Source organism: Arthrobacter sp. SAFR-023, from assembly GCF_051965295.1.
GTDB lineage: Bacteria > Actinomycetota > Actinomycetes > Actinomycetales > Micrococcaceae > Arthrobacter.
The window spans coordinates 1-41,272 of record NZ_JBQCMF010000024.1 but is presented as its reverse complement, the minus strand read 5'-3'; the positions used below and the strand labels follow the sequence as shown (position 1 = coordinate 41,272).

Sequence of the window (41,272 nt, the reverse complement as noted above, 5' to 3'; positions counted from 1 at the left end):
ACCACTGGGCAGTTCTACTGGCCACCAGCGGGCAGAAATGCTGGCCGCCTACGGGCAATTCCTAATGGCCGTTGACAACCACCCCCCACCAATGAAAAAAGGCCGCCGAAGGGGCCCCGTACAACACAAATTGTCCACACTCAGGAGCTAAAGAGCCTCTGAACAGGGAAAACACGTGCCCGAGGTGGGACTCGAACCAGCCGCTCCCCCTGAAAATCCGCCACTCCCCCGAACATCCCCAATCCGGCCCAGTCCGATGCCGGTACAACCGAATGCGAAGCCCGAGGGTGTGGACATTGTCCACACCCTCTTTTTTGGGCATCTTCAGCCCCCACCATTCGAGTGTGACGGTCCTGTTGGGCGTTGAGATTCCCTCGCCCCTGGGAGCCGCAGGCCGCAACACCGCCCTGGCATCTCCGAAGCCGCTCCCCTGCTGGATGACGACGCCCCGGTGGAAGGGTCACCCACAGCATACGGCGACCAAGAAAAAGCTTCGCCGGTACTGGATGGACTTCGGGTTTCGGGAGGCGGCCGGGGACTACCTCTACTTCGAGGCCGCCTGAGGCCGGTATCGCCTGCAACAGAAGAGCCAGCTCCCGTCACGCTGCGGGGGCTGGCTCTTCGAAGCTCATCGGCGGTTCATGCTACTGGCCTTTGCTGAGAACCGGGTGGTCCAAAGGTGCGGCGTGCCCGGCTGTGTTCGGGCCTTCACGGTGTGCTACCTGCTTGATGAAGAAGGAGGCCACGATTGAGATTGCTGCGCACCCGGCGACGTAGGCAGCGATGGGCCACCATTGTCCGCCGCTGATTTCGAAAAGCCAGGCGGCGATGATCGGTGCGGTGCCACCAAATATCGCCGCACCCAGCTGGTAACCGAGTGAAGCGCCGGTGTAGCGGACCTCGGGGGCGAAATTCTCTGCTATCAGGGTGCCTAGGATCGCGTTGACGCTGCCCCACAGAAGGCCGAAGCCGACGATGGTGGCGACGAACAGCGCCCAGGTGGCACCGGTATTGAGCACGAGGTAGTAAGGCACGACCATGATGAGCGTCGCGGCGGCCGACCAGCGGTACAGCGCTGCGCGCGGAACGTTGTCGGAGATCCTGCCGAAGACGGGCATCCATATTGTTGCCACGAGCGCGGCTGCGGCAACTGCGAGAAGAACGACGTTCCCGCGTGCTCCTAGGACGTTGGTGGCGTAGGCGATGACGTAGGTGCCGAAGATGTAGAAGGGGCCGGTCTCCGAGGCCTTCGCGCCGATCGACACGAGCACGGCACCCCAGTGCTTGGTGACAACTTCCTTGATGGGCAGGCGCAGCTGGGCGCCCGTCTCCCGGACACGCTTGAACTCCGGGGTCTCGTCCAGGCCGTTCCGAATCCAGAGGCCGACGAGGACGAGCACAACGCTGGCTATGAACGGAAGGCGCCAGCCCCAGACGAAGAACTGGCCGTCGGGAAGGAGGGTCAGAAGGCCGACAACGCCGGCAGCGAGCAGCATGCCCAGGCTGATACCCATTTGCGGCACCGCACCATAGAGGCCACGGCGGTTCTTGGGCGCGTACTCGTAAGCGAGCAGGAGGGCCCCGCCCCATTCGCCGCCGATGCCGAGACCTTGAAGGATGCGGCACAGGATGAGCAGGATGGGGGCGGCTACGCCGATTGTGTTGTAGTCGGGCAGCAGCCCAATGGCGACCGTTCCGCCTCCCATAAGCATGAGGGTGATGAAGAGAGTCTTCTTTCGGCCGATCCGGTCGCCTATGTGGGAGAAGATGATACCGCCCAGGGGACGGAAGAAGAAGGTGAGCGAGAACGAGATGTAGGCGAGCAAAGTCGACACGAACGCGTTGTCGCTGGGAAAGAAGAGCTTATTGAAGACCAGGGCGGCAACGGTGCCGTATACGAGGAAGTCGAACCATTCAATGACGCTGCCGCTGAGGCTGCCGAGCAGCACGCGATAGTTCAGCTTTTCTTCGCTCTTTGTCTTTTCAGGGGATGTAGTGTCCGTCAAGGATCTTTCCTTTGGGATTCGAAGGATGTGTGGCCCTACCACGTGGTCCGACCACATGAGACTCTAAGCTGTGACGGCCGACACGTCAAAATTAGGGGCCTGCCTGGGCACCAGTCGCCCCGAAGAAGAAGCCTCGGCTGAGCCGCTTACGATCGAACGCGAGGAGGTCGGTTCATTCAGGAAGCCACAGGGTCGCAGGACATAGCCGCCCGCTTCTTCTTGGTGACGGGACTAATCCGCTGTCTCCATGTAGTACCCCCGAATATGCCGGCGCAGGAGCTCGGCCGCTGCGGCACGTTCACCGCTGCGAAGGGCATCAACAATTGCATAATGTTCGGAACGCAGGCGCCCCGCGGTCGCCTCCCAGTCGGGAAGTGCCTGGGCGCGGGCCAGGGTGTGATCGGCAATGGAAGTCCGGAGGGCATCCATGAGCGTACTGATAAGGGGATTTCCAGCGGCGCGGGAAAGCGTCACGTGGAATTCGGCGTCCAGATGAAGGAAATCACCGACAGGGGCACTGGGGTCGTCCATGAGCCCCAGCAGCCTCTCCGCAGAGTTCCAATCCCCTCGGCCGGGATCCGAGTGCTCGGCCGCCCAGGTCTCAAGCAGCAGACGCACCTCGTACACATGTGAATGCTCGACGTGACTCGTCGCCAGCTGGAGGTTGAGCGCCAGTGCCAACGCCTGCTCCGGGGCTGCGGTCACGACGGTACCCGAGCGCGGCCCGGAACCGGTGGCTGCCTGAATCGTTCCGAGCGCCTCAAGAACCTTCAACGCCTCGCGGAGCGAGCTTCGCGAGACTTGCAACGTTTCAGAGAGAGCCCGTTCACTAGGGAGGTGGTCACCAATCCGTAAACGACCGCTCGAGAGCTCTCCGGTCACCCAGTTCATTACTGTCTCGTGCGCTTTCATCGCCACCGATTATTGCAGGTCTGGCCAGACACGCACGTTTTCAGCTGGCCGTGCGGGCTCCGTCTTCAGGTGTGGTGAGGTAGTTTCGAAGCAATCATGGGTGAGCGGGGAATTGCGTTCACTCAAGCCTCCACCCAGCGTTTCTATGACCTCTCCGCTGTCGATTGCTTGGCGTACCGACGTCAACGACGGGCTGGCACGCGAGTTTGTGGAGACCGCCCGGACCCTGGCCTCCTTCGGAGGCGTTCCGAACCTCGTGGATTCCTGTGGGCCTGCCTCGCTACCCTCCTCGCTCCAGGGCGATTAGCGCTACCGACGACCGCAGTGCAACCAAGAAATGCCGCCGATATGGCGTCCGAACGGGTTGCCCGCCATGCACCGGCTGGCGCACCGATGCGCTCCGCTCGGGACGGGGACACCCTCGTGGTGCAGAGCATGGACCGTCTGGCTCGCAACCTGCACGGCTGGGTGCTCTGTTCCGGCGCCTCACCCGCAAGCATGCGAGGGTGGGGTGCGACATTCGTGCTTTCGCCGAAAATGGCGTCCCGTCCCGGACGATGTAAGTGTCGCCGAAACAAAATTGGAGACGAAGTCCTCTTGCCGCCGTCTCACTGGAGCGCGACCCACGGCTGAGTGGAGCTCCTCCGGGGCCCTCATCCTGACCGTCCGCTGCGTTGTCGCGACTGGCGAAGCTGTCACCCAATAAGGTTGCCTGAGACTTTGCGTGTCTCGCTGAGTGAGACCATAATGCTTAACGTGAATTCCACTGAGTCGAAGCCCGCTGCCAGCATGATTGAGCGGGTTTCACTGATCCTTGACGTGTTCAGTCCTGAAGAGCCAGTCCTGACGGGAGGGGAGATCGCGCGCAGGGCCGGACTTTCCCGGGCGACGGCGGCGCGGATACTCTCAGAACTCGCCAAGCACGATTTCGTCGACCGGGTTCAGTCCGGATACCAGATAGGTATCCGGTGTTTTGAATTGGGGCAAATGGCGCAGCAGCCAAAGGATCTTCGGCGCCTGGCTCTGGCAACGATGTTCGACCTCCGGCGGGCTACGGGCTTGACTGTTCAGCTGGGCGTTCTCGAAGGTAATGACGTCGTCTATATCGAGATTTTGCGCGGCCAGTATCGGGACTTGACAATCCCATCACGGGTAGGTGGACGTGTACCGTGCTATGCGACTGCTGGTGGGAAGGCCCTGCTTGCACACGCTCCTGACCAGTTGGTCGAGGATCTTCTGAACGGCGAGTTGGAGAAGATCGGACCCAACACTATTACCGATCCCCAGGAGCTCCGCGCCGAACTGGACCTGGCCCGACGTGAGGGTATTGCCTATGAGCGGGAAGAATCCCATGCTGGCCTGGCGTGCGCGGCGAGTCCCATTCTGCGGGGTGATACTACTGCTGTGGCGGCCATTTCCATCACTGCCCCGGTGGGGGTGGTGGAGATGAGACTGGTTGGTCCCGCTGTCCATGCAGCGACACTGGGACTAAACCGCCAGATGCGGGCAGTTCCGCATTGGGCCAAACTATAGGCGTCTCACTGAATGAGAGGCGGATTTTGACGACGGCGGTCCGGACCTGATGCTTGTGCTCAGTTCCCGTGATTTGAAACACGGGATATGAGAACCAAGCAACAAGGAGTGATCGGTGAAGGCCGCAATCATGAACCAAGCAGGCGCACCGCTTGCCGTCGTCGATCTTGATCTGCAGGCGCCTGGTCCGGGCGAAGTCCGGGTGCGCGTTGACGCGGCGGGCATCTGCCACAGTGACTACCACTACATGGTCCAGGACCTGGCGTGCCGGACGCCTATCGTGCTGGGCCACGAGGGCGCGGGCATCGTGCAGGAAGTCGGAGCCGGGGTCACCCATGTCAGGCCGGGCGACAAGGTCATTCTGACCTGGCGGCCAAGTTGCGGCCGGTGCGAGTACTGCAGCAGCGGCTCGCCTGCGCTCTGCCGCCTCGGCGCTGTGCACGCTACCCATAACGAACTGCTGCGCGGCGGAACGCGGCTGTCGCACGACGGAAAGCCCGTACATCACCTGATGGGGGTGTCCTGCTACGCGGAGGAATGCGTCGTATCCGGCGAATCGGTGATCAAGATCCCCCAAGAGGTTCCCGTCGCTGTAGCAGCCATCATGGGATGTGCAGTGATCACAGGGATGGGCGTCGTACTGAACGGAATGGGGGCTCCCGCCGGGGAGTCGATTCTTATCGTCGGAGCCGGCGGAGTGGGGCTTTCGGCAGTCATCGGCGCCGCAGCAGTCGGGGCCCACCCGGTGATCGTTGCCGACATTGACGACGAAAAGCTCGCGAAGGCGCGGGAGCTTGGGGCAACCCACACGATCAACACGCGCGAACACGACCTGGCCACCACTGTGCACGAGATCACTGGCGAAGGAGCCCACTGGGCTGTCGAAGCAATCGGCCGGCCCCAGACCATTCGCGAGGCAGTCCTGGCACTTCGCCCCCGCGGCACGGCTTTCGTGGTGGGACTGTCCAACGCCGAGGCCGAGATCAACGTGCCCCTGAACCAGGTTGTTCAGCAGGAGAAATCGGTGAGGGGGAGCCTGTACGGTTCCTCCAATCTGTCAGTGCAGATCCCTCAGATCCTGGACATGTATTTGGCCGGCCGTTTGCAGCTTGATGCCCTTGTCGGCGAGAAGTTCAGCCTGGCCCAGATCAACGAAGCATTCGACTCGCTGGCCAACGGAAACATCGGTCGTTCGGTGGTCCTGATGGGCAGCAGCAACTAATCCATACCTTCAACGTCGAAGGTCTTCCCTTAGGAGAGAAACATGTCATCAACTGTCGCAGCGCCACAGATCGTGGTCTCCGACGAGGATCGGAAGCGCGCCCTGTGGGGCAGCGCAGTCGGTAGCACAATCGAGTGGTACGACTACTTCCTTTATGGCACCATGTCCGGGCTGGTATTCGGCCCGTTGTTCTTCCCGTCCAACGATCCGACCGTCAGCCAGCTCTTGGCCTTGGCGTCCTTCGCCCTGGCCTTCTTGATCCGTCCGATCGGCGGCATTCTGTTCAGCCATGTCGGAGACCGGATCGGCCGGAAGAAAACACTGGTCGTCACGCTGACCCTGATGGGCGTCTCTACTGTCGCGATGGGTTTGATGCCCACCTATTCAGCTATCGGCGTCGCGGCTCCCATCATTCTGACTGTGCTCCGCCTGCTCCAGGGCCTTGCCTTGGGCGGCGAATGGGGAGGGGGCCTGCTTCTGGCCGTCGAGTACTCTCCCAAGAACCGGCGCGGATTCTTCGGTGCAGTCCCGCAGACCGGTGCTATGCTCGGGCTCGCTCTGGGCAACATGATCACCTTGGCCGCGGGCGCGGTCTTCTCGGACGAAGCGTTCCTGGCCTACGGGTGGCGGATCCCGTTCCTTCTGTCGGTTGTCCTGTTGGCTGTCGGCCTTTGGATCCGCCACAAGGTCGACGAGACACCATCATTCCGGATGGTGAAAGCCGCGGGAGCGACGAAACAGGTTCCCCTCGTCGACACCCTGAAGCACCACTGGCGTGAAGTCCTTATCGCAACGGGCGCCAAGATCGTTGAGACCTCGACGTTCTTCATGTTCGCGACGTTCACCGTCTCCTACGCCATGACCTTGGGGTACAAGCGCGAAGCCGTACTCTCGGTGCTGCTGGTCTGCGCCGTGATCGGCGTGTTCTCAATGGTCAAGTTTGGTGCGCTCTCGGACCGGATCGGCCGGAAAAAGGTTTTCCTCTGGGGCACCGTGGCCCTGATGGTGTTTATCCTCCCGTACCTTTGGATGCTCAACCAGAAGTCCCTGCCGTTCCTTGCCGTTGCGCTTTTCGTCGGGTTTGCCGTCATCTGGCCCACCTATGGGTCACTGATCGGCACCGTGATCGCAGAGAGCTTCTCCCCGGACATCCGCTACACAGGTGCTTCCCTGGGTTACCAGCTGGGAGCAGCTATCGCGGGCGGGCCCGCTCCGCTGATCGCCACAGCACTCCTCGCAGCCTTCGGCGGCAGCTATCTTCCGGTGGGCCTTTTCATCATCCTCTGCGGCGCCATCTCACTGGTGGCTGTGTTGTTCGCCAAAGAAAAGAGCAACCAGGAGATCGACTAGGGCCCAAGTGTCCGCCGGCCATCCTGGATACAAACAAGAGAGCAAGACAAGATGACTACCGAAACCATTGAAACCCTGAGCCTGGACGAAGTCCTGAGCGCGGCCGAAACGGCCTTCGAGAGCTGGTCCGGGATGCCCTCCACTGGCCGTGCCCACCACCTTGAGGCGATGGCTGCAGCCATGGAGACGCACGCCGACGAGCTCATCGAACTTGCCATGGCAGAGACGCATCTGCCCGATGCGCGGCTGCGGGGAGAATTGACGCGGACCGTTTTTCAGCTGCGCCTCTTCGCCGAGGAACTAAGGATCGGCCGCTTCGTCTACGCACGCATAGACCACTCCGATCCCGAATGGCCCATGGGTGCACCACGCCCCGATCTTCGACGGATGCTGCTCCCGCTGGGGCCGGTGCTGGTCTTCGCCGCCAGCAACTTCCCCTTTGCCTTTTCCGTCGGTGGCGGCGACACCGCTTCAGCCCTGGCGGCAGGCTGCACCGTCATCGTCAAGGCGCACCACGGACATCCGAAGCTCTCTGCGCGCACCGCCGCGATTCTCCTCAGGGCCTTGGAAGTGTCCGGGGCACCTGAAGGCGTGCTGGCCCTGATCCACGGAACAGAAACCGGCGTCCGGGCCCTGAGAGATCCCAGGATCCAGGCAGGCGCCTTCACCGGAGGAATCCCCGGCGGGCGGGCACTGTTCGACATCGCCCAACAACGGGATGTTCCGATTCCGTTTTACGCCGAGATGGGCAGCAACAACCCGGTTTTTGTTACCCCCGAGGCGGCAGCAGAACGTCCGGCTGCCATCGCTGAGGGATACCTGGCCGCAGTGACCGGCAGCGCCGGCCAACTATGCACCAAGCCGGGAACCCTCTTTGTTCCGGCCGGAAGCCAGATCATCGAACACCTGCACACCGCGGAACTGCCGGGCGCCACAAAGCTCCTGACCGAACGGATAGAAGCGGGTTACACCCGGGAAGTTGCCGAGCTCGCAGGCCACCGGCAGGTCCGGATCCTGAACGGGAACATTCCCGGCGAGGCCACCGGCCCGGCGCCACTGATCCTGGGCACCGACATCGCAGCAGTCCTCGAGGATCCGGACCTGTTCCTGGCCGAGCGGTTCGGGCCCTTCTCCCTGGTGGTTGAGTACGAGGACATGAACCAGCTGCTGGAGGTTGCCCGGAGGATGGACGGCCAACTCACCGCGACGGTACAGGCCACAGACCAGTGCGACGTCCGCCACCTGCTCAGTGTTCTGGCCGGCAAGGCGGGACGCGTCCTGTGGAACGGCTGGCCCACAGGCGTCTCCGTAACACATGCCCAGCAGCACGGCGGACCATACCCGGCGAGCACTGCCGTCCAAACCACATCTGTCGGGACGGCAGCGATTCAACGGTTCCTGCGCCCGGTGGCACTGCAGGGGTTCCCCGACCATGTCCTCCCCGCGGAGTTGCAGGACAGCAACCCGCTAGGGATTCCGCGGCACCTAGGATAATCCCAGGCGGCTTGAACCTCCGGGCCATATGGACCGGGGCCGGCCCGCGGACACAATGAACAGATCTCGTAGAAGGATGACCTGATGCACGATAACCCCGTCAAGGTGGCTCTGCGCTCCGGCGCCACCACGACCGGAACTTGGTTAACGCTGGGTTCACCTGCGGTGGCCGAGGCCCTGGCCCATTGCGGGTTCGACTGGCTCGTAGTCGACCTTGAGCACGCCCCCAACAATCCCGCCAGCGCTGTGGAACAGTTGAGGGCCGTCGACGCCGCCCGGGCTAACGGCGGCCGTGCCGAGGCAATCGTACGCCTAGCCGAAAACGATCCCGTCCTGGCCAAGCGGGCCATGGACATTGGTGCGCGCACTCTTATCTTCCCCAATGTCAACACCGCGGATGAAGCACAGGAGGCTGTCCGCGCGATGCGTTACCCGCAGAACGGTAACGCTGGCGTGCGGGGCGTGGCAGGATTGGTCCGGGCCGGCCGGTACGGACTTGACCCGGTGTACGTGAAGAACGCCAACGAACAAGTGTGCACCATCGTGCAGATCGAATCCCGATCCGGCGTTGACAACGCTGCGGGCATCTGTGCAACCGAGGGTGTCGACTGCGTTTTCCTGGGCCCGTCCGACCTGGCTGCTTCCCTGGGCCATCTGGGCGACACCTGGCATCCAGAGGTCGTCGAAGCCATGCGGTCGGTTGTGGCCCAGGCACGCGAGGCTGGAAAGGCCACCGGCGTTTTTGCGAACGACGCAGACGATGCCAAGCTGTTCATCAACTGGGGGGTCACTTTCATCGGGCTCCACTCCGACGTTCGCTGGCTATGCCAGGGAGCGAAGCAAGAGGCCGGGCGGCTGGCAGCCGAACTGCACGCAGAGCAGGCAATCAAGGTCCACACCGCCTCATAACCTGACGGCAAGGAAAAATCCCTTGTAGCAGCTGTGGCACCTCGAGGATTGGCATGCGGTCCCGCCCCTGAAGGGGCGGGACCGTCGTCGTCCGCTGTTCTTGTGTTACGCGGTGAGTGCCCCCTCCAGCCAGGACCTCACCGCGGGGGCGGGAGCTGCACCGGCCCGCCTCGCGACGATCTTGCCGTCGACGATGACCATCAACGTTGGCACCGCCTGAATAGCGAATCTGGCGGAGAGCTGCGGCGAATGGTCCACATCGACACACTTACAACCAGGTCGACCCCGCCAGGCCCACCGTCATCTTTGCCTACACGATTAAGGGCGGCCTTGCCACCGAAGGACACCGAACAACCACTCCACGCCCCTGTCCAAAGATCAGATGGAAACACTGGCGGGGATCTCCGGGATGGACCTTGACGATCCATGGCGCAAATTCCAGCCGGGCACCGTCGAAGAACGGGCCTGCACCCAGGCATCCCTCCGCCTCAAGCGCCGGCAACCCGCACTGGCCCCGTCCCTCCAGATCCCGGCTTCCCTGCCATGGGGCGACGACAGAATTTCCACCCAAGCCGCACTGGGACGGTTCCTGTCCGACCTGAAAAGAGCAGCCCCTGAGGTGGCCCACCGTGGCGTCACCTGCAGCCCCGACGTTGCGTCGTCCACCAACCTCGCGGCTGGATCAACAAAACCGCAGTCTGGTCCGTCGGTGAGCGCCAGGACTGGTTCGCGGACGACCGGGAACGGATTCTCCGCTGGATCGAAAACTCCCACGGCCAACACATAGAACTCGGCATCGCCGAAACGAACCTGGAGGGCCCCGTCTCCGAACTCGGAACGACCTGGAGCCGCGGGGCCAGCCGCTGATTCCACTCGCCACCATCTACGACCCGTTCGTGGCCCGCGCCCTCGAACCGTGGTCCTTTGGCATGTACGCCGGGGGCCAGTCCATCCTGATTGGGACGCCGTCAGGGGGTGTCCCTGGCACCGGAGGGCGGCGCGCACCAGTCCCCCACCACTCCGTCCATCGGATTGGAACAACCCGAGTGCACAGCCTGGGAGCCAGCCTTCGCCCGCGATCTGGAATGGTGCATGCTCGAAGCTATGAGCCGGATCGGCATTCCCGGAGGACGCTCAGCCTACTTCCGATTCACCACCCGGCCACTGGATCAGGCTCAGGCCGCCATGCCGACGGACGCGCTGCTGCTGGAGCGGCGTCGCAGGCACGCGGTGGCCGGCCGTTACCGGCTGAGCGACCACGACCCCGTCGAGGACAGGGTCACTCTGGTCGGCGTCGGAGCGATCATGCCCGAAGTCATCGCCTCGGCCACACGGCTGAAGGGACTTAGCATCATCGCCGGCGTCGTCTGCCTCACCAGCCCTGACCTGGTCCTTGAATCCCTCCAGCGCCGCAACTTGCTAAACCAAGGAATTAAGGCGCTTGCATTCGACATCATAGATGTTTCCACGACACGCACCCGCGCCCCTCGTCACGGTCCAGGACGGACGCCCCCCACACACTTTGCCTTCCTGGCTGGAGCCCGAGGCGACCGCACAGTCTCCCTGGGCGCAAAGGACTTCGGGCAGTCCTCTGATCTACAGGAGGCATACCGGATCCACGGCATCGACGAGGCATCCATCGTCAATGCGGCGCCCGAACCTCGTTCACTAGCATCGGCCGTCTCACAGTAGGGGGCGGGAGACATTCGTCTGGCGGGTCAGGAAGAGGGCTACGTCCACGCTGATCAGGTTCCCGGAAGTCGGACTGGCTAACTAAACCTAAGCTACGACGGCTTGGGCCCGGTATTCCAGCGGCCAAGCCCTCGCGTCAGCGGATCGCCGCGCCGGCCTCGGACCTGATGTCGCATTGTGAGAACCACAGCGCCAGGACGGCAAGTTCATCGAGGCGCCGGCAAGGCGGTGATCGTGGGGGCACGCAGGAAACCTCGCGAAGCTGTACACGGGATTGTGGAACTGCAGTCCGAAGGGTCTCGATCCGCGAGACCGGGCCGATGCTCCCATGCTCAATGACGCTGGCAAGCCCTCGGGTGGCTGCGGGTCCCGTGCAAATGGAACACCCGCACGACTCCGAAATCTGCACTAAAAAATGAGGCCGACGACGACACGCAGTGTCGCCGCCGGCCTCCTTTCTACGCCTGCATGGTGCCATCCACCAAAGACGCTGGGGCTTTAGGCTGCCCTCGGAAGCGTTACGTAGCTGCCCTCGACGAGGCCGGCGGCAACAGCGGGAGCGCCGGCTACGGTGACATAGCTGCCATCGGTGACGGGAGGCATGCGTCGGCTGCCGGGGGCGGTGACATAGGTGCCTTCAACACCGGCCGAGGCGCTGCCGCGGGGCAGAGTTACGTAGCTGCCGCCGCGCAGGGCGGGGCCGACGACTGTGGTGCCGGCAGCGGTGTCAGGGGCGGGTTCGGTCGTTGCGGGGCGTTCGGCCAGCAAAGTCATGGGTACTCCTCGGGGTTCAGGATCGGGGCCAGTTCAGGTTCCAGTGCCGCTCAAGCAGAAGCGCGTTGCGGGTTGTGTCGCTTGCCCTGCCGGCCAGGGGATGTTCACCGGCGCGGTACTCGAGGGCTACTCTGGCCTACGTCCAAGTTTAACGTCTTATTGATAGCGACTCAAAATAAAGTGGGGCGATTCACGCTGTAGTGGCAGCCCTCTCCGGCAGCGGCAGATTGTGTTCTTTGAGCGCGTCGACGAGCTTGTCGCGGTCGGAGGGTCGAAAGCCCTGCTGGGCAGCCAGGGGTTGAGCTCAGGTCTTCCGCGAGGAGCCGTCCGACCAGTTGCAGTTGCCGGGCCAGTGCGACGACGAAGTGCTTGAACAGGACACGCGGTTCCGGGTTACATCAGAATCAGGTCGTCCGCCATTGCCTTTGCAACGGCGTCAGGCCGGTGCCATGAGCTTAGGTTGGGACACAACGACGGCGCAGGTCGTTATAGAGGCCTACCCCGTCACCGATGTCGATGCTGATGACAACGGACAATCCCTTGATCAGAACGGCCCTAAAGAGACCGAAATGCTGCTGGTGCGGCTGCCGGTCGGCACCGCCCGCGCATTCGCCAAGCGCACCCGTGAGGTCGTGGGCGCCGGGCGTCCGATCTGCTCGCTCTGCGGCTACCCCATCGACGCCGACGGGCACATCTGCGCCCTCCCCGGGGTCTGATGCCAGCGAGGGACCTTGTGACCGCCGAGCTGACGCCTACCCGCCGCGTTGTACGCTACATTTCGGGGGACTAGCGGCCAGGTGATGATCGTCGATGGGCCGATAGCAGGCGAAAGCCCGCTGCGGGAGTTTCCCCAAGGCAACCTGGCTCAGCCATGATGGCGAAAGGCCCGGTATCGGCGTTCCAAGTACGGGAGTCGGACCGTCTTGCAACTACAACGCGTTGGTGAATGTTCTGTTCGGCCCTGGCCTTTTCATTGGTGTTCGAGAGCGGTCGTGCCGTGCTCGAAGGCCTCGAATGCCCAATTGGCTGCCTTGTTCTGCGCAGGCCGATTCACGGTCCACCCGGCGCAAATGTCGGTAACGGTGAGCGTGAACCAGAACTCGCCGAAATTGTTGCGGCCCGCTATCCCTCGACACCGTTAATAAGTGTGCTTAGCATTGAGTTCCGATCAGTTGCTCTTCGCGTACAGACCGCGGGCGGGATTTTTTGGACAGCCTGCGATCTGGAAGCCTTTAGCCTCCCAACCCCTTGGGCTGGCTGCACGGGCCACAATCCTTGTTCCCCCCTTCCGTCGCCAGCTCCAATACGCGTATCGGGTGCCACTCCCCTTTTTTCCGGGTCGCCGGGCCTGCAGACCCTTGCTTTGCTGCGCCCGGAAGGTACCACTAGTGGACCAACGATCGGATGGGATAAAAGAAAAGAGCGGAAAGTGAAGGCAGTAGTTTACAAAGGACCGAACGACGTCAGCGTTGAGGACGTACCGGACGCCAAAATCGAGCACCCCGCCGACGTGCTGGTGCGAATAACCGCTGCGAACATCTGCGGCTCGGATCTGCACATGTACGAGGGCCGTACCAGCTTCGAACCCGGACGCACCTTTGGGCACGAGAACCTGGGTGAAGTGGTCGAGACCGGCCCGGCGGTGAGCAAAGTACAGGTAGGCGAACGTGTGGTGCTGCCGTTCAACATCGCCTGTGGATTCTGTAAGAACTGCGACCGGGGCTTCACCAATTACTGCCTGACGATGCAGCCTGAACCACAGCTCGCGGGTGCGGCGTACGGGTTCGCGGACATGGGCCCGTACCAGGGCGGGCAGGCCGAGTATCTGCGCGTGCCGTACGGGGACTTCAATTGCCTGCGCCTGGGCGAGGACTCGGTGGAGAAAGAACTCGACTATGTCATGCTCGCCGATATTTTCCCGACGGGCTGGCATGCCACGGAGCTGGCCGGGGTGTACCCGGGGGACTCCGTCGTCATTTACGGTGCAGGACCGGTCGGGCTCATGGCGGCGTACTCGGCCGTTATCAAAGGGGCCGGCAAAGTCATGGTGGTTGACCGCCAAAGCGACCGCCTGAAGCTGGCGGAGCAAATCGGCGCCATCGCTGTGAATGATTCGGAAGTGGACCCGGTCGAGTTCGTCAAGGACCAGACCATGGGATTCGGCGCCGACCGGGGCTGCGAATGCGTCGGCTACCAGGCTCACGATCCGGGCGGAAACGAACATCCCAACCTGACCCTGAACCGGCTCGTGGACTCAGTCCGGTTCGTCGGCGGCCTGGGCGTGGTCGGCGTGTTCCTGCCCCAGGACCCCGGGGCCCCCGACAAACTCGCCCAACAGGGCCAGGTGGCCTTCGATTACGGAAACTATTGGTTCAAAGGACAGACGATGGGCTCGGGACAGTGCCCGGTCAAGAAGTACAACCGGGCCCTGCGCGATCTGATTGCCGGCGGAAAGGCCAGCCCGTCGTTCATCGTCAGCCACGAACTGCCGCTGGATCAGGCCCCGGAGGGGTACAGGAACTTTGACAACCGCGAAGACGGCTGGACCAAAGTCGTCCTCCACCCGGCCGGCACCTGAGAAAGCCCGGACAGGAGAACCTTCAATGTCAATACGAGCAATCCACAGGAGGCGGTACTGATGCGGGCAATGGTTTACCGCGGACCGTACAAAGTACGGGTCGAAGAAAAAGACATTCCGAAGATCGAGCACCCGAACGACGCGATCGTCCGGGTCAGCAGGGGCGCTATTTGCGGGTCCGACCTGCACCTGTACCACGGCATGATGCCGGACACCCGGGTGGGAATGACGTTCGGGCACGAGTTCGTGGGCACCGTGCATGAAGTGGGATCCTCGGTGCAGAACGTGTCCGTGGGCGACCGGGTGATGGTGCCGTTCAACGTGTACTGCGGTTCCTGCTACTTCTGTGCCCGTGGCCTGTACTCCAACTGCCACAACGTGAACCCGAACGCGACGGCGGTGGGCGGCATCTACGGCTACTCCCACACCTGCGGGGGTTACGACGGCGGCCAGGCAGAATTCGTCCGTGTCCCCTTCGCGGACGTGGGGCCTTCGAAGATTCCGGACTGGATGGACGAGGAGGACGCGGTGCTGCTCACCGACGCTTGCCCCACCGGCTACTTCGGCGCCCAGCTGGGCGACATCGTGGAGGGCGACACCGTGGTGGTGTTCGGTGCAGGCCCGGTGGGGCTTTTCGCCGCCAAGTCCGCCTGGCTGATGGGGGCAGGCCGCGTGATCGTGATAGACCATCTGGAGTACCGGCTGGAAAAAGCACGGACCTTCGCCCACGCCGAAACATACAACTTCGCCGAGTACGACGACATCGTGGTGCACCTGAAGAAGGAGACCGACTACCTGGGCGCCGACGTCGTCATTGACGCCGTGGGGGCCGAAGCGGACGGCAACTTCCTCCAGCACGTCACAAGCAGCAAGTTCAAACTGCAGGGCGGCTCCCCCGTCGCCCTGAACTGGGCCATCGATTCCGTCCGCAAAGGCGGAACGGTGTCCGTGGTGGGCGCGTACGGGCCGATCTTCAGCGCCGTGAAGTTCGGCGACGCCATGAACAAGGGCCTGACCCTGCGGATGAACCAGTGCCCGGTCAAACGCCAATGGCCGCGGCTCTTCGAGCACATCCGCAATGGCTACCTCAAACCCAGCGACATCGTCACCCACCGGATCCCGCTGGAACACATCGCCGAGGGCTACCACATCTTCTCCGCCAAACTGGACAACATCATCAAACCGCTCGTAGTCGCCAGCCAGTCCTGAAAGGAGACCCGCACCATGTCTGAAACAGCAGCAACGCCGTACATCGCCAACAAACGCATCCCACCCAAGTCCGCCGAAGACCTGCGGGCACAGATCCCGGGATGGGGCGCAGACCTCGACCCGGCCGACCGCCCCTCCTACCCCCGCGAGCAACCCGGCATCGAGACCGGTGCGCGCTGGGACTTCCCCGAACGCCAACCGGAGAAATGGCCCCGGGAACGGTCCGTCGAGCACGCCTTCCTCACCCCCGTTTTCGGGACCTCCACACCTCCTGCCGGGGTCTCCGGCGCTATCCGGAAGTACGCCTACAAGTACAGCGAGGGCCGGGCCGCGCACTGGCTCCTGTTGATCGCCGCTGACCGCGTGGACGCCTGGGAACACCACCTGAAGTCCTTTGCGACTCTGCGCCCCGACAACCCCGTCACCGAAACCGGGGTGCTCAGCGAGTTCTCGGCCCACGGTGTCCGCTCCCGCTTCGGACAAAAACGCGCCGACGTCAACCACCAATGGATCGACCCGCTCCTCGTGGGAGGCCCATGGGTGCTCGCCGGACTGGGTGCTGTTGCCGCGGTCCGCGCGCTGCGAAAGCACCGCACAGCCTGACAGCCATACTGCCGGGCTGGCGGACCAAGGGTGTCACCAGCAACGCCTGCGCTGGTGACACCCTCACATCATCCCTGGCCCAGATTCGTCACCAGGTTGATGTAGACCGTGATCAGGACCGGGTTGAGAATAGCGACACGGAGGCCTGCACACGCAGGTTGCGCTGAATCATGAGGAGAAAAATGGTGCCAAAAAAGTTCACCCCCGCCCTTTGCGGTATCCTGCCGTGACGGAACGGATCCGGGTCGGGATGGTGGCGGACCCTGCCGCGCCTACGGAGATCGCGCGCCTGCTCAGTGACCTTCAGCCGCCGAGCAGCGAGGACCGCGAGGGCTGGGACATCGAGATCGTGAGCGAACCATTCGCCATGGATTGCGAGGACGCCGAAACTGCCTTGGCACGGCTTCGGGACCACGCCCGTCAGCACGAATGGGACATCGTTATCGGGCTGACCGAACTTCCGTTCCGTGACGAGAATGACGGCCGGTATCTGCTCGCCGAGACCGACCCGCGGCAACGCACAGCTGTGCTGTCGCTGCCGGCACTCGGCGGGCTCGGTATGCGGGCGCGTGCCCGGCATGCAGTGCGCGCGCTCGTCAGCGGCATGGCAGGCAATGCACAGGCCGGGCACAGCGAGCCGATGCCCTACTTCACCAGCCGTTGGCGCCTCCTCGTGGGAATGGTGCTTGCGAACCGTCCGTGGCTCCTGGTGCCTGGGCTCAAGTCCGCGCTCGTGGCAGCGCTGACGACAGGGGCGATAGCCACGATCAACTCAACGGTTTGGCTACTCGCCGGCTCCCTGTCACCGTGGCGCCTCACAGTGGCGACGATCGCCTCCATTGCCCTCGTTGTTGCCTGGCTCGTGATTGACGGCGAACTGTGGGACCGACCCGACGACGGCTCTGCGGGCGCCAGGGAAAGGTCCCGCCTCTACAACACCTCAACCCTGGTAACCCTGACCATTGGGATAATCATCTGCTACCTGGCGCTCTACCTCGTGAACCTGGCCTGGGCGCTGTTCGTCCTCGACCCGGCCGTAATGGGCGGCTACCTCCAGCAGACGCTCGGCTATGGCGACCTGTTCGTCCTGTCCTGGTTCGTCGCGTCGGCGGCGACCGTCGGCGGTGCCCTTGGCACCGGCCTGGAGTCGGAGGAAGCAATCCGCGCGGCCGCGTACTCCAAACGCGAGGAGGAGCGCCGCAACCGCCTCGCCCACGAGTGGACCGGCCGCTGACGCTTCCCGGGGTTCAAATTTTTTGCAGCTCCCGGGCTGCGAGGGCCGAGGCGAGCATGGATCCGGCCGCGGTGACGGCGTCAATGACGGGGACCCGAAGTTTGCGGCGGAGAACCTCGGCCATGCCGATGCTGCTCAGTCCGGTGCTCGCCTGAACGATGACGTCAGCACCGGCATCGATGAGCATCTGGGCAGCGGTGAGAGAGTCGAAGATGCCCGTGGGCATCAGAAACGCGTCGGGCGTCTCGACACTTTCGGGACCGTCGATGAGGACCATCCGTTCACCGAGGTATTCAGAAACCGGTCCTGGCACCTGGTGCCTGAGCCCCAGGACGCCGACCCTGCCGCCAAAGGTCAGGGCCGCGGCAGCAGCCGCGGAGCCTGCACCGATGACGGGGATGCCCACCAGGGCGCGAGCTTCTGCCAGACCGGGCTCCGAGGCGCAGCTGACGATCAGCGCATCGGCCTCTTCGGCCATTTCTCTTGCCAGCTCGACCACCTTCGGCGCGGCGGCCATGAGTGACGCTTCGTCGTACACCCCGGAGGGCTGGCCCGGAATGCAGCGGGAGGTGACAGTGAAACCGAACGTCTCCTGCAGCAGCCTCCCATGGGCATGAAGCAGGCGCCGGTCCGAGGTCGTCAGCACCCGAATAAGTCCTACGCGCATCTCAGTTCCTTCCCCGCACGGAATCATTGATCCCAACGCTAACCGGACAATATTTCCCCTCGTTTACGGGGAGGTGACCAACACTGGCCATACCGGCACTGGTTGCCTTACAAGCTGGCTGGATCGCTCGTCGGATTCAAACCAGCTTGAGTGACAGTCCCTAATGCTTTCGCGTTTCCGGGCCGTCCTGGTGGTTAGCAAGCAGCCGGGCGCAACGGATGAAGCCGAGGTGCGAGTACGCCTGCGGATGGTTCCCCAAATGGGTTTCGGTGCCCGGATCGTACTCTTCGGGCAATAGTCCTGTTGGCCCAAAGAGGTTCACCAACTGGTCGAACAGGTCCCAGGCCTCCTCGATCCTGCCCACCGCAAGGTATGCCTCAATCAGCCAGGTGGTGCAGATGTGGAAACCGCCCTCCAGGCCCGGCAGGCCGTCGTCGTACTTGTACCGGAAAACCGTGGGTCCCACCCGAAGTTCCCGCTCCACCGCCCGGACGGTATCCAGGTAGCGCTGGTCGGTGACGTCCAGCAGGCCGGACAGTCCGATGTGCAGCACCGCGGCGTCCAGATCCGGGCTGTCGTAAGCCACGGTGTACGAGGAGGCCGAGTCATCCCAGCCTTCACGCAGCACCTCGTCCCGGATGACGGTGGCCGTGGGTTCCCAGACAGGGTCAGGGGTGCGTCCGTGGCGGGCAGCAGCCCGCAGCGCCCGGTCAAGAGTTACCCAGCACATTACCTTGGTGTAGACGTGGTGCCGGGGTGCACGCCGGGCCTCCCAAATGCCGTGGTCCGGCTCCTGCCAGCGGGCAAGCACCGCCGAGGCCATCTGAACCATCAGCTCCCAATGGTCGTCCTTGAGCGCCTCTTCCCTGACGCTGAGGGCGTGGATGAGTTCCGCGATCGGGCCGAAGACGTCCAGTTGGACCTGGTGGTCCGCGGCGTTACCGATCCGGACGGGCCGGGAGCCGGCATAACCGGGGAGGCTGTCGATCACGGCTTCCGTGGAGAGCGGGGCCCCCGTGACGGAGTAGAGCGGACGCAGCCACTCCGGGCCCGGGGCGTGCTTCAGGATCCGACCCAGCCAACCCAGGAATCCGGCCGCTTCCTGCGTGGAACCCAGGTCCGCCAGCGCGTTGACGGTCATGGAGCCGTCACGCAACCAGCAGTAGCGGTAGTCCCAGTTGCGGGTCCCACCGATGCCTTCGGGCAACGAGGTAGTAGGTGCGGCCAGCACTGCGCCGGTGGGTTCGTGGACCAAGGCGCGGAGCACCAGTGCGGACCGGCGGACTAGGGAGGGCTTGACCGTAGGCACTTCCAGGCTCTGCACCCAGCTGCGGGAGGAGAGGGCGACGCCGGCCCGCCGCTCCATTTCGCCACCGGGGTCCGCTGGCCGCGGCTCGGTGTCGCCGCAGCGCAGGTTGAGCACTACGGGCCCGTCCTGCAGGTTGACTGCAGCCGTGGCGGTGGCATGCCGCCCATCGGAAGTGACTGCGAACCTCACGCCGGGCGCGAGAAGGGTGATGGGATCGGATGTTCCCACCACGTGCAGCTCCTCGCCGCGGACCTCCATGCTGAATGGCGCGTTGGCGTAGTCCGGGCGGGGCGCAAACACGATCCTTGCCGCGCCGGTTCCGGACAGCACCCGGACAAGGCTCGTGATTCCGTCCGGAGCGGGTTCGAGGTAGTCCGTGACCGTGACGTCTGTCCATCGCGTCTCCACGATCATGGTGCTGTCCACGTACCGTTGGCCCAGCACCTGGGAGGCCTTAACGGGCTCTATCGAAAAGTGACCCGCCGCGTCGCCGCCCAGAATGTGGGCAAACAGGGAGCCGGAGTCCGGCAGGGGGTGGCTCATCCAGCAGATTTTGGCGTCCGGGGTAACCAGAGCCGTTGAGGAGCCGTTGCCGATCATCGAGTGCCGCTCCAGCCCTACAGCGTCCTCGCCGAAGAGCCATGCCCGCCGCAGCTCAAACAGGATGGCAAGGACCCTGGCGAAGGATCCAGGATCGGGCAGCCTGTGCGCGGCACGTGTTTCCCCGGGGCCGACGCGCAGCCCCATGTCCGGGCCCCGCAAGGTGGCGATCGCAAGTTCGTCGCTGTGTGCGTCCCCGGCATACATGGCGGCGCTGGCGCCCAGCCTGGACCGGAGGTTTTCCAGGGCATCAGCTTTGCACGGTTCCACCACGGACAGATCCAGGACAGACCCATCCACTATGAAGAACAGCCCGTGCTCACGTGCGATGTCCCGTGCGGTGGCAGTTACTGCCGCCACCACCTCTGCCGCGGCCGGCCGGGTGTGGACGGACACCGCCACGGGTTTCCGCTCAAGCCAGACGCCTTTCTGAAATCCCACCGCTTCGTTGAGTGCCGCGCTGACCTTCTGCAGTACCGCTTCCGTTGCCAGTGGCTGTACGTGCGCGAACTCCATGTCCGCCTTAGCACCGTGCGAGCCAATCAGGTGCACTTCCGCCGGCAATCGGGACACGGCGGCCAGATCGCGGAGGGAGCGCCCCGAGATGACGGCGGCATGGGTGTTCGGCAGCGCGGCCAGGGCACGGAGGGCAATTGCCGCGCTGCCCAGCGGCAGGGTCTCGGTGGAGATGCCCTCCGCATCGCACAACGTTCCGCCATAATTGCAGGCCACCAGCAACCCAGGGACCCTTGCGAGGACTTTAAGTTCAGCCAGCAGGGAGGGCGTCAGCCCATCGCCGGCCGCGTCCGAATAGACGAAGGAACGGAGCAACCCCAGTGGAAGGGACCGGGTAAGCAGCGCGGAATCCGCCACGCTTTGGTTCAACGGCGTTAGCATAAGTGCACCCCTTGAGGCAGGAAAGGCAGCCGCAGGACTGCCGGCGACGACCGGGCAGTGCCCTCACCGATATTCCCTGAGGACTTCGAAGGGGCACTCCTCATGCTCCGCCCGGACAGTTTCCCCTGAATATCCCAATGATTGCCGCGGTGTTAAGTCCGCGCCGCGAAAACGACGACGACCGCAGTAACCGTCGTCGTCCTGTCGAGCTGACGTTGGCTCTGCCTGGGGCTTTCTTTTGTCTTCTTTTACCTACCAAGAGAGAGGGCACTAACGCTAAAACAAGCATTAAACCGCAGCATCACTACACGGAAACGCCGACGCAACCTCTCGCGCCTAGGCTCGAAGCGGGAAACCGGAGCAGGAGGACCTGATCATGACGGCAGCCAGGGACCGGATCATCCGGTCATGCACGGAGCTTTCACCAGGTACCCAGATTGAAGCTCGGCAGCATGGACGGCTCATCCGCCACGGTCGGGTCAGTTCAGCAATTCCATCATGAGCATGTTCTGGATCATCGAGGGAAGAAACGGAACCCGCAAACTCATCGACGTCGAAGCACTCGACGTCATCCTAGTCCCCGGCCCACGCCTCACAGCAGAGCAACCGCCAAGTGCCGCCCGCGGCCTGATTCATACGCGTGCCCACCCTGCCAAGGAGAGAACGTTGGACGCCCTGAGAAATAGATGGAATGAGCTTTGCTCAGGCCCATCTGACTGTGACAGGTTTGGATGACCCATGTAAGACGTTTATTTCTGGCCGCATTTTGTAACTGGCCGGCGCTATTGACGGGGATTTCATCGGAACGGCATCGACTCCTACCGGCTGACCCGCACATGGAAGCAACAACAGCAAAGCTGCTTCGTACCTCCGGAGGAACGACAGCGTCCCGGCGGGAAGGTTACTCACTGCGTCAGCAGCCACGAGGGCCCAACGGAATCCGTATGCTGCTGCTGACAATTTTTCCGTATGAATCGGACTGCCATGCTGTTGACGCCAGGGCAGGCACGACAGCAGTCCCTCCTGCTGGTCTTCCTGGCCGGCGCGATCATCGGTGTCCACACTGGTACATCGTGCTTAACCTGCTGGCAGGAAGCCTCTTGGGCGCTTGGATCGGCGCGCACTGGGCCACCAAGCTCAAGTTAACCGCGTTGGCTGCTGCCCAAGAGGGGAGTGACTAGTGCCCGTCCCGGCTTTCCTCCCGTGGATGGTGATGGATCCGTTGTTGCCGGTAGCAGCCGAAGTCATCCTCCGCCGGGAAGGCCGGGCAGTGCTATGGATGCAATGACGGCAGAGGTCAGGGCGAGCACGGCGCCGGCGGCGGTCTTCAGTAGTGCGGCCGACGGGGCTTGATGCGGCGTGTTTCTAAATTGCAGAGGGCGGCGAAGGATGCAGGCAGTCAGGACGACCGTGGCCACTGCGGCCATACCTACCGCCACACCGAAGCCCTGTGAGTTCTCTCTGCGCCGTCCCCTGCAGATGAAAGCAGCCAAGTCCTCCAGACGAGGAAATCCGTAATGATGAGGGCGAGGATGGTTCGTCGCCACGCGAGCAGAGTACGATCCGGTTGCAAGCCTGGATCCCGGAGCGTATGCGCCACAGATCAGCCCGCCAGAAGGATGAGGACGGAGAAAACGGCGGCTGCTGAAGCCACGACAATCGTCATCGTGATCAGCAACCACGAATGGGGAAGCTCGCGATTGTGGCGCATGGCCTGTTCCTGACCTGACCACCTTGCGAACGCCTGGATGGCGAGCACCACCCCCACCATGGCGAGGACTACACAGAGGATAACCCGCACGGGCACCGGCGCGATGTTGGGCTGGAAACAGCTAAGACTGCTGTCCCCTCTGCCCGGGCAAGGCCCGGCAACTACGCCTGACGACAGCGGCCGCTCTTCGCTTGGGTGCGGTTGGGTCTTCTTCCAGCCAAACCTGCCAAACCCACCCAGGTTGACAGGGTCACCCCACATTTCTATGAGAGCGACGGTCCCGGCCTGGTGCACCTGTCTTTCCTAGGCTCACTGCTGGAGACAAAGTGGGACCGGAAAACATCCCCGCACCAACGGCGAAAAGTCAGTCCGGCCCGCTCAGGATGGGACGCTGCAATCTTCGAGCCGGCCGGCTCACCAGCTAGGCAGTGCTGGCACGGGGCCGTCCGCCTCGATATGCGCTGCATCGCCACGCGCCAGCCACTGAAGCAGGCCCTCACGATCGGACTCGATGTGCAGCGCGCCGTTGCCGATAATCCACTGGTCGCGTTCCTCGGTCACCAGCGTCATCCCCGGCGCCCCCTTGGCACGCAGTGCACGTACCACGGCCTCGATGGCGTTCAACAGCGAATCGGGGTCGGCCTCCTCGATGGTCCAGGCGGTCTCAAGGTCATGGTGGTGCACCACCACCTCGGCAATTCTCAGCGCCACAATGGACGTGGCCGGCAGGTCCCGGCCACCTGCCCTTACTTTCTGCGCCGCAAGTTCCCCGGTCAACCGCTCGGCTTCACCGGCGAAAGCGGCGGCTGAGTCCCGCACCTCAGCCAGGAGCTCGTCCCGCGGCAGGGCAGCAAGGGCGGCGATGGCCTCCGTGCGCGCTTCAGCGGATGCGTACAGCCGGCGTTCCTTCCCGGACGTGGCCCAGTCAATCAGCCCTATCAGGGCACGTCCGCTGCATGCGACGTGCGCGACGACGTGGGCGCGGGTCCACCCTTCACACAGCGAAGGAGCAGCCAACTCTTCATCGGACAAAGAGGACACCGTGGCCAGGAACATATCAGTCTCCCGGCCCAGGCGGGACAGGTCTGAGTGCAGCCGTGCTGGATTGATCATTCCGCCAGCCTAACCGCGGCGCCCTGCTCCCGGCCACGGTTACGGCACGTCGGGTTCATACCGGCAGCCTATGGACTAAGACCCACCCTCCCACCGACGCCGGGATGACCCTGCTGCCGGGCGCATTTGGCCTGTTCCCGCTGGATCCATCGCAAAAACCGCCCCTTTGATACGCGGAAACGGCACAATGCACCCCCGGCGCGAAACCGGGCATTTCCCTCATATGCCGTGCGTCACATTACCTGTCAGGCTGGGTTGCCGAGGCCCCGGCGCGGATCCATCCGAATGCCGCGGCGCCTCTCCACCCGCCCCCTGAAAGGACCTGCGCCATGACGCTGCCGCACCCCCAATCCACGATCACCGGAAACCCGGGAAGGGAGACCCGGACAGCCAACTGGGTGGCTTTCGTCATCTGCGCCGCCCTCCTGTTTGATGGCTACGACCTGGTGGTCTACGGCACGGTCCTTCCGGGGCTGCTCGCAGACGCGGGCCAAATCGGGCACTTCGATGCGGCCACCGCCGGGCTCCTGGGGTCCTGGGCCCTCATTGGCGTGCTGGTGGGGTCGCTGGCATGCGGAGCGATCGGTGACTTCTTCGGCCGCCGCAGGCTGATGCTCGCAGGCATCGCCTGGTTCTCCCTGGGCATGTTCGCCACCGCCCTGGCCACGGATGTCACCGCCTTCGGTGCCCTCCGGTTTGCCACTGGGCTGGGCCTGGGCGTCGTCATCGCCAGCGCCGGCGCCACCATGGCCGAGTTCGCACCCGCGGGACGGCGGCAGTTCTACAACGCAATCGTGTACTCCGGGGTCCCCGCGGGCGGCGTGCTGGCATCCGTCCTGGGCATCGCCTTCCTGGACAGCATCGGCTGGCGCGGCCTCTTCATCATTGGATCCCTGCCCCTCCTGGTCATCCTGCCCATTGCCTGGCGGAAGCTTCCGGAATCCCCGCGCTGGCTGCTTGCCCGGGGCCGGGAAGAGGAAGCCCTCGCCGCAGCATGGCGCACCGGGGTGCCGCTCGCCGAAGAGCAGGTGATCCGGAAGGCCGGCGCCGCCCCGCGGAAGTCCGGGTTCGCCGCCGTCTTCTCCCGCCAGTTCGCCGTGGCATCCATCCTGCTGGGCCTGATGTCCTTCTGCGGCCTCCTCCTGACCTACGGGCTCAACACCTGGCTGCCCAAGATCATGGAGGGCTACGGCTACGGCCGGACCTACGCCCTGTTCTTCCCGCTGGCCCTGAACCTGGGCGCCGTGGTGGGCGGCCTGGTGGCCTCCCGGATGGCAGACCGGAACGGACCGCAGCGGGTCATCGCTGCCACGTTTGCCCTCGCCACCATCTCCCTGGGGCTGATGACCTTCAGCTTCCCGCTGCCGCTGCTCTTCACGTTCATCGCCACCGCAGGGGTGGGAACCCTGGGCACGCAGGTGCTGGTCTACGGTTTCCAGTCCAACTACTTCACCACCAATGCCCGTGCCGCCGGCGTCGCCTGGTGCGCCAGCGTGGGCCGGCTGGGCGGGGTCCTGGGTCCGATCATCGGTGGCTGGCTGGCAGCCGCGGGGATCGGCGGGGCAACAGCCTTCTACATTTACGGCGCGGTGGCCCTGCTCGGCGGCGCCGTCACCATCCTGGTACCGCGGCAGCACAGGCTGGAGGAAGCACTGCCCGTCATTGAAGCACCGCTAGATTACGTCGAAAAAGTATCTAAGTAAGGCCTTTTATGGTTACTCTATGAATAAATGAGGCCGCGCCGCGCCTCCCCCGGCTCGTTGGAAAGGTGGCATCGGATGGAAATCCGCCAGCTGAACTACTTCATCGCGGTCGCGGAGGAGCGGCATTTCGGCAGGGCGGCGAAGCGCCTGCACATGGCGCAGCCGCCGCTGTCCCAGCAGATCCGCCAACTCGAAGACCAGCTGGGCGTCCAGCTCCTCAACCGCACCACCCGCCGGGTGGACCTGACGGCGGCGGGCCAGCTCCTGCTGGACCGCGGCCGCCAGATCGTCAACGACGTCGAGACGCTCCGCGCGGATGTCTACCAGGTGGGCAAGGGCGCCACCGGCGTCCTCCGGGTGGGGTTCTCCGGCTCGGCAACCTACGGTGTCATGCCCCGGATCGCGCGGCTCACCAAGCAGGTCCTTCCCGGCCTGTCGCTGGCGCTGAACGGAGAGATGCTGACGCCGTCCATGGAAGCGGGGCTGCGGAACGGGACCCTGGACGCGGCACTGCTGCGTCCCCCCGTTGCCTCCGAGGAAATCGACTACCGCGTGGTCACCCAGGAGCCACTCGTCGTCGCGCTTCCCTCCTTCAGTGCCCTGGCGGTGGACCGGCCCGTGGCCATGCACGAACTGCAGGACCAGGACTTCATCGCCTACGCGCCGGAGTCGGTGCTGAACCGCATCACCTCGGACCTCTGCCGCCAGGCAGGCTTCCAGCCGCGGATCACGCAGGTGGTGGGCGAGACCTCCACCATGCTGGCGTTCGTGGCCGCGGGCGGCGGCATCGCCGTCATGCCGTCCAGCGTGCGCGCCTTCCAGCTCGAAGGCGTCGCCTACCGGGAGATCGACAATGTTCCCCCGGTGGAACTCGCCGTCGCCTGGCTGAGCGGCCACCGTTCCGCGCTCCTGCAAAACTTCCTGGACATCGTGGCCACGGCAACCGCTGATGCCGCCACCCCCGCTCCCGCTGATGAAAGGCACCTCCCCTCATGAAGATCGCAGCCATCGAGGCGATCCCCTACTCGATCCCGTACCGCCACCCGCTCCATTTCGCCTCCGGCTCCGTGCACGAGGCCGACCACGTCCTGGTCCGCGTCCACACCGACGACGGCGTGGTGGGAACCGCAGACACCCCGCCCCGCCCTTACACCTACGGTGAGACGCAGAAGTCCATCGTCGCGGTGGTGCAGGACGTTTTCGCCCCGCAGCTGGTGGGCCTTGATGTCTTTGACCGGGAAAAGATCCAGGCCGTGATGGCGCGGACCATCCACAACCAGACCGCCAAGGGCGCAGTGGACATCGCCGTGTGGGACGTCATCGGCAAGACCCTGGGGCAGCCCGTGACCAAGCTGCTGGGCGGCTACACCGACTCGCTGCGCGTCTCCCACATGCTCGGCTTTAAACCCGCCAGGGAACTCCTGGCCCTGGCCCTGGAGTTCCGGGAAACCTACGGCATCAACACCTTCAAGCTGAAGACCGGACGCCGTCCGCTGAACCTGGACATCGAGGCCGCAAGGGTGCTGCGGGAAGGCCTGGACGAGGACGCCGAGCTGTACATGGACGCCAACCGCGGGTGGACCGCCAACGAGGCCGCCGAGGTGCTGCGCCGCACCGCCGACCTCGGCCTGCAGTTCCTTGAGGAACCGGACGACGCCCGCGAGGTCTTGGGCCGCCGGCGCCTGGTCACCAACTCCCCCATCCCCATTGCCGCGGACGAATCGGCCGCCAACCTCGGCGAGGCGGCCCGCGAAATCCTCACTGGCGGGGCCAACCTGCTGTCCGTCAAGACCGCCCGGTCCGGCTTCACCGAAGCCGCCAAGATCGTTGGCATGGCCGAGGGCATGGGCATCGACGTTTACATCGGCAACCAGATCGACACCCAGGTAGGCACCGTGGCCTCCGTGGTGTTCGGCGCAGCCTTCGCCCACACCGCCAAGCGTGCGGCGGAACTTTCCAACTACCTCGATATGACCGATGACCTGCTGGCCCAGCCGCTAGCCATCACCGGCGGGCGGATCCACGTTCCCGCGTGTCCCGGCGCCGGCACCGACGTGGACGACGACAAGCTCGCCCACTACCGCACCGACTGACACCCATCCCTTCCAATTCCACCGAGAGGTCACCATGAAGTACCTGGTCCATATGGACGTCAACCTGCCCGCCGGCATGCCCGCCGAAGAAGCCGCCGGAATCAAGGCAAAGGAGAAGGCCTACTCCCAGGAACTGCAGCGCTCCGGCAAATGGCCCGAGATCTGGCGTGTGGTGGGCGAATACGCCAACTACTCCATCTTCGACGTCGAATCGAACGACGAACTGCACGGCATCCTGCAGGGCCTTCCCCTGTTCCCGTACATGGACCTCACCGTGGTCCCGCTGGCCAAGCACCCCTCGGACGTGAAGTAGCCGGGTCAGTCCTTGGCCCGGAATGCCGCCGCGAGTTCGCTGCGTGACCGGATACCCATCTTCCGGTACAGCCGCGTCAGGTGGTACTGCACCGTCTTTTCGGCCAGGAACAGGGCCCGTGCCGCCTCCTTGTTGGTGGCGCCCGCAGCCACCAGCTCGGCTACCGCCTGTTCCTGCGCGGTGAGCTGTTGATGGTGGCTGCCCACGGAGGAGAGCACCGGATCCGCCGGGTCAGGCAGGTTCCCCACATCCAGGCCTGTTGCCTTCAGCTCGCGGTCGCACCGTTCAACGTAGGTGGCCGCGCCGAGCGAGTCGTAAAGGTCGCGGGCCGCGCGCAGCACGGATGACGCCAGGCGGCGCTTCCCGGCCCGGCGCATGCTTTGCCCGAACGCAAAACTGATCCTTGCGCGCAGATAAGGGCGGTTGAGCCCGCGGAGGTGTCCCAGCGCCGCCTCGAAGTGTTCCCTGGCCGTGTCCGGGTCCCCCTGCGCGGCCAGCAGCCGACCCCGCGCCCATGCCATGCGGGCCAGGTCCGAAGGGACTTCCCGCTCGCGGTGCACTCCTTCGAAGGCGGTAAGGAACGCCTCTGCAGCATCGAGCTTGTCGGTCATGACCAGCGCGTTGACGTAGGTGTCCTGCCAAGGCCAGAAGGACACCCGTTGATCGGTCCAGGGGTCCAGCTCCGCCAGCGGCTGCAGGGCAGCCAGGGCACTTTCGTAATCCGCCCGCGCCTCGTGGAAACGGGCACGTGCCAGGCTGGCCGGGACCTGCATGGCCCGGTACGTTCCCGGCTGCACTGCGGCCTGTGAGACGTAGTAGCGTGCCCGGTCCCAGTCGCCCCGCATGGACCACAGCTCGGCGGCCGTCCAGTACAGCAGCGGGCGGATCAGCGGCATCCGCGAGGTTTCCAGCCGGACGCTGGCCCGGGAGATGGTGGCGGCGGCCGCATCCCAGTTGCCCAGCACAAGGTGAGTGCGGGCGAGCCAGGCCTCGGCCCACAGGGAGATCCGCAGCGATCCCCCTCGGTACTCGGTGGGGGCGGCCGACTCGAAATTGACCAGCGCGGATTCGGCGTTGTCCAGGCGCAGGGCCAGCCAGCCGGCGCCCATTTGCACCCGCTGCTTCTGGGCATTCTCGGCCGCCTGGGCAGAGGCCCGATGGTAGGAGGCCTCGGCGTCCGCTATCCGGCCCTGGGCGTACAGGCCCAGGCCGTAAATGGCCTCCGACTCGATGTGCGCCGGAGTTCCAGGCTCCCTTAGGGCCATGGCGCGTTCGGCCCAGCCGGTGATCATCGGACCATCCCAGGAGGCCACCCCGTGGAGCACGAAACGCTGGGCCACCTGCGCTGCCGCGGCGGGTTCGTGCTGCGGATTGCTGGTCCGCCAGGCCATCTCCAGTTGGCTTTCGGCGCTGTCATTCTGTCCGGACACCGTGGACAGATACCCCAGCACCGAGGAGCGAAGGGGCGACGGCGGCAGGGCATCCACCGCCCCTGCCCAGGCCTGCGCCTGGGCCACATTGCCGGAGCCGACCAGGGCGTCGACAGCTTTCAGGAGCCGGAGGTTCCGGGCGCGGATGTCAGGGGAGAGCCGCGAGGCGGAGAACAACGCGGTGGAGGCATCCTGCCATGCGCCCACCGTGGCCTGCCGCCGGGCGAACTCCTCCAGTTCGGCGGCCAGGGTTTCGTCCGCGGCCGGGGTGGCCGCAACGCGGTGGCCCAGCCGTTCACCCTCGGACTGGACAACCTCGGAAGACTTCCGGTGCAGGGCAATGCGCCGGCTGGGGACGATCTGTTCGTAGACGGCTTCCGCGGTGCCGGGTTCCAGGAAGGCGACGGCGGAGCGGGACTGGTCCACGGACAGTCCCAGCAGCCCGGCGCGGTGCCCCTCATCGAGCGCCGGCATGACGGATTCCAGGCCGCCCACCCTGGCCACCTCAGCCAGGCCCGCGCCGGGGCCGAGCACCGCTGCGGCTTCCGCGGCGGCCACCAGGGCAGGGGACGCGGCCGCCAAGACACTGCGGACCCTGGCGCGCACCCGGGAAGTGGGCGGCAGGGACGGGAACCACGACTGCCAGGTCTCCGGGGGCAGCTCACGGAGCAGCTCCACGATGGACTGGGCAATCCCGCCGGTGTGCGTCACCAGGCCGTGGGCCGCCGTCGCGCTGAGGTCCAAGCCGAACAGGCTCCGCGCCACGTCCTGGACCTGCTGCGGCGAGAGCGGTTCCAGCGGAATACGGACCACTTGGTGGCCGGTGAGGAAGTCTAGGACACCGGCGGGGACGCGGGACGCGTCACCAGGGTTCAGGGTCAGCAGGAACAGGACCCGCTTGTCGTGCAGCCTGCGCATGACGAAGGTGAGGACACGCAGGCTCTCCTCATCGAGCTTGTGGACGTCGTCGACGGCGACCACCACGCTGCCGTGCGTCTGCAGGCCTTCGAGATGGGTGCTGAGCGTGGAGGCGTAATTGACCACCTGGTCGGGGGTCAGGGAGGCGACGGGCGCCGGCGCCAGGGCCGGGCCGCCGTCGTAATCCTTTGCCGTCCGGAGCGGCAGGGTCCGCATGAGCTGGGAGTAGCCGGCCAGGGCGAACTGCGCCTCCCAGTCGTCCCCCATGGCGGACAGGACGCGGACGCCGCGGGCGGCCGTCCGGCAGTGGTCAAGGAAGAGTTCCAGGAGCGCGGTTTTGCCGGACCCGGACGGTCCGGAGAGGACCACGGTGCCCACCTTGCCCTTGCGGACGGTGCGGAGGATTTCCAGCAACTGCTCGAACGCCGCGGCCCGGCCCGCCAGCGGGAAGTCCTCCGCCATCTCGCCCTGGGTGGAGCCCGCCGTCATGGCCGCCATCCTACCGGAGCGGCCTGGGCGCCCCCATGGCCTGCATCCATCCGATGCACTAGCCCAGGTCGCCGCCGGCCACCGGGAGGATGCTGCCGGTCAGGTAGGACGCCTCGTCCGAGGCGAGGAACACGATGGGCGCCGCCTGCTCGTCCAGGGTGCCGTAGCGCTTCATGAACGAGGACCCCACCGTCTGGTCAACGATGGTTTGGTACCAGTCCTTCTCGGTGGCGGACTCGGCTTCCGGCCCGCGCTTGACCTTGCGCGGCGGGGCTTCCGTGCCGCCCGGGGCGGTGGCCACCACGCGGATGCCGTGCCCGGCCACCTCCATGGCCAGTGACTGGGTCAGCGCGTTCACGCCGCCTTTCGCCGCGGCGTAGGGCACCCGGTGCATTCCCCTGGTGGCTACCGAGGAGACGTTCACGATCGTGCCGGAGCCCTGCTCCATCATGGCCGGCAGGACCGCCCGGCAGGTCCAGAGCGTGGGAAAGAGGGAACGGCGGATTTCCTTCTCGATCTTGTCCTCGTCGTACTCCTGGTAGGGGCGCGCCCAGATGGTGCCGCCCACGTTGTTGACCAGGACGTCCACCCGCCCGTGGGCGGCGAGGGCGGCCTTGATGGCCTGGGTGGCGCCGGCGAAGGTCTCCAGGTCCGCGGTGACGGATGTGGCCGAGCCGCCCGAACCCGACGCTTTGGCGGCCTCGTCGATGCCGCGGGCAACGTCGTGGACCAGGTCCGCGCGGTCCACCAGGACCACGGCGCCGCTCTCGGCACCGATGCGTTCGGCCACCTTCTGTCCTATCCCCTGGGCGGCACCGGTGACGACGGCGACCTTGCCGCCGAACCTGCCCGGGGTCACGTATTGCCCGGCGTACGGCGCAGCCATCAGTGTGCGGCCTTGGCGTCGATGGCCCCCACCATGGTCCCCTTGGCATCCTGGGCGTGGGCCATGATGACTTCGCGCAGCCTGGCTTTGTCCCCGCGTTCAAAGGCGTCGACGACGTCGATGTGGTCCTGCGTGACGCGCTCGAAGATCGGCGTGCCGGCTTCGAAGGCCGCGGCCATCTGGGCGTGGACGTCCAGGCGGCGGTAGGACTCCAGCAGCATCGGGTTGTCGCAGATCGTGAAGAGGTACTCGTGGAATTCCTCGTTGGTGCGCGCGAACCCGTCGGGATCGGTGATGTTTCCGTCCTGCACCGAACCGGTGGTAGCTTCGGCCAGGCGGCGGAACTGGCGCAGTTGTTCCTGGGTGAGCCGTCCCAGCAGCAGTTCGCTGACGGCAAGCTCCAGGCCCATGCGGGCGTCCAGCTGGGCGAAGCTGTCCTCCTTGTGGAAATCCAGCCGGCCGGTCTCCAGCGAAGACACGGCTTCGCCGCGGGTCATGGTGTCGCCGTCGGCCTGGATCTTCTCAACCGGAGCCGGGGCGCCCGTTTCGGCGTCGCCGCCGGTGGTTTCCTTCGGTGCGAATCGTTCGAAGTAGAAGTTGGCGGGCTTGATGCCTTCGGTGTCCAGCCATTTGGAGACGGCATTGACCATGGGCGGTGGGCCGCAGAGGTAGATGTCCACGTCGCCGTCGTTGAGGTGCTTCGGTTCGATGATCTGGGTGACGTAGCCGGTGTGCGGAGCGGAGGTGCCGGGCTCGGAGGCGATGTAGTCCCAGGTGAAACCGGGCAGTTTCGCCTCGTAGGCGCGCAGCCAGTTCAGGCCCACGATGTCGGCCTCGCGGGTGAGCCCGTAGATCAGGTGGACCGGGCTGGAGGGCGGGTTTTCGGCGAGCTTTTCCAGGATGGATAGGAGCGGGGCCAGCCCGGTGCCGCCGGCCAGGAGCAGCAGGGGCCGTTTGGGCTCGCGCAGGAAGAACGATCCGTACGGGCCCGTGAACTCGATGGTGTCGCCCACGGCGGCGCGGTCGCGGAGGTACTCGGACATGGCGCCCTGCGGAGTCACCCGGACCATGAAGGACGCCTCCTGGACCTCGGGGCCGCTGCTGAAGGAGTAGGAGCGCTCGGCATCGGAGCCGGGGACTTTGAGGTTGACGTACTGTCCGGGGAGGAAGGTCAGCGCGTCGCGGTTGTCCACCTCGAGGGCGAAGGACACGGTGGTGTCCGTGTGCCGGTTGAGTTCCTTGATGGTGGAGGTGAAGGACGCGGCGGCCGTCTTCGCCGATTCGGACGTGGCCGGGATCTGGATGGCGAGGTCCGACTCCGGCACGGCCTGGCAGGTGAGCAGGTAGCCCTTTTCGAGTTCCTCCTCCGTCATGGCGTCGTCGATGAAGTCGCCCGGGTCGAAGGAACCGGAATCGCAGAAGGCCTTGCAGGTGCCGCAGGCGCCGTCCCGGCAGTCCGATGGAATGTTGATGCGTGCCTTGTAGGCGGCATCCATGACGGTCTCATAGTCGCCGACCTTGATGACTTTGGTGACGCCGTCCTCGAAGCTGAGGGCTACTTTGTGGCCCATGGGGTCCTCCTGACTGTCCGGGCGCGCCATCGCGGTCCGGAAAAAGTTATGGTGTGCCCGGTGGGCACAGGGTGGAAAATGCCGTGCGGCGCCCCCAGGTCTCGGGCGCCGGCTGCGGGCGGGTCAGATCATGTAGACGTCCACCACGTGGTGGATGTAGTCGTTCTTCAGGACCACCTTCTTCTTCAGGATCACCGACTGCGGACCGGAAAGGTCCAGGGTGTAGTAGCTGGTGCCAAAGTAGGTGTCCGTCGTGTTGTAGCGGAAGTAGAGGGTGAACCAGTTGAAGCGCACGTCCACCGTGCCGCCGTCGTTCGCCAACACCTCGACGTCCGTGATGTTGTGGCCCGTGCGCGGCTCCGGGAGGGAGGTGGCTGATGACCTGTCGGTCTTGATCCGGAACACCCGGTCCTCGATGCCGCCGCGGTTGTCGTAGTAGATCAGGGAGATCTCGTTCTGGGGGTCCTGCGTCAGCTGGTCGTCCACGTCCCAGGCCGGCATCCAGAATTCGGAATCCGGGTGGTAGCACTCCAGCCATTCATCGAACTGTCGGTCATCCAGCAGGCGGGCTTCCCGGTAGAGGAACGCCCGGACGGTTTCGAGGGTTGCGATCTCCTCCGCGGTCTTCAGGACCGGGGCGGTGTGGGTCAGGTTGGTCATGGGTTCTGCGCTCTCTGTGGTTCGGGCGGGCTCTCAGGCGGTGACGGGAATGGATTCCAGGGCGGAACGCTCCTCTTCCTCCGCCAGGGCCCGGTCCATGACTTCCTTCCAGTACCCGTGCTGGATGGGGTAGAGCCCTTCGTCTTCGGTGCGCACGCCGGAGGCGATCACCCGGGTCATGCCCAGGGCCTGTGCCTGCTCATCCGGGCCGGTGATCTCGTGGGTGGCGCCGCGGGTCATGTCGTTCCACGGGGCGCTGGTGGCCCAGTAGGTCTTGTTGCAGGAGCGGAATTCCTCCAGGTCGTCCGGCGTGGCCATGCCCGTGGCGTTGAAGAAGTCCTCGTACTGGCGGATGCGCTTGGAACGGTTCTCCTGGGACTCGCCCTTGGGGGCGATGCAGTAGATGGTCACCTCGGTCTGGTCCGCGGAGATGGGCCGGAAGTGCCGGATCTGCGAGGAGAACTGGTCCATGATGTAGACGTTCGGGTAGAGGCACAGGTTGCGGGAGATGTTGATCATGAAGTTGGCCATCTCCTCGCCGTACTTGGCCACGAGCTCGTCGCGGCGGTCCCAGAGCGGACGGTCCTGGGGGTTGGTCCACTCCTGCCAGAGCAGCAGGTGGCCGTGGTCGTAGGAATAGAACCCGCCCTTGACCTTGCCCCACTTGCCGGCGTCCATGGCCTTGGTCTTGTTGGCGGAATCCCCGGCGCTGCGGCGGGCCGTGGTGGCTGCGTAGTTCCAGTGCACGGCGGTGACGTGGTAGCCGTCGGCACCGTTCTCGGCCTGGACCTTCCAGTTGCCGTCGTAGGTATAGGTGGAGGATCCGCGCAGCACTTCCAGGCCCTCGGGTGACTGGTCCACTATCGAGTCGATGACCTTGGTGGCATCGCCCAGGTGCTCCTCGAGCGGGAGCACGTCGGCCTTCAGCGAGCCGAACAGGAAGCCGCGGTAGGACTCGAAGCGGGCCACCTTGGTGAGGTCGTGTGAGCCTTCCTTGTTGAAGGTCTCGGGGTAGCCAGCGTTCCGGGAGTCCTTGACCTTCAGCAGCTCGCCGGAGTTCTTGAAGGTCCAGCCGTGGAAGGGGCAGGTGAACGTGGTGCGGTTGTCCGTCTTGCGGCGGCACAGCATGGCGCCTCGGTGCGAACAGGCGTTGACCAGGCAGTTCAGGTTTTCATCCTTGTCCCGGGTGATCATCACGGGGGTGCGGCCGATATAGGTGGTGAAGTAGTCGCCCACGTTGGGGATCTGCGACTCGTGGGCGAGGTACACCCAGTTGCCTTCGAAGATGTGCTTCATCTCGAGTTCGAAGATCTCCTGGTCGGTGAAGATCTCGCGCTTGGCCCGGATGACGCCGTTCTCGCGGTCGTCGATCACGGCGTCGGCAAGGACCTCGCGGGCATGGATCAGGTTCTCGGTCATGGCGTGCTCCCTCATTGGAGATTGCTGGACGGATGGTCGGAGGTCCACTCGGGAAAGGGCTTCGGCGGCGGACGTTGTCCAGCAATTCTTGCCGCTCGTGATTGGCCTCACATCAGGCAAATACCTAGGTTCCACCAAGGGTGTCTTTATGTACCGATAATGACTCAAAAGACGCCTAGTTGATATTTGTAGCGTCCTTATCTGCGCGCCTACGATTGAGACCGACATCACGCGGTGCGGCGCAGGGCATGACGACTGGCCCCGCAGCCCGCGTCGGGTGCAGGAGCCCTTCCTGTCCCCATTCAATGAGGAAGGTGGACATTGTCATGACCCAAACCCCAACGGACAGCCGCACGGAAAACGAAGGCACCGCCGTCGAAGCAGGCACCAAGGCAACCGAGCGGTTCGCAGCGTCGGGCAAGCTCTCCAAGGTGGATGTATCCAAGGAACGGGTGAGCCTGCTGGCCGGCGCGCTGATCAAGGCCGCCAACGACATCGTCGAGGAACACCAGGTCACCTACGAGGAATACAACGCGCTCAAAGCGTGGCTGATCAAGGTCGGGACGGACGGTGAATGGCCGCTGTTCCTCGACGTCTGGCTTGAGCACACCGTTGAGGACGTCAACTCCCAGGACCGCCCCGGCACCGTGGGCACCATTGAGGGCCCCTACTACGTTCCCAACTCCCCGGAACTCCAGACGCCCGCCACGGTTGAAATGCGCGACGGCGAAGAGGGCACCCCGCTGCGCTTCAGCGGCCAGTTCACCGACACCGAAGGCAACCCCATCCAGGGCGCCCATGTGGAGATCTGGCACGCGGACGCCGCCGGTTTCTACTCCCAGTACGCCCCAGGCCTGCCCGAGTGGCTCTTCCGCGCCACCGTCAAGGCTTCAGACGATGGCCGGTTCGAGATCAACACGATGCGTCCGGCGCCCTACCAGATCCCCACGGACGGGGCCTGCGGGCAGCTGATCAGTGCGGCGGGCTGGCACGCCTGGCGTCCGGCGCACATCCACATCAAGGTGTCCGCACCGGGCTACGAGCCGGTCACCCAGCAGCTTTACTTCCCCGGCGACCCCCACAACGCTGACGACATCGCCTCGGCAGTGAAGCCTGAACTGATGCTGGACCCCCGCCCCCGTACCGACGGAAAGGGCGAGGAAGTAGTTTATGACTACGTCCTGGCAAAGCAGGGCCAGAAGAAGTAGCACGCAACTGGGAGATACCCCCGCACGGAGGCGCTCCGGAGCTGAAGCTTCGGAGCGCCTCCGGTTTTTCCGCGCCAGCCAGGAGTTCCGATGAGCCATCCCCGTCCCGACCTGCCCGCCACGTCCGTCGGATCAGCCGTGCTGGTGCCGGAGCCCTTAGTGGAACGCCCGGGGGTCCGGCCCGCAGGCCCGCGCCAGATTCTTCGCGACCTGGGCCTGTCCTATGTCTCCAACGGGGCCATCGGGCTCATTTTCGCGGCGTCCGGACCCATCGCCGTCACCCTGGCCGTCGGAACGGCGGGCGGCCTGACCCAGGGCCAGCTGTCGTCCTGGGTTTTTGGCATTCTCTTTTCCGGCGGGGCGGCCACGCTGCTGATGTCAATCATTTACCGGCAGCCCCTAGGCTTCGCCTGGTCCATCCCCGGCACGGTTCTCCTGGGACCTTCCCTGCAGCACCTGACCTTCCCGGAAGTCGTCGGGGCCTTCTTCACCTCCGGCGTGCTGATCCTCGCCCTGGGCGCCACCGGGGTGGTTCGCAAAGCCATGGCGCTGGCGCCCACGCCGATCGTGATGGCCATGGTGGCCGCGGTGTTCCTGAAGTTCGGCACAGACGTCGTCGCCTCCACCCAGGACAACCCGGCCGTGGCTGCCCCGATGGTGGCCGCGTTCCTGGTGCTTACTGCCGTTCCCATGCTCGGCAGGTATCTGCCGCCGGTCCTGGGCACGCTGGTGGCAGGCTGCATCGCCGTGGCGGCCAGCGGCCAGTTCAGCCTTTCACACGGCGGAACGCTTCTGGCCACCCCTGTTTTCACCGCGCCTGAATTCACGTGGGCTGCCCAGCTCGAGCTGGTGATTCCCCTCGCCCTCACCGTGCTGTTCGTTCAAAACGGCCAGGGCATCGCCGTCCTCCGGGCCGCCGGCCACCATCCGCCGGTGAATGCCTTCGCCATTGTGTCCGGCGCCTTCTCGGTACTGAACGCAGGGTTCGGGGCCGTCTCGGCCTGCGTCACTGGTCCCACCAACGCCCTGCTGACGTCGTCAGGGAAGCTCCAGCGCCAATACGCGGCCGCCGTGGCGTACGGCCTGCTGGCCCTGGTGTTCGCAGCGTTTGCCCCCACCCTGACCCGGCTGATGCTGGCCGCGCCCAAGGAGTTCGTCCTGGCGCTGGGTGGCATCGCGATGCTGCGGGCCCTCCAGCAGGCCTTCGTCACGGCCTTCGCAACCAGCTTCACCCTGGGCTCGCTGGTGACGTTCGTGGTGACGATTTCCGGCATGAACCTCTTCAACATCCATGCAGCCTTCTGGGGCCTGGTGATTGGCTACGGGGTGTCCAGGCTTCTTGAGCAGAGGGACCATCTGGGTCTCTGAGTCGGCCAACCTGCAGCGTCGTCCGCGTACAGGCCCGTCCCGGCTTACGTGACCGTGGATCCAGCAACTCCTCCTCCCACAAGGCCAGGTCCTGAGTGCGGGACAGCTGGAGTATCGCGGCAAACCGCGGCTAATGATGATGGCGGGGCAATCACCCAGTTCAGTCAGCGCGGCTTTACGCCCCCAGCCGCGACGCGGTGATCGAAATGCCCCTCTTCCGACCTGTTCCCGGCACGGGGCGACGGCGGGGATCAGGTGTGGGTTCGGGCCACTGAGGCTGTGTCGGTGCATCACCGTTCCGTCGTGTAGTCATCCAGCAGGTTGGCCATGAAGGAATGTGAAAGACCAGCCAGGCGGAAACCTCATTTCCGGACGCCGCGCCAAGAAAACCTCCACCGCATCGTGCAGTAGACGCCGAAGGTAGCCATGAACAGGCAACGACGCGAAAACCAGAAACGCAGGGATGAAAGGCTGCGTGAGCTTCATGAGCCAAATGCACGGCAATGCAATCTCTCAGTAGGCCACGGTAATGCGCCCCAGATCATCCGCGGGAGTCCGCCGGAACCGATTCCGGAACAAGCCGACACAAGTCATGTCGCCCTCCCCCGGACCGACCATGAAGAAGCAGCAAAGCCACCACGAACCGAGAAAGAGAAGCCTGGTGAAAACCCAACGACCAAGAAAAGAAACCCGACCAGAAACTTTTTCAGGTCATGTTGCCCCAGCCAGCCACCCCCACGAACAGGTAACACGCACCAAGACCTCCAACCAGGGAACGAAGGAGGTCGCCGGCCACACCACCGGCCACCAATGAAAAAGGCCCCCGAAGGGGCCCACAAGTGAACAAAATGTCCACACTCAGAGGCTAAAAAGCCCCTGAGCAGGGAAAACACTGTGCCCGAGGTGGGACTCGAACCAGCTGCTCCCCCTGAAAATCCGCTCCTCTTCCGAAAACTTCCCGAATCCGAACCAATCCGATGCCGGTACAACCGAATCCGAAGCCCAGGTGTGCGCATTGTGCACACCCTCTTTTGTGAGCATGGGGCCCCGCATTCGAGTGAGACGGTCTTTTTGGCGTCGTGATTCCCTTGTCATCACCAACCCGGCATGATGTCCACTGTGACGACGTTCTCGGGTTCAGGCAGAATCCGCCAACGCAGGAAAAAATGAGTTGAGCGCTGACGCGCGGAACAAGCCGACGGCTTGGGTTCAGCCAGAGTCATAGCGGCGGGACCTCCTTCGAACATCTCATGGACGGAGACGACAGAAGAAGCATGACCCGAACCTCGCCCTACCGGGCACTGGGCGGCCACAAGACCCGCGCCTTCAACATAACGGAATATCAATTATCGGCGTTTCGCGTCCGGGATCGTGACTGTCTCTAGCTGCTCTGTCAAGCCGTGTGGATGAGGGTGCTGGCTGCGGAGTTTTTATGATCGTCGACCAGTGCTCGGTAGACGACGTCGGATAGTCGGCGTTTGAGGATACGCAGTGCTTCCATGCCCCCGTCCCCTCCTGCTTTGCGGCGGGCGAGAAGTTCTCGCGCTCCGGGATGGCAGCGGGCCTGGGTGGGCGCGATCCGGTGCAGCGCCGCGTTCAGCTGTCTGTTTCCGGTTCGGGAGAGTCGGTGCCGGGCCTTGTTCGAAGACCACACCGGCAGCGGGGCAGTGCCGTTATGGCGTGCGTAGGCGTCCTTCGATCGGAAGCGCGCAACGCCGGCGGTCTCTCCCAGGATCTTCGCCGCCGTCAAGGACCCGCAGCCGATGATCGCCAGCAGTGCCGGGGCGATGACTGGGATCCGGCGGCTGAGTGCGGCTGTGAGTTCATCGATCTCCTCGGTTAGGCGGTGCAGATGGGTGAGGAGCCGTTGAGCGAGGTCGGCAACGATCCCGGAGAAGTCGTCCAGGTGGAATTTGATGCGTGCGAACGCGCTGGCCCGGTCAAAGTTGGCCGGGGCCGCCCATGCAGGATCGAGCTCGTGCAGGTGCCAGCGGAGCCGGCTGATCACCCGGGTCCGTTCAGCGACGACGTCCTCGCGGTGGTCGACCAGGAGGCGGATCTCGCGTTCTGCGCCATCGAGACGGGCGACCGGCAGATCGGGTTCTCGCAGGGCGGCACGTGCGATCGCGAGAGCGTCTATTGGGCCGGACTTGCCGAACGTACGGGCGCTGTCCCGGACATTCGACATCAGCTTCGGAGGCACTCGCACGACCTGTTCGCCCGCCGCGAGGAGGTCGCTTTCCAATCGTCTGCTCAGGTGCCGGCAGTCCTCGATCGCCCAGAGCCGTTCCTGATCATCATGCTTTCTCGCCCATGCCAGCAGCGCGAGATGGTCGTTGCTGGTCGAGCCGATCGTCTTGACCGCGATCTGCCTGCCGACCGTGTCCGCGATCACGGCCGTGTGGGAGCGCTTGTGCGCATCGACTCCGATAATCACCATGGTCTTGTCTCCTTTCCTTCTACGGGTAGGGGTACAGGACCGGTCGGTCGGCATATCCCAGTCAGGGGCGAAGCCACGCTCCTCTCAAGCCAGACCGGCCGGTCCCTTCGTGCCAGCCGGTCGCACTACAGACAAAGCCACGGAGGCGAGAAACGATGGAGCGAACCAACCGGCACACCAAAATAGTGACACTGGGAAAAACGGTGGATCCACGGTTGGCCTGACACGCCGGGCGTTGCCTGGCGGGGAGGACCGATCATGAGCGACACCATGGATCCCATGGCGACTGATGTGGATCAGCAAGAGTTAGCGCAGCAGCTCCTGGCCCAGGCCAGGGAGCAGGGCATCGACCTCGTCGGCCCTGACGGGCTGTTGATCCGGCTCACGAAAAACGTCCTAGAGACCTCGTTGGAAGCGGAAATGGACGAACACCTCGGATACGAAAAGCACGACGTGTCCGGGCGCGGGAGCGGGAACTCCCGCAACGGCACCCGGACGAAGACCGTGCTGACCGAGATCGGGCCGGTGGAGATCGACGTGCCGCGGGATACCGGCTCGACCTTCGCTCCGCAGATCGTGAAGAAGCGGCAGCGGCGGCTGACCGGCGTGGATGAGATCGTGTTGTCACTCAGCGCGAAGGGCCTCACCACCGGGGAGGTTGCGGCCTACTTCGCCGAGGTGTTCGGTGCCAGGGTCTCCAAGGACACCATCTCGCGGATCACGGAGAAGGTCGTCGGTGAGATGACCGAGTGGCAGAACCGGCCCCTGGACCGGGTCTACCCTGTGGTGTTCATCGACGCGATCCACGTCAAGGTCCGTGACGGGCAGGTCACCAACCGGCCGGTCTACGTCGCGATCGGCGTCAGCGTCAACAGGGAACGGGACATCCTCGGGCTGTGGGCCGAGGAAGGCGGCGAAGGGGCAAAGTTCTGGCTCTCGGTGCTGACCGAAATCAAGAACC

At 64.6% G+C, this 41,272-nt stretch carries 34 protein-coding genes and 2 pseudogenes; 21 read left to right on the top strand and 15 right to left on the bottom strand.

Features of this window, described 5'->3' with window-relative positions; translation table 11 throughout:
- The first annotated feature begins 344 nt into the window (after positions 1-344).
- Positions 345-563 carry a hypothetical protein gene (locus ACTHQX_RS20270; protein ID WP_236808328.1) on the top strand — a complete coding sequence of 73 codons (219 nt, stop codon included), beginning with the start codon at positions 345-347 and terminating at the stop codon, positions 561-563.
- An 81-nt stretch (positions 564-644) separates the two neighbouring features.
- On the opposite strand, the gene ACTHQX_RS20265 is transcribed toward ACTHQX_RS20270, so the two are convergent.
- A complete protein-coding gene (locus tag ACTHQX_RS20265; RefSeq protein ID WP_236808326.1) occupies positions 645-2,006 on the bottom strand; it encodes an MFS transporter in 1,362 nt (453 codons plus the stop codon).
- Positions 2,007-2,237: 231 nt separating this feature from the next.
- Complete coding sequence (locus ACTHQX_RS20260; protein WP_440159067.1) at positions 2,238-2,918, bottom strand: FadR/GntR family transcriptional regulator; 681 nt, start codon at positions 2,916-2,918, stop codon at positions 2,238-2,240.
- 145 nt (positions 2,919-3,063) lie between these two features.
- On the opposite strand from ACTHQX_RS20260, the gene ACTHQX_RS20255 reads away from it, so the two are divergent.
- The 6 genes from ACTHQX_RS20255 to ACTHQX_RS20230 all read left to right on the top strand — a co-directional run bounded on the left by ACTHQX_RS20255 (position 3,064) and on the right by ACTHQX_RS20230 (position 9,426).
- The gene (locus tag ACTHQX_RS20255; protein WP_236808318.1) at positions 3,064-3,225 is read left to right on the top strand and encodes a hypothetical protein; all 162 of its coding nucleotides are present in this window, start codon (positions 3,064-3,066) and stop codon (positions 3,223-3,225) included.
- A gap of 449 nt (positions 3,226-3,674) precedes the next feature.
- On the top strand, positions 3,675-4,451 hold the full coding sequence (locus ACTHQX_RS20250; protein ID WP_236808316.1) for an IclR family transcriptional regulator: 777 nt from the start codon (positions 3,675-3,677) through the stop codon (positions 4,449-4,451).
- A 130-nt stretch (positions 4,452-4,581) separates the two neighbouring features.
- A complete protein-coding gene (locus ACTHQX_RS20245; RefSeq protein WP_236808314.1) occupies positions 4,582-5,673 on the top strand; it encodes a zinc-binding dehydrogenase in 1,092 nt (363 codons plus the stop codon).
- A 42-nt stretch (positions 5,674-5,715) separates the two neighbouring features.
- Positions 5,716-7,023, top strand: a complete 1,308-nt coding sequence (locus ACTHQX_RS20240) for an MFS transporter (RefSeq protein WP_236808312.1) — start codon at positions 5,716-5,718, stop codon at positions 7,021-7,023.
- A 51-nt stretch (positions 7,024-7,074) separates the two neighbouring features.
- On the top strand, positions 7,075-8,517 hold the full coding sequence (locus ACTHQX_RS20235) for an aldehyde dehydrogenase (NADP(+)) (protein ID WP_236808305.1): 1,443 nt from the start codon (positions 7,075-7,077) through the stop codon (positions 8,515-8,517).
- A gap of 84 nt (positions 8,518-8,601) precedes the next feature.
- Positions 8,602-9,426, top strand: coding sequence for an HpcH/HpaI aldolase family protein (locus tag ACTHQX_RS20230; RefSeq protein ID WP_236808298.1), 825 nt, complete (start codon positions 8,602-8,604; stop codon positions 9,424-9,426).
- Positions 9,427-9,531: 105 nt separating this feature from the next.
- Here ACTHQX_RS20230 and ACTHQX_RS20225 read toward each other — a convergent pair.
- A pseudogene (locus tag ACTHQX_RS20225) lies at positions 9,532-9,690 on the bottom strand (thioredoxin domain-containing protein); the annotation flags it as partial.
- Positions 9,691-9,808: 118 nt separating this feature from the next.
- Here ACTHQX_RS20225 and ACTHQX_RS20220 point away from each other — a divergent pair.
- Together ACTHQX_RS20220 and ACTHQX_RS20215 are read left to right on the top strand one after the other, a co-directional pair.
- Positions 9,809-10,213 (top strand): hypothetical protein, encoded by a 405-nt coding sequence (locus tag ACTHQX_RS20220; protein ID WP_236808290.1) that lies wholly within the window; start codon positions 9,809-9,811, stop codon positions 10,211-10,213.
- Between the two features lie 305 nt (positions 10,214-10,518).
- Entirely contained in the window at positions 10,519-11,118 is a 600-nt protein-coding gene (locus ACTHQX_RS20215; RefSeq protein WP_236808288.1) for a hypothetical protein, read from the top strand.
- Between the two features lie 498 nt (positions 11,119-11,616).
- On the opposite strand, the gene ACTHQX_RS20210 is transcribed toward ACTHQX_RS20215, so the two are convergent.
- Positions 11,617-11,892 carry a hypothetical protein gene (locus ACTHQX_RS20210; RefSeq protein ID WP_236808286.1) on the bottom strand — a complete coding sequence of 92 codons (276 nt, stop codon included), beginning with the start codon at positions 11,890-11,892 and terminating at the stop codon, positions 11,617-11,619.
- Between the two features lie 437 nt (positions 11,893-12,329).
- On the opposite strand from ACTHQX_RS20210, the pseudogene ACTHQX_RS20205 reads away from it, so the two are divergent.
- From ACTHQX_RS20205 to ACTHQX_RS20185, 5 genes and pseudogenes are all read left to right on the top strand, one after another.
- Positions 12,330-12,608 (top strand): annotated as a pseudogene (locus ACTHQX_RS20205) (DUF3090 family protein); the annotation flags it as partial.
- Positions 12,609-13,321: 713 nt separating this feature from the next.
- Positions 13,322-14,470, top strand: coding sequence for a glutathione-independent formaldehyde dehydrogenase (locus tag ACTHQX_RS20200; RefSeq protein ID WP_236808284.1), 1,149 nt, complete (start codon positions 13,322-13,324; stop codon positions 14,468-14,470).
- Between the two features lie 60 nt (positions 14,471-14,530).
- Positions 14,531-15,679 carry a zinc-dependent alcohol dehydrogenase gene (locus ACTHQX_RS20195; protein ID WP_236808282.1) on the top strand — a complete coding sequence of 383 codons (1,149 nt, stop codon included), beginning with the start codon at positions 14,531-14,533 and terminating at the stop codon, positions 15,677-15,679.
- A 15-nt stretch (positions 15,680-15,694) separates the two neighbouring features.
- Positions 15,695-16,282 carry a hypothetical protein gene (locus tag ACTHQX_RS20190; RefSeq protein WP_236808280.1) on the top strand — a complete coding sequence of 196 codons (588 nt, stop codon included), beginning with the start codon at positions 15,695-15,697 and terminating at the stop codon, positions 16,280-16,282.
- A gap of 226 nt (positions 16,283-16,508) precedes the next feature.
- A complete protein-coding gene (locus tag ACTHQX_RS20185) occupies positions 16,509-17,516 on the top strand; it encodes a hypothetical protein (protein ID WP_236808278.1) in 1,008 nt (335 codons plus the stop codon).
- Between the two features lie 13 nt (positions 17,517-17,529).
- Here the strand turns inward: ACTHQX_RS20185 and ACTHQX_RS20180 are convergent, their stop codons facing one another.
- From ACTHQX_RS20180 to ACTHQX_RS20160, 5 genes are all read right to left on the bottom strand, one after another.
- Entirely contained in the window at positions 17,530-18,183 is a 654-nt protein-coding gene (locus ACTHQX_RS20180) for an aspartate/glutamate racemase family protein (RefSeq protein WP_236808271.1), read from the bottom strand.
- Positions 18,184-18,343: 160 nt separating this feature from the next.
- The gene (locus tag ACTHQX_RS20175) at positions 18,344-20,989 is read right to left on the bottom strand and encodes a trehalase-like domain-containing protein (protein ID WP_236808257.1); all 2,646 of its coding nucleotides are present in this window, start codon (positions 20,987-20,989) and stop codon (positions 18,344-18,346) included.
- A gap of 1,429 nt (positions 20,990-22,418) precedes the next feature.
- Positions 22,419-22,589 carry a DUF202 domain-containing protein gene (locus tag ACTHQX_RS20170; RefSeq protein ID WP_236808255.1) on the bottom strand — a complete coding sequence of 57 codons (171 nt, stop codon included), beginning with the start codon at positions 22,587-22,589 and terminating at the stop codon, positions 22,419-22,421.
- A gap of 3 nt (positions 22,590-22,592) precedes the next feature.
- Positions 22,593-22,796: a hypothetical protein gene (locus tag ACTHQX_RS20165; RefSeq protein WP_440174654.1), complete on the bottom strand. Its 204-nt coding sequence runs from the start codon at positions 22,794-22,796 to the stop codon at positions 22,593-22,595.
- A 318-nt stretch (positions 22,797-23,114) separates the two neighbouring features.
- Positions 23,115-23,813: a maleylpyruvate isomerase family mycothiol-dependent enzyme gene (locus ACTHQX_RS20160; RefSeq protein WP_236808251.1), complete on the bottom strand. Its 699-nt coding sequence runs from the start codon at positions 23,811-23,813 to the stop codon at positions 23,115-23,117.
- Positions 23,814-24,142: 329 nt separating this feature from the next.
- Here ACTHQX_RS20160 and ACTHQX_RS20155 point away from each other — a divergent pair, with 329 nt between their 5' ends.
- The 4 genes from ACTHQX_RS20155 (at position 24,143) to catC (ending at position 27,922) form a co-directional block, all read left to right on the top strand.
- A complete protein-coding gene (locus ACTHQX_RS20155) occupies positions 24,143-25,516 on the top strand; it encodes an MFS transporter (protein WP_236808246.1) in 1,374 nt (457 codons plus the stop codon).
- Positions 25,517-25,591: 75 nt separating this feature from the next.
- Complete coding sequence (locus ACTHQX_RS20150) at positions 25,592-26,512, top strand: LysR substrate-binding domain-containing protein (protein ID WP_440159064.1); 921 nt, start codon at positions 25,592-25,594, stop codon at positions 26,510-26,512.
- A complete protein-coding gene (locus ACTHQX_RS20145) occupies positions 26,509-27,609 on the top strand; it encodes a mandelate racemase/muconate lactonizing enzyme family protein (RefSeq protein ID WP_236808242.1) in 1,101 nt (366 codons plus the stop codon). The genes ACTHQX_RS20150 and ACTHQX_RS20145 overlap by 4 nt, the downstream gene beginning before the upstream one ends.
- Positions 27,610-27,643: 34 nt before the next feature.
- Positions 27,644-27,922 (top strand): muconolactone Delta-isomerase, encoded by a 279-nt coding sequence (gene catC, locus ACTHQX_RS20140; protein ID WP_236808240.1) that lies wholly within the window; start codon positions 27,644-27,646, stop codon positions 27,920-27,922.
- A 5-nt stretch (positions 27,923-27,927) separates the two neighbouring features.
- Here the strand turns inward: catC and ACTHQX_RS20135 are convergent, their stop codons facing one another.
- The 5 genes from ACTHQX_RS20135 to benA form a co-directional block, all read right to left on the bottom strand.
- Complete coding sequence (locus ACTHQX_RS20135; RefSeq protein ID WP_440159063.1) at positions 27,928-30,759, bottom strand: AAA family ATPase; 2,832 nt, start codon at positions 30,757-30,759, stop codon at positions 27,928-27,930.
- A gap of 58 nt (positions 30,760-30,817) precedes the next feature.
- Positions 30,818-31,645 (bottom strand): 1,6-dihydroxycyclohexa-2,4-diene-1-carboxylate dehydrogenase, encoded by an 828-nt coding sequence (locus ACTHQX_RS20130; RefSeq protein ID WP_236808236.1) that lies wholly within the window; start codon positions 31,643-31,645, stop codon positions 30,818-30,820.
- A complete protein-coding gene (gene benC, locus ACTHQX_RS20125) occupies positions 31,645-33,216 on the bottom strand; it encodes a benzoate 1,2-dioxygenase electron transfer component BenC (protein WP_236808234.1) in 1,572 nt (523 codons plus the stop codon). The genes ACTHQX_RS20130 and benC overlap by 1 nt, the downstream gene beginning before the upstream one ends.
- 123 nt (positions 33,217-33,339) lie before the next feature.
- Positions 33,340-33,876 (bottom strand): benzoate 1,2-dioxygenase small subunit, encoded by a 537-nt coding sequence (gene benB, locus ACTHQX_RS20120; RefSeq protein ID WP_236808232.1) that lies wholly within the window; start codon positions 33,874-33,876, stop codon positions 33,340-33,342.
- A gap of 33 nt (positions 33,877-33,909) precedes the next feature.
- Positions 33,910-35,295, bottom strand: coding sequence for a benzoate 1,2-dioxygenase large subunit (gene benA / locus ACTHQX_RS20115; protein WP_236808230.1), 1,386 nt, complete (start codon positions 35,293-35,295; stop codon positions 33,910-33,912).
- Positions 35,296-35,621: 326 nt separating this feature from the next.
- Here benA and catA point away from each other — a divergent pair, with 326 nt between their 5' ends.
- A complete protein-coding gene (gene catA, locus ACTHQX_RS20110; protein ID WP_236808228.1) occupies positions 35,622-36,503 on the top strand; it encodes a catechol 1,2-dioxygenase in 882 nt (293 codons plus the stop codon).
- A gap of 90 nt (positions 36,504-36,593) precedes the next feature.
- The gene (locus ACTHQX_RS20105; RefSeq protein WP_236808220.1) at positions 36,594-37,871 is read left to right on the top strand and encodes a benzoate/H(+) symporter BenE family transporter; all 1,278 of its coding nucleotides are present in this window, start codon (positions 36,594-36,596) and stop codon (positions 37,869-37,871) included.
- A 1,393-nt stretch (positions 37,872-39,264) separates the two neighbouring features.
- On the opposite strand, the gene ACTHQX_RS20100 is transcribed toward ACTHQX_RS20105, so the two are convergent.
- Positions 39,265-40,311: an IS110 family transposase gene (locus ACTHQX_RS20100; RefSeq protein WP_236808218.1), complete on the bottom strand. Its 1,047-nt coding sequence runs from the start codon at positions 40,309-40,311 to the stop codon at positions 39,265-39,267.
- A 270-nt stretch (positions 40,312-40,581) separates the two neighbouring features.
- Between ACTHQX_RS20100 and ACTHQX_RS20095 the strand changes: the two genes are divergently transcribed.
- Positions 40,582-41,272 (top strand): IS256 family transposase (locus ACTHQX_RS20095; RefSeq protein WP_440159068.1); only part of this gene is annotated, 691 nt, incomplete at its 3' end.

Excerpts from the sequence above, each read along its gene's own strand:
- ACTHQX_RS20105 (WP_236808220.1), top strand. The coding sequence starts at position 36,594 with ATGAGCCATCCCCGTCCCGACCTGCCCGCCACGTCCGTCGGATCAGCC.
- ACTHQX_RS20130 (WP_236808236.1), bottom strand. The coding sequence starts at position 31,645 with ATGGCTGCGCCGTACGCCGGGCAATACGTGACCCCGGGCAGGTTCGGC.
- ACTHQX_RS20255 (WP_236808318.1), top strand. The coding sequence starts at position 3,064 with ATGACCTCTCCGCTGTCGATTGCTTGGCGTACCGACGTCAACGACGGG.
- ACTHQX_RS20135 (WP_440159063.1), bottom strand. The coding sequence starts at position 30,759 with ATGACGGCGGGCTCCACCCAGGGCGAGATGGCGGAGGACTTCCCGCTG.
- ACTHQX_RS20150 (WP_440159064.1), top strand. The coding sequence starts at position 25,592 with ATGGAAATCCGCCAGCTGAACTACTTCATCGCGGTCGCGGAGGAGCGG.
- benC (WP_236808234.1), bottom strand. The coding sequence starts at position 33,216 with ATGGGCCACAAAGTAGCCCTCAGCTTCGAGGACGGCGTCACCAAAGTC.
- benA (WP_236808230.1), bottom strand. The coding sequence starts at position 35,295 with ATGACCGAGAACCTGATCCATGCCCGCGAGGTCCTTGCCGACGCCGTG.
- ACTHQX_RS20155 (WP_236808246.1), top strand. The coding sequence starts at position 24,143 with ATGACGCTGCCGCACCCCCAATCCACGATCACCGGAAACCCGGGAAGG.
- ACTHQX_RS20235 (WP_236808305.1), top strand. The coding sequence starts at position 7,075 with ATGACTACCGAAACCATTGAAACCCTGAGCCTGGACGAAGTCCTGAGC.
- ACTHQX_RS20230 (WP_236808298.1), top strand. The coding sequence starts at position 8,602 with ATGCACGATAACCCCGTCAAGGTGGCTCTGCGCTCCGGCGCCACCACG.
- ACTHQX_RS20175 (WP_236808257.1), bottom strand. The coding sequence starts at position 20,989 with ATGCTAACGCCGTTGAACCAAAGCGTGGCGGATTCCGCGCTGCTTACC.
- catC (WP_236808240.1), top strand. The coding sequence starts at position 27,644 with ATGAAGTACCTGGTCCATATGGACGTCAACCTGCCCGCCGGCATGCCC.
- ACTHQX_RS20160 (WP_236808251.1), bottom strand. The coding sequence starts at position 23,813 with ATGATCAATCCAGCACGGCTGCACTCAGACCTGTCCCGCCTGGGCCGG.
- catA (WP_236808228.1), top strand. The coding sequence starts at position 35,622 with ATGACCCAAACCCCAACGGACAGCCGCACGGAAAACGAAGGCACCGCC.
- ACTHQX_RS20260 (WP_440159067.1), bottom strand. The coding sequence starts at position 2,918 with ATGAAAGCGCACGAGACAGTAATGAACTGGGTGACCGGAGAGCTCTCG.
- benB (WP_236808232.1), bottom strand. The coding sequence starts at position 33,876 with ATGACCAACCTGACCCACACCGCCCCGGTCCTGAAGACCGCGGAGGAG.
- ACTHQX_RS20100 (WP_236808218.1), bottom strand. The coding sequence starts at position 40,311 with ATGGTGATTATCGGAGTCGATGCGCACAAGCGCTCCCACACGGCCGTG.
- ACTHQX_RS20145 (WP_236808242.1), top strand. The coding sequence starts at position 26,509 with ATGAAGATCGCAGCCATCGAGGCGATCCCCTACTCGATCCCGTACCGC.
- ACTHQX_RS20180 (WP_236808271.1), bottom strand. The coding sequence starts at position 18,183 with ATGCGCGTAGGACTTATTCGGGTGCTGACGACCTCGGACCGGCGCCTG.
- ACTHQX_RS20215 (WP_236808288.1), top strand. The coding sequence starts at position 10,519 with ATGCTCGAAGCTATGAGCCGGATCGGCATTCCCGGAGGACGCTCAGCC.
- ACTHQX_RS20195 (WP_236808282.1), top strand. The coding sequence starts at position 14,531 with ATGCGGGCAATGGTTTACCGCGGACCGTACAAAGTACGGGTCGAAGAA.
- ACTHQX_RS20210 (WP_236808286.1), bottom strand. The coding sequence starts at position 11,892 with ATGACTTTGCTGGCCGAACGCCCCGCAACGACCGAACCCGCCCCTGAC.
- ACTHQX_RS20240 (WP_236808312.1), top strand. The coding sequence starts at position 5,716 with ATGTCATCAACTGTCGCAGCGCCACAGATCGTGGTCTCCGACGAGGAT.
- ACTHQX_RS20220 (WP_236808290.1), top strand. The coding sequence starts at position 9,809 with ATGGAAACACTGGCGGGGATCTCCGGGATGGACCTTGACGATCCATGG.
- ACTHQX_RS20245 (WP_236808314.1), top strand. The coding sequence starts at position 4,582 with ATGAACCAAGCAGGCGCACCGCTTGCCGTCGTCGATCTTGATCTGCAG.
- ACTHQX_RS20190 (WP_236808280.1), top strand. The coding sequence starts at position 15,695 with ATGTCTGAAACAGCAGCAACGCCGTACATCGCCAACAAACGCATCCCA.